The 49,840-nt window shown below is 31.2% G+C and carries 49 protein-coding genes, 1 tRNA gene, 1 pseudogene and 1 riboswitch; of the genes and pseudogenes, 4 read left to right on the top strand and 47 right to left on the bottom strand.

Going from position 1 to position 49,840, the window contains the following annotated elements:
- Positions 1-233: 233 nt before the first annotated feature.
- The 24 genes from ACU68U_RS07045 to ACU68U_RS06930 all read right to left on the bottom strand — a co-directional run bounded on the left by ACU68U_RS07045 (position 234) and on the right by ACU68U_RS06930 (position 27,570).
- Complete coding sequence (locus tag ACU68U_RS07045; RefSeq protein WP_316094045.1) at positions 234-1,082, bottom strand: ABC transporter ATP-binding protein; 849 nt, start codon at positions 1,080-1,082, stop codon at positions 234-236.
- A complete protein-coding gene (locus ACU68U_RS07040) occupies positions 1,083-3,506 on the bottom strand; it encodes a hypothetical protein (protein ID WP_446763023.1) in 2,424 nt (807 codons plus the stop codon).
- A gap of 284 nt (positions 3,507-3,790) precedes the next feature.
- Positions 3,791-5,218, bottom strand: a complete 1,428-nt coding sequence (locus ACU68U_RS07035; protein ID WP_446763022.1) for a S41 family peptidase — start codon at positions 5,216-5,218, stop codon at positions 3,791-3,793.
- 62 nt (positions 5,219-5,280) lie between these two features.
- On the bottom strand, positions 5,281-5,415 hold the full coding sequence (locus ACU68U_RS07030; RefSeq protein WP_265583383.1) for a hypothetical protein: 135 nt from the start codon (positions 5,413-5,415) through the stop codon (positions 5,281-5,283).
- A 78-nt stretch (positions 5,416-5,493) separates the two neighbouring features.
- A complete protein-coding gene (locus tag ACU68U_RS07025) occupies positions 5,494-7,017 on the bottom strand; it encodes a S41 family peptidase (protein ID WP_446763021.1) in 1,524 nt (507 codons plus the stop codon).
- 443 nt (positions 7,018-7,460) lie between these two features.
- Positions 7,461-8,546 carry a phage tail protein gene (locus tag ACU68U_RS07020; RefSeq protein WP_446763020.1) on the bottom strand — a complete coding sequence of 362 codons (1,086 nt, stop codon included), beginning with the start codon at positions 8,544-8,546 and terminating at the stop codon, positions 7,461-7,463.
- Between the two features lie 71 nt (positions 8,547-8,617).
- Complete coding sequence (locus ACU68U_RS07015; RefSeq protein ID WP_002835111.1) at positions 8,618-8,959, bottom strand: type II toxin-antitoxin system PemK/MazF family toxin; 342 nt, start codon at positions 8,957-8,959, stop codon at positions 8,618-8,620.
- 109 nt (positions 8,960-9,068) lie between these two features.
- Positions 9,069-10,244, bottom strand: a complete 1,176-nt coding sequence (alr, locus tag ACU68U_RS07010) for an alanine racemase (protein WP_316094052.1) — start codon at positions 10,242-10,244, stop codon at positions 9,069-9,071.
- Positions 10,244-11,083 carry an NAD(P)H-hydrate dehydratase gene (locus tag ACU68U_RS07005; protein WP_316445614.1) on the bottom strand — a complete coding sequence of 280 codons (840 nt, stop codon included), beginning with the start codon at positions 11,081-11,083 and terminating at the stop codon, positions 10,244-10,246. Before ACU68U_RS07005 ends, alr begins: the two co-directional genes overlap by 1 nt.
- A 1-nt stretch (position 11,084) precedes the next feature.
- Positions 11,085-11,438, bottom strand: a complete 354-nt coding sequence (gene acpS, locus ACU68U_RS07000) for a holo-ACP synthase (RefSeq protein ID WP_154253668.1) — start codon at positions 11,436-11,438, stop codon at positions 11,085-11,087.
- Positions 11,428-12,795 carry a GTP pyrophosphokinase gene (locus ACU68U_RS06995; RefSeq protein WP_094224972.1) on the bottom strand — a complete coding sequence of 456 codons (1,368 nt, stop codon included), beginning with the start codon at positions 12,793-12,795 and terminating at the stop codon, positions 11,428-11,430. Before ACU68U_RS06995 ends, acpS begins: the two co-directional genes overlap by 11 nt.
- 97 nt (positions 12,796-12,892) lie before the next feature.
- A complete protein-coding gene (locus ACU68U_RS06990; RefSeq protein ID WP_035109671.1) occupies positions 12,893-13,144 on the bottom strand; it encodes a DUF3343 domain-containing protein in 252 nt (83 codons plus the stop codon).
- A gap of 1 nt (position 13,145) precedes the next feature.
- A complete protein-coding gene (locus tag ACU68U_RS06985) occupies positions 13,146-14,429 on the bottom strand; it encodes a double-cubane-cluster-containing anaerobic reductase (RefSeq protein ID WP_002837167.1) in 1,284 nt (427 codons plus the stop codon).
- Positions 14,430-14,440: 11 nt separating this feature from the next.
- Entirely contained in the window at positions 14,441-15,235 is a 795-nt protein-coding gene (locus tag ACU68U_RS06980) for a 2-hydroxyacyl-CoA dehydratase (protein WP_392435462.1), read from the bottom strand.
- Positions 15,235-15,990: an acyl-CoA dehydratase activase gene (locus ACU68U_RS06975; protein WP_035109100.1), complete on the bottom strand. Its 756-nt coding sequence runs from the start codon at positions 15,988-15,990 to the stop codon at positions 15,235-15,237. The genes ACU68U_RS06980 and ACU68U_RS06975 overlap by 1 nt, the downstream gene beginning before the upstream one ends.
- Before the next feature lie 150 nt (positions 15,991-16,140).
- Positions 16,141-16,785 carry a hypothetical protein gene (locus ACU68U_RS06970; protein ID WP_446763019.1) on the bottom strand — a complete coding sequence of 215 codons (645 nt, stop codon included), beginning with the start codon at positions 16,783-16,785 and terminating at the stop codon, positions 16,141-16,143.
- Between the two features lie 253 nt (positions 16,786-17,038).
- Complete coding sequence (locus ACU68U_RS06965) at positions 17,039-18,346, bottom strand: NCS2 family permease (RefSeq protein ID WP_446763018.1); 1,308 nt, start codon at positions 18,344-18,346, stop codon at positions 17,039-17,041.
- Positions 18,347-18,357: 11 nt separating this feature from the next.
- On the bottom strand, positions 18,358-20,271 hold the full coding sequence (locus ACU68U_RS06960) for an ABC-F family ATP-binding cassette domain-containing protein (RefSeq protein ID WP_281682637.1): 1,914 nt from the start codon (positions 20,269-20,271) through the stop codon (positions 18,358-18,360).
- Between the two features lie 53 nt (positions 20,272-20,324).
- A complete protein-coding gene (gene yfcE / locus ACU68U_RS06955) occupies positions 20,325-20,867 on the bottom strand; it encodes a phosphodiesterase (protein ID WP_446763017.1) in 543 nt (180 codons plus the stop codon).
- Positions 20,867-23,197, bottom strand: a complete 2,331-nt coding sequence (gene lon / locus ACU68U_RS06950) for an endopeptidase La (RefSeq protein WP_446763016.1) — start codon at positions 23,195-23,197, stop codon at positions 20,867-20,869. Before lon ends, yfcE begins: the two co-directional genes overlap by 1 nt.
- Positions 23,198-23,260: 63 nt before the next feature.
- Positions 23,261-24,496, bottom strand: coding sequence for an ATP-dependent Clp protease ATP-binding subunit ClpX (gene clpX / locus ACU68U_RS06945; protein WP_094203981.1), 1,236 nt, complete (start codon positions 24,494-24,496; stop codon positions 23,261-23,263).
- Positions 24,497-24,506: 10 nt separating this feature from the next.
- Entirely contained in the window at positions 24,507-25,094 is a 588-nt protein-coding gene (clpP, locus tag ACU68U_RS06940; RefSeq protein ID WP_002835127.1) for an ATP-dependent Clp endopeptidase proteolytic subunit ClpP, read from the bottom strand.
- A gap of 40 nt (positions 25,095-25,134) precedes the next feature.
- Positions 25,135-26,460 (bottom strand): trigger factor, encoded by a 1,326-nt coding sequence (gene tig / locus ACU68U_RS06935; RefSeq protein ID WP_446763015.1) that lies wholly within the window; start codon positions 26,458-26,460, stop codon positions 25,135-25,137.
- A gap of 123 nt (positions 26,461-26,583) precedes the next feature.
- Entirely contained in the window at positions 26,584-27,570 is a 987-nt protein-coding gene (locus ACU68U_RS06930) for a cell wall-binding repeat-containing protein (protein ID WP_446763014.1), read from the bottom strand.
- A gap of 126 nt (positions 27,571-27,696) precedes the next feature.
- Between ACU68U_RS06930 and ACU68U_RS06925 the strand changes: the two genes are divergently transcribed.
- Entirely contained in the window at positions 27,697-28,359 is a 663-nt protein-coding gene (locus ACU68U_RS06925; RefSeq protein WP_094224981.1) for a helix-turn-helix transcriptional regulator, read from the top strand.
- 14 nt (positions 28,360-28,373) lie between these two features.
- Here the strand turns inward: ACU68U_RS06925 and ACU68U_RS06920 are convergent, their stop codons facing one another.
- Genes ACU68U_RS06920 through ACU68U_RS06905 form a run of 4 tightly spaced genes read right to left on the bottom strand, consistent with a single transcriptional unit; the run spans position 28,374 to position 31,179 of the window.
- On the bottom strand, positions 28,374-28,514 hold the full coding sequence (locus ACU68U_RS06920) for a FeoB-associated Cys-rich membrane protein (protein WP_094206053.1): 141 nt from the start codon (positions 28,512-28,514) through the stop codon (positions 28,374-28,376).
- 27 nt (positions 28,515-28,541) lie between these two features.
- Entirely contained in the window at positions 28,542-30,671 is a 2,130-nt protein-coding gene (feoB, locus tag ACU68U_RS06915) for a ferrous iron transport protein B (RefSeq protein ID WP_446763013.1), read from the bottom strand.
- Between the two features lie 12 nt (positions 30,672-30,683).
- The gene (locus ACU68U_RS06910) at positions 30,684-30,914 is read right to left on the bottom strand and encodes a FeoA family protein (protein WP_012290900.1); all 231 of its coding nucleotides are present in this window, start codon (positions 30,912-30,914) and stop codon (positions 30,684-30,686) included.
- A 40-nt stretch (positions 30,915-30,954) separates the two neighbouring features.
- A complete protein-coding gene (locus tag ACU68U_RS06905) occupies positions 30,955-31,179 on the bottom strand; it encodes a FeoA family protein (RefSeq protein ID WP_094203987.1) in 225 nt (74 codons plus the stop codon).
- Positions 31,180-31,513: 334 nt separating this feature from the next.
- On the opposite strand from ACU68U_RS06905, the gene glmS reads away from it, so the two are divergent.
- Positions 31,514-33,334: a glutamine--fructose-6-phosphate transaminase (isomerizing) gene (glmS, locus tag ACU68U_RS06900; RefSeq protein ID WP_446763012.1), complete on the top strand. Its 1,821-nt coding sequence runs from the start codon at positions 31,514-31,516 to the stop codon at positions 33,332-33,334.
- Positions 33,335-33,405: 71 nt separating this feature from the next.
- Here the strand turns inward: glmS and tsaD are convergent, their stop codons facing one another.
- From tsaD to ACU68U_RS06875, 5 genes and pseudogenes are all read right to left on the bottom strand, one after another.
- Complete coding sequence (gene tsaD, locus ACU68U_RS06895; protein ID WP_446763024.1) at positions 33,406-34,428, bottom strand: tRNA (adenosine(37)-N6)-threonylcarbamoyltransferase complex transferase subunit TsaD; 1,023 nt, start codon at positions 34,426-34,428, stop codon at positions 33,406-33,408.
- Between the two features lie 21 nt (positions 34,429-34,449).
- Positions 34,450-34,842 (bottom strand): annotated as a pseudogene (rimI, locus tag ACU68U_RS06890) (ribosomal protein S18-alanine N-acetyltransferase); the annotation flags it as partial.
- Positions 34,843-34,846: 4 nt separating this feature from the next.
- Entirely contained in the window at positions 34,847-35,533 is a 687-nt protein-coding gene (gene tsaB, locus ACU68U_RS06885; RefSeq protein WP_446763011.1) for a tRNA (adenosine(37)-N6)-threonylcarbamoyltransferase complex dimerization subunit type 1 TsaB, read from the bottom strand.
- Positions 35,514-35,978 (bottom strand): tRNA (adenosine(37)-N6)-threonylcarbamoyltransferase complex ATPase subunit type 1 TsaE, encoded by a 465-nt coding sequence (gene tsaE / locus ACU68U_RS06880; RefSeq protein ID WP_227904932.1) that lies wholly within the window; start codon positions 35,976-35,978, stop codon positions 35,514-35,516. The genes tsaB and tsaE overlap by 20 nt, the downstream gene beginning before the upstream one ends.
- Positions 35,979-36,088: 110 nt before the next feature.
- Positions 36,089-36,679 carry an ECF transporter S component gene (locus ACU68U_RS06875; protein WP_094203992.1) on the bottom strand — a complete coding sequence of 197 codons (591 nt, stop codon included), beginning with the start codon at positions 36,677-36,679 and terminating at the stop codon, positions 36,089-36,091.
- A 70-nt stretch (positions 36,680-36,749) separates the two neighbouring features.
- Positions 36,750-36,864, bottom strand: a riboswitch (FMN riboswitch).
- Positions 36,865-36,947: 83 nt separating this feature from the next.
- On the opposite strand from ACU68U_RS06875, the gene ACU68U_RS06870 reads away from it, so the two are divergent.
- Positions 36,948-38,210, top strand: coding sequence for a M18 family aminopeptidase (locus ACU68U_RS06870; RefSeq protein WP_446763010.1), 1,263 nt, complete (start codon positions 36,948-36,950; stop codon positions 38,208-38,210).
- A 174-nt stretch (positions 38,211-38,384) separates the two neighbouring features.
- Positions 38,385-38,461 (top strand) — tRNA-Pro (locus ACU68U_RS06865).
- A gap of 148 nt (positions 38,462-38,609) precedes the next feature.
- Here ACU68U_RS06865 and ACU68U_RS06860 read toward each other — a convergent pair.
- From ACU68U_RS06860 to ACU68U_RS06795, 14 genes are all read right to left on the bottom strand, one after another.
- Positions 38,610-39,287: a 5'-methylthioadenosine/adenosylhomocysteine nucleosidase gene (locus tag ACU68U_RS06860; RefSeq protein WP_094207456.1), complete on the bottom strand. Its 678-nt coding sequence runs from the start codon at positions 39,285-39,287 to the stop codon at positions 38,610-38,612.
- The gene (gene glmM / locus ACU68U_RS06855) at positions 39,284-40,633 is read right to left on the bottom strand and encodes a phosphoglucosamine mutase (protein ID WP_446763009.1); all 1,350 of its coding nucleotides are present in this window, start codon (positions 40,631-40,633) and stop codon (positions 39,284-39,286) included. Before glmM ends, ACU68U_RS06860 begins: the two co-directional genes overlap by 4 nt.
- A gap of 152 nt (positions 40,634-40,785) precedes the next feature.
- A complete protein-coding gene (locus ACU68U_RS06850; protein WP_154253704.1) occupies positions 40,786-40,986 on the bottom strand; it encodes a hypothetical protein in 201 nt (66 codons plus the stop codon).
- 1 nt (position 40,987) lies between these two features.
- Entirely contained in the window at positions 40,988-41,965 is a 978-nt protein-coding gene (locus ACU68U_RS06845; protein WP_154253706.1) for a CdaR family protein, read from the bottom strand.
- Positions 41,955-42,797, bottom strand: a complete 843-nt coding sequence (gene cdaA / locus ACU68U_RS06840) for a diadenylate cyclase CdaA (protein WP_002835149.1) — start codon at positions 42,795-42,797, stop codon at positions 41,955-41,957. The genes ACU68U_RS06845 and cdaA overlap by 11 nt, the downstream gene beginning before the upstream one ends.
- Before the next feature lie 103 nt (positions 42,798-42,900).
- On the bottom strand, positions 42,901-43,164 hold the full coding sequence (locus tag ACU68U_RS06835; protein ID WP_094223703.1) for an HPr family phosphocarrier protein: 264 nt from the start codon (positions 43,162-43,164) through the stop codon (positions 42,901-42,903).
- Positions 43,165-43,220: 56 nt separating this feature from the next.
- Positions 43,221-43,763: a rubrerythrin family protein gene (locus tag ACU68U_RS06830; RefSeq protein WP_094206066.1), complete on the bottom strand. Its 543-nt coding sequence runs from the start codon at positions 43,761-43,763 to the stop codon at positions 43,221-43,223.
- 85 nt (positions 43,764-43,848) lie between these two features.
- Positions 43,849-44,892, bottom strand: coding sequence for a rod shape-determining protein (gene mreB / locus ACU68U_RS06825; protein WP_094206067.1), 1,044 nt, complete (start codon positions 44,890-44,892; stop codon positions 43,849-43,851).
- A gap of 8 nt (positions 44,893-44,900) precedes the next feature.
- On the bottom strand, positions 44,901-45,380 hold the full coding sequence (ispF, locus tag ACU68U_RS06820) for a 2-C-methyl-D-erythritol 2,4-cyclodiphosphate synthase (RefSeq protein ID WP_094207461.1): 480 nt from the start codon (positions 45,378-45,380) through the stop codon (positions 44,901-44,903).
- A complete protein-coding gene (gene ispD / locus ACU68U_RS06815) occupies positions 45,377-46,072 on the bottom strand; it encodes a 2-C-methyl-D-erythritol 4-phosphate cytidylyltransferase (protein ID WP_094207462.1) in 696 nt (231 codons plus the stop codon). Before ispD ends, ispF begins: the two co-directional genes overlap by 4 nt.
- 125 nt (positions 46,073-46,197) lie before the next feature.
- Positions 46,198-47,301 carry a PIN/TRAM domain-containing protein gene (locus ACU68U_RS06810; RefSeq protein ID WP_094208948.1) on the bottom strand — a complete coding sequence of 368 codons (1,104 nt, stop codon included), beginning with the start codon at positions 47,299-47,301 and terminating at the stop codon, positions 46,198-46,200.
- Between the two features lie 24 nt (positions 47,302-47,325).
- On the bottom strand, positions 47,326-47,808 hold the full coding sequence (locus ACU68U_RS06805; protein ID WP_278726238.1) for a CarD family transcriptional regulator: 483 nt from the start codon (positions 47,806-47,808) through the stop codon (positions 47,326-47,328).
- Between the two features lie 143 nt (positions 47,809-47,951).
- Complete coding sequence (locus ACU68U_RS06800; RefSeq protein ID WP_278730553.1) at positions 47,952-48,908, bottom strand: 3D domain-containing protein; 957 nt, start codon at positions 48,906-48,908, stop codon at positions 47,952-47,954.
- A gap of 412 nt (positions 48,909-49,320) precedes the next feature.
- Positions 49,321-49,701 (bottom strand): hypothetical protein, encoded by a 381-nt coding sequence (locus ACU68U_RS06795; RefSeq protein ID WP_154272325.1) that lies wholly within the window; start codon positions 49,699-49,701, stop codon positions 49,321-49,323.
- Positions 49,702-49,840 lie beyond the last annotated feature (139 nt).

The raw sequence follows: 49,840 nt of genomic DNA, 5'->3' as shown, positions 1-49,840 counted from the left end.
GATAGCTGGTCTTCTTTATTTAAGTATTCTTGTACTATTTTCATCTTAAATTTTGTACTATATTTTGTCATGAAAAAACTGACCTCCTCTAAGTTGATTTTGGGTCCAACTTTTTGGGGTCAGTTCACAATTCATGTGGTCTTTATTCGTATAAATATCATAGATAAGAACATCCAATCAACCAAACTTATAATTAAGTTTCTTAAAAATATCCTTCAACTTTCATGTGTAAATTATATTTTAAACAATTCCATGTATCTTTCTTGAGAAGATTTTGATTTCTTGTCTATACTATAAATATTTACATCCAATTGCGATAAAATCTTCAAAATTGATTTAATATTTTCATCTTTTAGTATAATCAATTTATTTTCGTATTCATATCCGTTGTTCATCAAAGTTTTTTTGACAAGTTCATCATTAGAAGTTGAGAGATTCAAATATTTTACAGATTCTAGTTTTTCTTCCAAGATTTTCTTATCCTTCAAGAACAAAATATCACGGCTTATATCATCCAAATCATTCAACCCATGACTTGATATAATAATTCCTACATTTTGTTTGGCAATCTCTTTCAATAAATTCTTCGTTTTTATAACACTTGTTGGATCTAAACCATTTAACGGTTCATCTAACAAAACATAATCATTTCCTGGCAAGAAAGACATTGCAAGCATCAACTTTTTTTTCATTCCTAATGAATACTCTCCAACCCTTTTATGTGCAAATCCCTCTATCTCATATTTTTTGCATATATTATTCACATCTTCTGTAGATTTTTTATATGCATTCTTGATTAATTCCAAGTAATCTATACCTTTCATATTAAAATCTAAGATAGTTTCATCTCTGAAAAAAGTTAACTTATTGAAGATTTTTTCATCATCATACTGTTCATTATCTATTACTATTTTACCACCATCTATTTTTATGGAATTGGATATGCTATTCATCAGTGTAGTTTTTCCCGATCCATTTGGTCCAACCAACGCTTTAATCTGTCCTTTTTCCAATATAAAATTGACTTTATCTAAAATAGTTTTACCATTGTATTTCTTTTCTAAATCAATAACTTGTAACATTTATTTCCTCTTTTCTTCAAATTTCTTCTTGCTAATAAAATACAACACTACAGTCCATAAAATAATAGATATTACTCCAAACGTAAAATTTAAATATCCATTTTGTTGATGAAATGACATAAATCCATTCGCCACAGCAGAACTATCTATATAAGATAAAGGTAAAAATGCAGGAACGAATTTCACAATGTACGGTAATCCTATTGATAAAATTACAATCATTGCAATAACCAAATTGGACATTTTATTGTCTATAAATAGTTTTGTAAAGTTTATAACCATTGATATACAAGCACACACTAGTATAGACAATATCACACTTTTGATAATAAATTCCCTGTATCTCATAACTTCTGCACTAAACATTATGTTTGATATTCTCATTGTTGGAAGTTGTGAATTACCAATTCCACCGATTGTTGTTCCAATTGCAAATACAATTGCCAAAACAATCAAGAATCCTATTATTGTGCTTAAAATACTTGATAATACATTTCGTCTATAAATAGAATTTTTGTTAATTGGCGTTAGTTTTTGCATTTCTATAATCTTCTTATTTCTAGATAGCAAACTTCCAAACATACAAGCAGACAATAATGTAACAATAATATTGAATTTTGTGTAGAACAAATCGTACAACAGATTTATTCCTGTAATACCCTCACTACTTCCATTAAACAAATAGGAAAATATCCTGTCTTTTATCTTTAAATATTTAACTCCATCTTCAGGATTGTAATCCACATTATATATTCCATCGTATAATCTATTAGAAGGAATTACTTTCATATTCTTTAATATTTCAAGCTTATCGTACATGTATCGTTTTGTGTACATACTCAAAGAATCGTTCTTATCCATATATCCACTACTTTGATCAAACCTCAAATCTCCTGATGTAAATTTATCTTGATAAAAATTGTAGAATGTATCTGGATTTTTTTCTTTATTGATATATACCCTGTATTCTTTAATTCCACCTTCAAATTCTTTTTCGAAATTTTCAAGATTTTGATTAATTTCTGCCTCTGTCAAATAAGGATCATTTAAAATCTTTGCCTTATAAGACTGACCAAAAGCTAAGTAATTCTTGTAAACTTGCTCTCCTTCTTCACGTAATTTATTGTATTTTTCGGTTTTAAAAGCCGTAAATAACGAAAACAAACCAACTGTTATTAAAATAAACACAACCATTTGCTTGGAAATTATATTAGTTAACACCAACCCCTTCACACTAGTCGTGTCAACTTTTCTGTAGGATACTTTTTCTTTTTTCGCTCTATCCTTGACACTGAAACAGCAAACTAAAAGAATTATATCTACCAACAACAAGCATACCATTTGCATCCACGAAAAATATTTAGTTATGAATAGTGGATTGAATCTGTGATTGAACAGTAACAAATCACCAACAAAACCACCAATAACAATAATAGAACAAATCATTTCCATTGTTTTTGATGTGAAAATTTTCTTAACAAATGATAATATTCCAAATACAAAAGTAGAAGATAAAACCAAAGTTACGATTGCTCGCAGCAAGATTTCGTAAGGTTTCAAATACTCTAACTTTACAAATCCTAAGTTCTGTTTTTCAGTTAAGAATTTGTATCTTTCAAGTACAGATATGTGATGATAATCAAATTTACCGAATCCATCCAGAAATACTGTGCTAATTAACCACAAGAATAATAAAACTGACACAATATACATAATATAAATTAATAAACTCATATAGAATCTATTCTTTGTGATTAAGATGTTTTTAAATGGCAACTTCTTCAACACATCATCATTTTCCAAGGATATGATTAGAAATATAGCTAAAAATATCGCCGGAACTGCACCAAATAAAACATACGACTGTTTCGAAATAATCGCTGAAAAATTTAACTGTTTATACTCATTTATAACTTCATTTGTTTTTGTAGAATTATCAGAATTCCTATGTTTAATAAAACTAATGTAGTCCTCATCTAGTTTTATCTTTTCGTAATTTACGTGAGAATCCAATTCATCTAAAAGTTCTAAAACGTTTTGTTCGTGAGTATAGATTGCTTTGGCATCGTATTTTCTACTGTATTGTTCAAATGATGACTTGTTCGTATTTGTCGACATAAAATTGTCTATCTCGTACAAATTATCCGATAACTTTCCATAATATTTTAATTCTGTGTCATATATTTTTTCGTTTTCTTCGACGCTTAACTTTGGATTTATTTTATTGCCACTTCTTTTGTTTTTCAAAAAATAAGCAATCAAACTATCAGTGCTGGATTCCATTTCTTTTATTCTATCTAGCTCATAATATGTTGACTTTTGCATTTGTAAAAATAAGGTTGCGCAGCACATTATTAACGATAATAAAATCACGAAAAAATATGTTTTGCTTCTGATTAGTTTTTTATGTAAATATTTAAGCATAGTTTCCTCCTGTTATTGGTATTTCACTAAAAGTAATTACAAGTGTTTCACAGTGATTGCTTTCTTACTTTTTTTACGTTTTAGTTTTTTACCTCATTAACTCTTATCTATATTTTAACATATATTTTAATAAATATTACAATAATATGTAGTATTAAAACATCATTAAATTTAAATCAACAGGAAATAAAGTAATAAAAAATAATTATCAACAAGCAAAAAGACCACAAAATTGAATTTCAATTCATGTGGTTTTTGAAGCTTCTCATATTTCCTAGAAAAATCTAATTAAATAGTCCTTTTATTTTATCAAGCAAAGAACTATTGCCCTCCTCTCTCAACGCATAATTCATTGCAGGGTCATTTCCTATCATGTAATCAGCGTAGGATTTCTCGGCATGGAAGTCTGGTGTCATTGTATTCCTGTCAAAATCAAAGTTCATATAATTAAACAAATATGAATCTACATATTCATAGTGTTGTCTAAAAACAGTTGTGCAGTAATTTATTCCAATATAAGTATCTCTTGTATATAACCCTTCCACATTTCCAGCTGATGTTAATACCGGAAATCCACTATCTTTTCCTATGACTTCAACATTATGAAAATTCTTTACAAATAGCAAAGCGCAATCTCCTGCAGCAGAGTAAGTTTCATCGCTTACTAGAACTTTTATTTTGGTTTTAGGATTTGCTCTTTGATATGCCAACATTTTTCTATAGATATCGAAAATATATGATGAATTTCCTCCGGAGTTATATCTTAAATCTATGATTATATTTGAAAAATTGTTATTATCTAATTTGTCGCAGACATCCTTAGTGAATTTTTCAATCTTATAATTATCATTTTCTGTGCAGGAATTATATCTAAGAATTAAATTGTTTTCTTTTGTTTCAATATAATGTAATCTGTTTACATCTACTGGATATGATAATGGTTTAGTAATATTATATTCTTCATTTTTGTCAGTTTTCTGATTGTACTTCAATAAATCAGTTTTTCTTCCATTAATCTTTAATTTACTAACTATAAAATCTTTTGACTCCTCAAAAGGTATATCTAATTTTATTATTTTATCTCCAGTTTTTAATTCGTAAATATTCTTTGTTTCTGTCATCACATTTTCTTTTTTCAATATTTCATGATTATTCAAGAATGAATTTTTAGTACAATTTCTCAAACTTTCATTTTCCCCAATCGCATAATCTTCTAATCTGTCTAAAACATCTTTAATCTTAATATTATTAATACTTATGACTTCTGATCCTATTAAGTTCTTATATTTATCTGTAGTACCAATTATGTAATATTTCCCATTAATTTTTTGAATAACAACTGATGGTCGTGCAGTATATACTGCATTTAAAGAAACATGCCCTTGTTTATATTTTGAAATTACCTTCATCAAATCAAGACTTAGATCCAGAACAGTTTTATTTTGTGAATCATTTAATAGTTTATTATACGAATTTGTAATTTCATCAATGTTTTGTGCTTCATAATAAACATGATTATCAATCATAAAATCTCTTATACATCTTACCTGATTCTTATACTTTTCTGAACTAATTGGATCATTAACTTTAATTACACTAGAATCATATTCTTCAATATTATTAGTGCTGCGTAAATCAATTAAGTCCTGTTGACTATTTGTTATAATTTCGTCCTGCTTAACAAAACTAGTAGTGGTTATAAAAAAAATCATAACCACTGCTAACTTTATCATTTTACTTAACGTCTGTCTTTGCAACATATCCATTACCTTTATTATAATTCTGGGACGCATACTAAAGTTCGATAATAGTTGCATTTGTTATTCCAACAAGAAGCTTCGTTTATGCTACAAACTCCACTTCCACTTGTTCCTACTCCGTAATTTCTACCGTCCATTAAAATTTTCATATTCTTCTCTCCTTGAATTTTATGCCGTTTCGGCAGATTTATTTTTAGACAATATTATTCTCCAACTACCTGTTTTAATTAATCAATAATAGACTTCATTTTATTAAATAACGAATTGTCTCCCTCATCTCTAAGTGCATAATTCATCGCTGGATCATTTCCTATCATATAATCTGCAAATGACTGTTCTGCATGGAAGTCTGGTGTAAGCATATCATTCTTGTAATCATAATTTTTGTAATTGTGCTTAAATACATCTTCCTTCTCGTAATTTTGAACATCTATGAATCTTGCAGCATACTGGCAATAAGTTCTAAGATTTTTTATATAAAACAGACTATCAACTCCAGTAGTAGTTTTAATTGTAAATCCTGAATCTCCACCTATTATTTCAACATTATCTAGTGTTCTCATTGTTTCTATTGTCGCAAATCCTGATGCCGAATATGTGAAGTTACCTACTAATATTTTTATTTTCGTCTCTGGATTTAATATTTGATAAAATTCCAATTCTTTTAATATTTGATGATATAATTCACTTCTTCCTCCTCCATTAAATCTTAAATCAATAATGATTTTTGAAGGCTTAATTTTATGTAATTTTTCATTTATTTCTTTTGAAAAACTGTGCATGTTGAATTCTGCATTATCCGAACATAAATTATAATAAATTATTAAATTTTTATTTTTTACTGTAGCATAAAAATTTTTTTCAGTTTGATTTATTATCTTTAGTGGTCTAATAGTTGTATGATCAATGTTTTTCATCTTTTCATTCATTTTTTTTACATCTATAAAGTACATGCCCGAATAATCTGAATCAACTTTACCATATTGCCAATCTTCAATTTTTAATGGATTAATATTTTTGTATAATATTTTACCATTTTTCTTCATTTTTAATTGTACTTCTTGTCCTTTTACTATGCTTTCTCTCTTTAACATATCAAGATTCACTAAGTAAACAGTTGCACTTATATCTCTAAAATTTTGGTTTTCTCCATACTCATACTTAAATAATTTACTTTTAACTTCTTCTATTGAAATATCATTTATTGCTAAAAGTTCGCTTCCTAGTATATCTGTATAATTTTTAGGACATTCAGTAATAAACACTCCATCAGAATACTTAAATAGTTTTATTGGCAAAATTTCTGTAAAATAATTATCTTTAATCCCAACATGACCTTGTTTTAAGCTAGATGTCAGTATCTTCAAATCTAATATAGTATTTACTATTGTATGTTCTTTTCTATTTTTAATAAATTTGTCGCATTCTGTCGAAAATTCCTCTCTGGACGTATTATTAAAAATAACATGATTTTCTTTCAAAAAGTTTTCTACATCTTTTATAGTTTTTTCATATTCTTCTTGTGATATTTTGCTTTTTGAGTCAATAGTAATTTTGTCTTCTGAATTGATATTTCCTTCTTTAATATTTTTATGTATATAATAAGGTACTTCTTGTACATTATTCGAATATGTAAATCCTGAGCAAAAAGTTAAGAAAATTAAACTAAGTATTGTTTTAGTAATAAAGCTAATTAATTTTTTCTTTTTATAACTTATACAAATGTGTTCTCTTTCCCTATTGTTTTTCACGATAATTTTCACTCCTTTTTATATTAAAACATAAAAATTACAATTTATTTGATATTTGACTTCTAATTTGTCGATATTAGTTTAAATGATATTTTTTTGTTTTTTTAGTATAGAATTAAACTGCGTAACGTTTTCATAATATTTAAATTAAAGTCTTGCTATTAATTCATATTATCTTTTATTGATTTTTTTGTCAACAGTTTATTTATTTGATGTTCTAATATATAAAGATTGATACGGATTAGTTTTTGTTCTTTTGTTTATAATTTAGATGCTCCTTAATAATCAAATATGGATATTATCCACTTTTGCTAATTTATTTCATTTATTTGAAAAATCTATAAGTATTTGTTTTTTAAGACAAACTATTTTTTTTGAAATTATATTATGACATAAAAACAGGGACATATTTTTCTTAATGTCCCTGTTCAATCTCTAATATTTTATTTAAAATCCAATGTATCCACGAATTTTAATATTTCTAATAGCTTTGTTCTTTTTTTGAATGTTTTCTCTATGTTTTTCTTTAAATATTGATACAAGTCATCGTTTCTAGCTTCAAATGATTTGATTTCCATGACAATATTCATGTATTTTTTATCTTTATATGTGCTTTTTAATCTCTTTCGATAAATTTCCCATACTTTTTCAAATGTTTTGTCTTTGTCTTGTTTAATAAGTTCTTCTACGAATAGTATAAAATAATACGAATCATGTATTGATGACAAGTTTTTGAACACATTTGTATAATCTTCTTCGTTCAAATATTTCTTGGTTTCTGATATGATTTCTTTTTCCATTTCAATTGAGTAATTATCATTGTCCAAGCTTTGTGAAAGCATGATTACGTAATCGTTGATTAATTTAAATGTGGATTCTTTGTCGTCGACTTTTGAGTATTTGTATAGAAACTCTCTCCATTTTGCTATGAATTTGGTCATGTAATTCATAAGTATATAAGTTCTTACATCTATTGTGAAGACGTAATTGGATGTGAAGATGAAGAATTTTTTGAAATAATCAAAGTATTTTATCAAAGCATCTGATATCATGCTTATGGATAACGTTGTGACTATTTCTTGGTTTTCTTCTGTTAATTGGATTTTTCCTTTTAATAATGATGGACTATTTCCATATTGTATTAGTTTTTTGATTGCGTATACGAATAGATAAGAATATGATTGATCATCTTCGATTTTGTCGAACAAATCTTGTAACATATCAAAATCTTTGTCTTTAATTAGATATAATATCGTCTTTTTGTGAAGTTGTACTTCGCTCATATCGCTGTAGTAATTCACAACTGAAGAAAATGAATTTTCTTGTTCACGTTCCACCAGGTCGATAAGTTCGATGTCACTATTTCTGTCGTTGATGTATATGTCGTTAATTTTAAGAAGTTCTTGTTCGCTATTTTCGTTTTTGAATGCGAATTTTTTCTTGTTCCAATCGTAGATGCTTAATCCATCTGTTCCTGTTTTTTTGTATATTAAAAAGTTATTTAATCTAAAAATATCATAATTTTCCATAGCTTAAATTATATACAAAAAAAGCTACCAAATCAAATTTGATAACTTTTTTATAAAATATGTAGTTTAGATTATATACCCACAGATATTTTTAAAGCTTCATCCAACTTTATCAGAACTCTATCATCAAAGCTACCTACTTTTTCACGAAGCCTTTTTTTATCAATAGTTCTTATTTGTTCAGCTAAAATAACTGAATTTTTCGGTAAACCGTACTTGGATCGTTCTATTGCAACATGTGTTGGTAATTTCGCTTTATTTATTTGTGAAGTAATAGCTGCTATGACTACGGTTGGACTGTATTTGTTTCCCACATCATTTTGAACAACAACGACAGGTCTTACACCACCCTGCTCAGATCCAACAACAGGGCTTAAGTCTGCGTAAAATATGTCTCCTCTTTTTACTTTCATAAACTCACCCTATAAACTCTTCGCTATTTTAAGAACTATTTTTATTATATCCAAAACACTTCAAGAAATCAATATAATAAACTTGCCCAACTTAAAAGCTGGGCTAAGATTAGTTGATTTTTTGTAAATAGTCGCACACTTCTACGATTTTCCCATTTCTAGTGTAAATTCTAGGAATTCTCATTGTAACTCTACACAAAAGCTCATAGACATTTGTGTTTGCCATTTCCGCCAAATCATACAATGATATTTCTCCCATGTCATCTTTTCCGAACAACAAAACTTTGTCGCCAACTTTTACATCTCTAATGAAAGATACATCTATCATAATTTGGTCCATGCAGACTTTTCCCAAAATTTTTGCTTTTTTGCCGTTGATAATCACATATGCTTTGTTGGATAATTCCAAAGGATAACCGTCAGCATAACCTATTGTCGCTGTTGCAACTACTGTTTCAGAGTTTGTCGTGAATGTTCTTCCGTATCCGATGTCTGTTCCTTTTGGAACTGTTTTAATCATTGACACTGTTGTGTAAAGCGAAGATATTTCTTCCAGATTTAGCCTAGAATTTTCTCTTACATAATCTGATGCGTGATATCCGTAAAGTCCGATTCCACATCTTATCATATCCAAGTAATATCCGTGAATTATCGCTCCTGCATCATTTGCTATATGTTTTATTGGAACAGTAATTCCTCTGTTTTCCACATCAATCATAAAACCAATGTATGTATTGTATTGTTCTTTGGTATAGGAATAATCTTCGCTATCAGCATCTGAAAAATGACTGTAAATTCCTTGCAACACTACATTATCCATTTTATAAATTTTGAATATTTCTTCCAAGCATTTATCTTTGTCAAGTCTAATTTGAAATCCTAATCTTGTCATTCCTGTGTCGATTTTGATGTGAACTTTGCATATTTTATTCAAACTTTTTGCAACGTTATTGATCTCAACTGCAGTTTCATAATCGTAAACTGTTAATTCGATATTGTTTTTGATGGCGACTTCAATGTTTTCATTGGAAATGTATCCTAAAATCATAATTGGTTTGAATATTCCATTTTTACGAAGTTCCAAGGCTTCATTTATATTGGACACTGCAAAGTAATCTATTCCCAAATATTCCAATTCTTTTGTAATAAATGCTGCGCCTTGTCCATAAGCATTGGCCTTAACTACGGCACACATTTTGACTAAATTGCTTATGTTTTTGATTTCTTTGTAATTGTGTTTTAATTTGTCCAAATCAACCTTCAAATAACTTTGATATTTAAACATTATTTCTCCTTACAAGCATTAATCGCTTCCGGTAAATTTCTAATAATATCCGATGCAATAATGCTGTCCTCTCCTATTTTTTGTTTTGCAAAATCTCCAGCTAGTCCGTGAATGTACACTCCCAATTTACAAGCTTCGAACACATCTGTGTTGTGCATAAAACTTGCAATAATTCCAGACAAACAATCCCCACTTCCAGCTGTTGCCATTCCGGCGTTTCCTGTATTGTTTACATAAATTTCATCATTTTTTGCAACAATTGTGTGGTGACCTTTGAGAACTACGATACATTTGTGTTTTTTTGAAAAATCTGATGCAACTTTTTCTCTGTTTTGATTGATATAATCCACGTCCAATCCCGAAAGTCTACTAAATTCCAATGGATGTGGAGTTATGGCAACTGAATAATCTTCAAATTCTAGTTCACAGAAATCTTTTATTGAGTTTAATCCATCAGCATCTATCAAAACTGGTTTATGGAAGTTTTTGAGTACGGCTTTTATCAATTCATAATTTAATTCATCTTTTCCCATGCCACAACCAATTGCGACACAGTTTTTATTGAAAATATATTCTAAAACTTGAGAAATAGAATTATTACTCAATTTTTTATCGTCACATTTAAGTGGAAGTATTATATTCTCAACGGATTTAATTTGCATGATTTCCGAGATAATTTCAGGGACAATTGTGTACACCAATCCACTACCACAACGAAGTGCTGCCATGCTTGCCAAGTAGACGCTTCCACACATTCCGTTCGAACCACCAACTATGCAGACTCTTCCGTAGTTTCCTTTATTGGAAAAAGGGTCGCGTTTTTTTATTGTAAAATCCATTTTAATCCTCCAACATCAACACACACATTGCTATTGCGTATTCTTCATCGTGAGAAATAGATGCATCAATATCTAAAACTTTTGGAAATTTATCTGTATTTAATTTTACAACTAAACCGTCATCATGTATAGACTCTACATCCATAAAACTCATTTTACCAATTCCAGTCTTCAAAGCTTTTGACACTGCTTCTTTCATACAAAACATCCCTGTAATCGTCTCATAATTACGATTTTTCGATTCAATGTACGAAATTTCTCGTTCAGTAAAGACTTTTCGCATAAATTTATCCAAATTTTTTATGTTTTCAATTCGTGAAACTCTTAGAATATCAGTTCCACATCTAATCTTCATTTTTGATTCCTTCAAATTTTTCCAAGAATTTGTTTCTCAATGCTAAAAAGTCTAGTTTTTCAATGTCTTCGACGCTTTCCACATCTTTTACAAATTCTTCTACGATTTCTCCTATTATTTCGAATGAATTTTGTGAAAAATTATTAATATTATACGACTCTGTCAAATATTTTATGCTTTCTTTCATTAATTTATCCGTCAAAATATCTTGGTAAGTTTGGTTGATGTTGCAGTTGCTGATTTCTTTTTCGATGACTTTTTTTATGGAATATATTACATAATACACAAAATCCATAAAAATTTCGTTGTTTTCTCTGTCATCAAGCGCAAATAATATCGACAAACAGAAATTCCAGTTGAAGTCCTTGTCCAATCTGCTGTTAAGTCCCTGTGCAAATGAAGTGTGAATGTAATCTCCAAATTCCATATCCGAAAAATCATACAATTCACCAAAACTAATTGGCTTGTTACTTATGGCATTGACTTTGTTTAATATGTCGATCAATCTTTCTTCGTATTGTTTTTTCTCCAAAACATCCATTATTGAAAACAAATAATCGCTTACTACATTTGCAATATTTCTCATATCTATTACAAAACCTAAATTGTATTTTAATTTAAGCATGTATCCATCGTGAATCATTTTTGTTATGATGCTTTTAAATTGTTGTCTTGTAGCATCATCTTCGTTGGATTCTACTGTCATCATTTTTTTGTAAACACTGTTGAGTTGTTTGTCGATAATTGTAAGGTTGTTTTTGATTGAATACATTACATCACGTATCAAATCTTCTGTCATAACGTAGTTTGAATTTTTGTATAAAATCGAATGATCTACCTCTCCCCAGAACACATTAACCATGGATTTGATTTGCACTTCAAAATTGATTTTCATATCGTCGTTTTCCACAAAAATAGCGTCAATTTTATAAATTTCAAACCCGTTTTTTTGTTTTTGTGGTTGTGGTTGATCTAGGTTAAGTCTGATTCTCATATCATACTTAGAATAATAATAGCCGTCTTCATCTTTGTAATAAAAAAGTCTTTTCAAATATTCGTACAAATCTTTTTCATTTTCGTTGAAACGACATTCTATTCTAACTCCAATTAAATCTGGAAATAGATTGAACACTTCCTCTACGTCTTTACATTTTATATAATAATTTTGTTTTAGTATTTTTTCTTTGATGCTGTCTTCTTTTTTTACACGTGCGTTAATATTAATAACATCTTCGTTTGTTTCAAAAACTTTACTAAAAAACTCTTTTGTTTCTTCTGCAACAAAGTTTATGAATTTGTAACGACTATTAATTAATTTAACAGCATCATTCATAAATTGAAAAATTCCAGCTCTCATTTTATTCTCCTTTTTATTACTACTACTATTTTACCATATTTAAGCATTTCACAAGCATCAAAAAAGAGCACTGCGTGTGCTCTTTTGATTTTACAATTTACAGAAACTTCATCCTGTTAGGATTAATGTCTCGTTCTATTTCGTGAAAGCCCTTGATTTCGATGTTGTTTTCTTCTATGATTTTTTCGATTTTGGGTTTGTCTTCCAAGTTATCGTACAATATAGAAATCCCACAACACACATCCAAAACTCTTGGTGTCGGTGCAATCGTAGCTTTTATAGAATTTTCTTTGATTAAATCGTAAAGTTTTTGTCCATTTGCCACATCTTTGAACAAGATGTAGTTCATTTTATCTGCCATTTTCAATCATTTCAACGAATGCTTCAATTCTTGTCTTCAATTGTTCGCTGTCTTCGTCTGTATAATCAGTTTCAATTCCCAATACTGGAATGTTGTGGTCTTTAAGTTCTTTTTCTACAATGTGACCTTCTGTATCGTAAATGTTACAGAATTTTAAGTTAACATCGATTACACCGTCAACGTTGTATTCTTTTGCAAGTCTGATGATGTCGTCAACTCTTTCAGTGTTTGGAGTGTAACATGCGCAGTTAATACCTTTCATGTATCTGTCTGTTAAGTGATCAACCATTTCGTCCATAGTTTTGCCGGATTCATCTACAGTTAATTCGAAATATCTTGAACCTGTACACATTTCTTCACATACAACAGCTGCTCCACTTGATTCAATGATGTGGTGTAGTTTCCAGTTTGGAATAGACAATGGAGTTCCTGTTAACATTAATCTTGTAGCGCCTTTTTTGTATACGCTTACGTTTTGTTCTTTTCTCTTGTCCAATTCATCACACAATTCATTAACTTTTTGTGCAAATCTAGTTGGATCATCGTAGAATGCGATTTGAGAAATCAATAAACAATCTTTACCACTGATTGGAACATTGTCTAATTTACGGAATTCCCACAATCTTTGCATTGCACGTCTTTTATTGTTGATTAAAACAATCGCATCATGAAGAGATTCTGGAGTTAATTTGTTGCCAGTTAATTCTTCGATTCTGTCTATGTATCTATAAACTTCATCTTTAAAGAATTCAACGTCTTTGTCTCGTTTCATTTGTGGCAAATCAAAGATGTACATTGGAGCATCTTTTGACATGATTTCCCATGCTTTTTTCTTGCCGTCGCAAGTTGTTTCTCCGACGAATAAATCTGCAAGTCTGAAGAATGGACAAGTTTTTTCAAATCTAGCACCCAAAGATGCCTTGATTAGTGGACATGTAGCAGTTGGAAGATATTTTTCTCCACCTGGTACCCAGAATTGAGATCCTGAGCACAAACCAGTATTTATAGCTCCGCATCCAAATACTACTTCGTCAGGAACGTGAATGCAGAATGTTCCTACAACTTTTCCGCCGTTTTTTTGGAATTCGATTAATTCAGCTGGTCTAATCCCGTGGATTTCTGCAACAACCATGTTGAAATAATCCATTTTTTCTGGTCTATTTTCTTGTGATAAATATACATCACCAAATGCTTGTGGTAAAACTTCACACAAAACGTCGTGTTGATCGACATCCATTCCTAAATCTTCCCACATTTTTCTGTAATCTGCCATTTTTATACCCCCTAGTAAGTAATTACATTATCATCATAATCAAATTGGCTACAGTTACGTATCACATAATCTGGTTTGAAATCGAATTGCTTGTACTTTTCATCTATGTATTCAAACCCTTTTTTTGTAAAAATATCGTGATATTCGCCTTCACAAAAATAGCCTTCTTTGATTAATTGATCAAATTTTTTGTACACTCCAGCTGCTGCCTGAAGTTTTACAGATGATTTATCCCTAAAAGAATCATCTATATGTTCTTTGATGAATTCTATTCTTTTGTCGATGTCGAAGATAAATTTTGAGAAATATTCCACCTCGTATATTCTTCTCTCATCAATATCGCATTTTCTGAGATTGAATATAAGAGATGAGATTTCTCTGGATTTTGCAATTAAATCATTAAATTTTTCTTCGTCAAATTTTTTGTCTAATTTGTCTTCCAGATACTCAATCAAAGATTTATAATCCCTGTATTTGTACACGAAAACATCTTTGTCAGTTTTCTTTTTCAAAGTTTCGTAGCGAATTTTGCAACTATCATCTACTATGAAAAACGATGAACTAAACATAAAAGGACATCTTCCAAGTTCCAAATAAGCAAAAGAAGAATTCAACATATCACAGTAATTATTATCCGAATAACCTTCTGTGACTTCCCTGTCCATTCCATAAGAATACACTGTTGTAACTCCAAAACTCTCAACGATTTCCCATGGAACTCTGCCCCACAATGAAACAACAGTTGTTGATTCTCTCAAAGTGAGTGCATCAATATATGCGTTTTTTCTAATATCTAAATAATCCATTATCTTGCCAAGACTGCTGCTCCTATCGCTCCTGCAAATCTCGCGTTTTCATTTGTTTCTACGGTTGCCGACAAAAGTTGTGACAAGTGTTCTGTCATATAATCATTCCCCGAAAAACCTCCAGTTAAGAAATAATAATCGGTAGCAGGAAGTCTGTGAACCAAAGTCTTCACTTTATTAATGATAGAATTAATTACACCACAAGCAATATCTTCTTTTGGTGTGCCTTTTCCAATTAATGAAATGATTTCTGTTTCAGCAAAAACCGTACACATTGATGAAATCTTCACATCTTTTCCAGTTCTTGCCAAATCAAACATTTCGTCCAGTCCAACACCAAGACGGTTTGCCATTACTTCCAAAAATTTCCCAGTACCAGCAGAACACTTATCATTCATGATGAAATCTTCCACCATACCATTTTTATAACTTATGGCTTTTGTATCTTGTCCTCCAATGTCGATAATAGTCATATCAGTATCGTTGAAGAAACTTGCTCCTTTTGCATGGCATGTTATTTCTGTAACGACTTTGTCCGCAAATGGAACAGAAACTCTTCCGTATCCTGTAGCGACAACTTTGCTATTATCTTCGTTTACTCCATTTGATTCTAGCCATTCTTTTATAGTTTTACTTGTTTCAACAGAACTCCAGCCCGTTGGCATAACTTTTTTGAAAAGAATTTCTTTTTTTGAATCATCTAAAACAACTACCTTTGAAGCAGTTGAACCTATATCAATTCCTACATAATACATATTTATCACCATCTTCATTATAACATCAAACTAAACTATTTTCTGATTTATAGGATTATTCAATAGAACAAGCATTACTTATAGGAAAAATCTATAAATAAAATGTGAATTAAAAAAAGCCTTGAAAAATTAATTTCAAGGCTCTCATTCTTATCCTATTACTATAATATTTCCCCACCATCTAAAAATTGATTGTGATAATTCATTTGCAGCGTATAATCTGTCTTTTCCTTTTGGTTGTCCATTAAAGTACATTTCTCCCCAATTGTTTGGATCGTAAACTTCAAAATACAATCTATTATTGATATGAGTGTATCCTTTTACAACTAAGAAATGTCCTCCTTGGTAGTTGTAAAATCTACCGATGTTTGAATTGTTGTTATTATTAAATGAAATAAATCCAGTATTCACACAAACAATTGCAATATTTCCATTATCCAATATATCTGTCAAAGTATCTTCTCCATTGTATACAATTGTACGATTTGGAATTCTTTGATCATTCAAATATTGTGATACAGTGTTTGTTGACCACCATCCACCTTGCATAGGATAACGATCTCTTGCTCCTGCTGCTGTCGCGATTGTATTTCTATTGAACCATTTTTCGACCATTACACTTGAAGATGGACCACAATTTGAGTTACTAGCCCAGCCAGTATTTCCTTGATCTATATACCAATTATAGTTTCTATTGTTGTGTACTTCTTGTCTTACTGCTACTGTAAAAGTAGGTGTTACTAAAACTACGATTGCCATTAAAAGCATTAATATTTTTTTGCTAAATTTCTTCATATTTTTACTCCTTTAATTTTATTTTTAAAAAGAAGACGTTTTACTTATATTTATAACCTCCTTATTTTATTTTTCTTCTTTTTATTGCCTAAATTATTTGATTTTATAACAATTAATTTCATAATTCTATGTGATTTCTTTAATTATGTTATCGTTTACAATAAAAGTATAACACTTAATTTTAAATTATGAAATAGTTTTGAACAAAAAAATAGTAGCGCATTTTTCATGCACTACTATTTTTATTTAATGTTTAAAATAAAGGCCAAATTATTCTTAAAACGAATACTATTGCCAAGATATACATCAAAATAGAAATATCTTTTCTTTTTCCTGCTAATAATTTTATTAAAACATAGCTTATCATTCCAAAAGAAATTCCTTCTGCAATTGAATAACAAAATGGCATCGCAATTATTGTTATAAATGCAGGAATTGCTTCTGAATAATCGTAAAAGTCAATTTCTTTGATTGAGCTAAGCATAAATAATCCTACGATTACCAATGCAGGTCCTGTTGCTTGTGCAGGAATCATTCCAAATACAGGGAACAAGAATAAGCTTAGGAAGAAAAAGAATGCTGTTGACAAAGCTGTTAGACCAGTTCTTCCACCTTCTGCAACTCCTGATGCCGATTCAACAAATGTAGTTACTGTACTTGTACCAAGTAGAGCTCCCGTTGTTGTTCCAATCGCGTCTGCTAATAATGCAGGGGATGCTTCTTTTAATTTTCCTTGTTCATCTAACATACCAGCTTTTGCACTAACTCCAACCAAAGTTCCTACTGTATCGAAAATATCTACAAATAAGAATGTGAATACTACAGTGAACATATCAAAAGTAAATATTTTATCGAATTGTATTTTAAAAGCTACTGGAGCTATTGATGGTGGCAATGTTATTGGAGATCCGCCTTGGTATTTTGACACTCCCAAAATTAAAGCTAAAATCGTAGAAGCCAAAATCCCATACATCAACGCACCTTTGATTTCTCTAGCCAAAAGTAAAGCGATAATGAATAATCCTACAATAAATACTACGCTTTCTCTGCTCAAGAGATTTCCCAATTGTAAAACAGTACCTTCACCTTGCAAAATAATTCCTGAATTTACCAAACCAACTAGCGCTATGAAAAGGCCAATTCCACAGCTAACTGCTTTTTTCAAATTAATTGGAATCGCATCAAAAATCATTTCTCTTACTTTAAATAATGAAAGAATTAAAAATACAATACCTTCCAAAAATACTGCAGTCAAAGCAAATTGCCAAGTATAGCCTAATGTTTTAACAACTGTAAATGTAAAAAATGCATTAAGTCCCATACCTGGTGCCAAACCAAATGGCAAGTTGGCTAAGAAAGCCATGCAAATCATCGCAATAATACTTGCAATTACACTAGCTGTAAAAACTCCGCCCTTGTCCATTCCAGTTTCACTTAACATTTGAGGATTGACTGCCAAGATATAACTCATAGTCATAAATGTAGTAAATCCCGCCATTAATTCCGTCTTTACATCTGTTTTTCTCTCAGATAGACGAAATCTTTTTTCTAAAAAATCCAAGTTTTCCCTCCTTAATTTTTATCAAAATCTTCGTATTCCAATTGTTTATCTTCCCAATCTGAATACAAAGAATTTTTGTCAGCGTTAAGATGTTCCAGTTCTTCATTTAATTGAAGAATTTTTTGAGGATCATCGTAAATATCATTTTGACAAAACAGGTCTTCAATTTCTTTGATTCGTTCGTCAATTTTATCTATATTCGATTCAATCGTTTCAATTTGTTTTCTCAGTTTTTTAAGATTATTTGTGATAGCACGTTGTTTTTTCTTTTCTTTCAAAGCTGCAGTTTTGTTCAAACTTTCCTCTGTTTTATCCACTTTTAAATCATTGATTTTCTCTTGATAATAATCGTAATTTCCAAGGAAAGTAGTCGTTTTATCTTTTTCCAACACAATGATTTTATCACAAACTCTGTTCAAGAAGTATCTATCGTGGCTAATTACAAAAACAGTACCTTCGTAATTTATCAGAGAATCTTCTAAACTTTCCTTTGAGTCAATGTCCAAGTGGTTAGTAGGTTCGTCCAGTAACAAAAAGTTTGATTTTGAAAGCATCAACTTCAGCAAAGATACACGCGCCTTTTCTCCACCACTCAAATCTTCAATAAGTTTGAAAATATCGTCTCCCACGAAATTCATAATAGCAAGAGCACTTCTGATTTCGTAGTGAGTCATTTTAGGATATTCGTCCCAAATTTCATCTATAATTGTGTTTTTATCGTTCAAATACATCTGTTCTTGGTCAAAATATCCGATGTTTACATTGGAACCTAATCTGAATTTTCCAGAAGTTGGTTTTAATTTTTTGGTTATAATATTGAATAAAGTCGTTTTGCCAACTCCATTTGCTCCAATAAGTCCTACTCTTTCTTCCTTATATATATCTAAGTTACAATTCTCAAAAATAAGCTTGTCGTCGATTTTTTTTGACAAATCTTCAACCATCAAAACGTCCTTGCCGCTTGGTGAAGATATTTTGAATTTAATTCCAAAAGTTCCATCATCATACGTTGGCTTATCCATAAGCTTCATTTTATCCAACAGTTTCTTTCTGGATTGTCCTTGTTTATTCTTCTTCGCATTATCAGTGCTAGTGTATTTTTCAACGATTTCAAGTTGTCTTTTGTACTCACGTTGTTGATTTTCGTAAGTCTTTCGTTGGATATCCATATAGATTTTTCTCTGTTTCATAAAACCAGTGTAATCTGTCTCGTACGTTTTTATGGTTCTATTTTCCATATGAAAAATCCTATTTACAATTCCATCTAAGAAATATCTATCGTGAGAAATTATCACACAAGCGCCCTTGTAATTTTTCAGAAAAGTTTCCAAAAACTCGATAGCTTTGATATCCAAATGGTTGGTAGGCTCGTCTAGTAACAATACGTCACATTTTTGTAGAAGAAGTTTTGCGAGCATTATTCGAGATTTTTGACCACCACTGAAATTAGTGACATTTTTATCCAAATCATCATCCGAAAATCCCAAACCTTTTAGTGTGCCTTTGATTTCAGAATCGTAGAGATATCCTCCCATTGATTCAAATCTTTCCAAATCTCTGTGGTATTTGTTCATCAAATCTTCCAAATCTTCGGTATCCTTCATTTGATTTTCGTATTCTCGAAGTTTGTTCTCCAATCTCAATACTTCTGAAAAAACGCTCAAGCATTCTTCGTACAAAGTATTAGTCGAATCGAATGAATTATGTTGCTTCAAGTATCCTATTTTCATATCATTTTTGATGAACAAGTCTCCACCGTCTTTAGACAATTCTCCTGTCAAAATATTAAACAAAGTGGATTTACCAGCACCATTTATTCCTATGATTCCAATTTTATCATTGTCGTTAATATTAAAAGTAACATTTTCTAAGATACTTTTATCTAAGAAAGATTTTTCTATGTCTTTTGCGCCTATTAGAATCATTTTTTCACTTCCTAACTAAACAGTCAATCAACTCAATTCTGAGTTAATTGACTTCATATTTTCAAAGATGACAAAACTTTGTTTGAGTCTATATCTATAAGTTTGATTTCATCATCATCTATTATTGCAACTGATTTTACACCGTCTTTTGGAATAGAAGGACTACCTGGATTTAACAAAATAACGCCTTCTTTATCTTCCAAAACTTTTACATGAGTGTGTCCTGTTATTACGATATCACAATTATTGGCCTTAGCAATTCTAATTCTCTTTTCTTCATCTTCCTCGTATCCATGAATTGTGAAAATTCTAAATTTGCCAATATTTATGATTCTATGTTTTTGTGTCAAATCGTGTTCAATAACCATTTGATCCACATCACTATCGCAGTTTCCTCTTGTATATATCACATTATCCATAGATTTGAAAATAACTGCCAAATCTTTGGGATTGTAATCTTCTGGAAGAGCATTGCGTGGTCCGTGATACAAAACATCTCCCAAATGCAAAATCGTGTCGCAATCTTTTAAAATTTCCAGAGCTTTTCGTGTGTTTTCCAAAGAACCATGAGTATCGCTAATTACGCCTATTTTCATTAGATTAGTACCTCATCCAAAATTTCTTTAACATTACTTGTAAAATAGAATTTGATTTTTTGTCTGATTTTTGGATCGATATCTTGGATATCTCTTTTGTTTTCTTTTGGCAAGAAAACTTTATTAATTCCGTATCTATGAGCAGCCAATACTTTTTCCTTGACACCACCAATTGCCAATACCCTTCCTGTAAGTGTGATTTCTCCAGTCATTGCAAAATCGTGTTTTACTTTTCTTCCTGTCAATGCACTTACTAGCGCTGTAACCATTGTAACACCTGCTGATGGTCCATCTTTTGGAACAGCACCTTCTGGAACATGAATATGAATATCTTTTTCTTTGTAGAATTCTCCTTTTATACCCAAATCCTCTTGGTTACTTCTGATGTATGAAATTGCAGCCATTGCAGATTCTTTCATTACATCTCCAAGTTTTCCTGTAAGTTGTGTTTTGCCGCTACCGTCCATCACATTAGCTTCAATTGTAAGGATAACTCCACCAACTTGTGTCCACGCTAAACCATTCACAACTCCAATTGTGTCTTCCCTTGGAATTTCATCATCTAAAACTAATTTTGATCCCAAGAATTTTTCTAGATTTTTATTGTTGACGACAACTTTTTTAACATCATCTCTTACGATTTTAACAACGGCTTTTCTGACTACTTTTCCAATATTTCTTTCAAGCTCTCTTACTCCACTTTCTCTTGTGTAGTTGTTTATAATCGTATAGATAGCATCTCTTGTGATGTGGAATTGGGATTTGTCCATTCCATTTTCTTTTAATTGACGTGGAAGCAAATATCTGTTAGCTATTTCAAATTTTTCATAATCTGTATAACTTGTAACTCTGATAACTTCCATTCTGTCTAACAATGCATCTGGAATTTGTTCTTGTGAATTTGCAGTAGTGATAAATAATACATCTGACAGATCAACTGGAATTTCGATGTAATTATCTGTAAATTCACTGTTTTGTTCCGGATCTAAAACTTCCAACAAAGCACTTGCAGGATCTCCTCTAAAATCAGATGCTAATTTGTCAATTTCATCCAATAAGAAAACTGGATTTAATTTCTTAGCTTTTTGCAATTGAGTTATGATTCTTCCTGGCATTGCTCCGATGTAAGTTTTTCTGTGGCCTCTGATTTCTGCTTCATCACGTACGCCACCAAGTCTCATGGATACGAATTTTCTATTAGTTGCTTCAGCTATAGATCTTGCAATTGAAGTTTTACCAACCCCTGGAGGGCCAACTAGACAAAGGATAGGTCCTTTTAATGATCCAGTCATCTTCTTAACAGCTAAATATTCCAAAATTCTTTTCTTTACATCTTCTAATCCAAAATGACCATCATTTAGAACTTTTTCTGCAACTTTTAAATCAATCGAACTTTTTGATTTTTTGTTCCAAGGAATATCCAATACTTGATCGATATAGTTTCTGATTACTGTGCTTTCTGGATTATTTGGATTCATCGAAGATAATCTATTGATTTCCTTTAAAACGTGTTCTTCAGAATCTTTTTTAAGTTTTAATTTCTTTACTCTATTTGCATAATCATCTGTGTCTTCAATGTCGTATTCTTCACCCAATTCCATCTTGATTTGACGCAATTGTTCTTGAAGAAAATACTCTTTTTGTGTGTCAGATATTTCCTTGTTTGTTCTTTGTTCGATATCTTCTTTTATCTTCAAAAATTCAATTTCTTTTATTACAAATTTGTACACCAACTCAATTCTTTCATCCATATCCAAAGTTTCCAATAATAAAATTGAATCCTTATCGTTTAATGAAATTAGCATTGAAATTGTATCTATCAAAGAACTTGGATCTTCTTCGTTTAAAAGTCCCCCAAGCAAATCTTGTGGTAATGGTTTTTTGATAATTTCTGCCAAGCTTTCAAACGAAGAAATAATCATCCTAATCATAGTCAGTGATTTATCCGTAGGATGATATTTTGTTTTATCGTATTCCATAACTTCAACGTTTGCTTCTAAAAAACTGTCGTTTTCAACAAAGTCTACGATTTTTGCTCTGTCGTAAGCTTCAACCAAAACTCTGACATTTCCGTTTGGCATTTTAATAGTTTGTTTGATACTTGCAAGAACTCCTGTATGATAAAAATCTTCTTTTGTGATGTTTTCTACAATTGGATCTTTTTGCGTACAAATAAAAATCTCAGAATTTCTGAGCAAACTAGCATTTAAAGCATTTAATGAAACTTCTCTTCCAACTTCAAAATGTTGGATATTATTTGGAAACAACCACAAACCACGCAACGCGATTATTGGAAGTTTCTTTTCTGATATTGTATAGTATTCTTTCATCAAACTCCTCTTTCGAATTTAATCTATTGATAAAAATAGCTCACCTAAAGTGAGCTATTTGTGTTATTTATTATTTGTTTTGAAAACAAGTTTTGGGTCTTTTCCTTCTAGTACACTTTCTTTTGTCAAAATTACTTTGGAAATGTCTTGTCTTGATGGTAGCTCAAACATAATATTCATCAAAGATTTTTCTATTATTGTTCTCAAACCTCTGGCACCTGTTTTTCTATCGTAAGCTAACTTGGCGATAGCTTTCAATGCTTCTTCATCAAATTCCAACTCAACATCATCCATTTTGAATAATTCTTGATATTGTTTGATAACTGCATTTTTAGGTTCCAAAAGTATTTTAATTAAAGCTTGTTCATCTAGTTCATCAAGTGTAACTAAAACTGGAATTCTTCCTACAAATTCAGGAATTAAACCAAATTTAATCAAATCTTCTGGCCTAATATCTTTGAACAATTCAGAAATTCTCTTATGTTCATTTTCTCCCAAATCTGCCCCAAAACCTATTGATTTTGTTTCTGTTCTTTTTTCGATTATTTTTTCTAAACCGTCAAAAGCTCCACCGACAATGAATAAAATATTTTTTGTATCAACTTGAATATATTCTTGATTAGGATGCTTTCTTCCACCTTGTGGCGGTACATTACAAATTGTACCTTCAACTATTTTTAACAAAGCTTGTTGTACACCTTCACCGCTAACATCTCTAGTGATGGAAGGATTTTCGCTTTTTCTAGTAATCTTGTCGATTTCGTCAATGTAGATGATTCCTTGTTCTGCTTTTTCTATATCGTAATCCGCCGCTTGAATAAGCTTCAAAATTACATTTTCTACATCTTCTCCGACATATCCAGCTTCTGTAAGGCTAGTTGCATCGGCTATAGCAAAAGGAACATCCAATATCTTGGCTAAAGTTTCAGCTAAAAGTGTTTTTCCGCTTCCAGTTGGACCCACCAATAAAATATTTGATTTTTGTAATTCTACATCATTATTCATTAGATTAGAATTAATTCTTTTGTAATGATTATATACTGCAACAGCCAAGGCTTTCTTACCTTCTTCTTGTTTGATTACATAATCATCAAGCACATCCTTGATTTCGATTGGCTTAGGCAAATCAATTCTTTCTTGGATAGTATCTACATCTTTGAATTCTTCTTCTATTATGCTGTTACATAATGAAACACATTCATCGCAAATAAATACTCCAGGTCCAGCAATTAATTTTCTGACTTCATCTTGTGATTTACCGCAAAAAGAACATTTATATTGATTTTCATTTTTTGGCATAAATATTTCCTTATTTAGAAGTATATATAACTTCGTCTATCAATCCATACTCTTTTGCTTCTTCTGCTGTTAGTATGAAATCTCTGTCTGTATCTCTTTCAATTTTTTCTAGAGGTTGTCCAGTTCTTTCAGATAATATCTTGTTTAATAATTCTCTCTTCTTCAAAATATTCTTAGCGTGAATTTCGATATCACTAGCTTGTCCTTGTGCTCCACCAAGTGGTTGATGGATTAAAGTGTCTGCATTTGGAAGTGCATATCTTTTTCCTTTTGCACCACTTGTTAGAAGAATTGCTCCCATACTTGCAGCCATTCCTACACAGATTGTTGAAACATCTGGTTTAACGTATTGCATAGTATCGTATATCGCTAATCCTGCGCTTACAGAACCTCCTGGTGAATTGATATATAATTGAATATCCTTTTTTGGATCTTCACTTTCTAAGAACAATAATTGAGCTATAACAAGATCCGCCATCTGATCATTAACTTCGCCTGTGACGAAAATAATTCTTTCTTTTAAAAGTCGAGAGAAAATATCGTAAGATCTTTCGCCTCTATTACTTTGTTCTACAACCATTGGTACTAAAGATGGCATAATAATAACCTCCTATTATTAATTCTAATATATTGAAATATTATTTATCTTCTTTTGTTTCTTCAGCTTTCTTTGCTTCAAATTTAGTATTTTCTACTAATTTTTCTAAAGCTTTTTTTCTCTTGATGTCTTCTTTTAAGAATTCTACGTTTGGACTATTTTTGAATTCTTCGATGAATTTTTCTTCATCATCTTGTCCATATACTTTTGCAAATTCTTTTAATTGTTCATCTAATTCTTCTTCTGTTGATTCAATTGCTTCTTTTTCGATATATTTTTCTAATACCAAATCGCCCTTAACTTTTAATTCAGCGTTAGCTCTTAATTCGTTTTTAACATCTTCTTCAGAAGTGTTAGTGATTTGGAAGTATTGATCTGTATTTAAGCCCATTTGTTGAACTCTTCTTGCAAAATCTTGGAATTGACGATTTACTTCGTTGTCAATCATTGATTCTGGAACTGTAATTTCAGTAGCATCAATCAAAGCTTCTACAGATTTGTTTTGTTTTTCAACTAATTGTCTTTGTTCGTTGTCTTTTTCTAAGTGTTCTTTGATGTCTTTCTTGTATTCGTCAAGAGTATCGAATTCAGAAACATCTTTTACGAATTCATCATCTAATTCAGGTAATACTTTTTCTTTGATTGAATTGATTTTGCATTCAAACTTAGCATCTTGTCCTTTTAAAGAATCTTCGTGGTAATCTTCTGGGAATTTAACATTAACATCAAATTCGTCTCCAACATTGTGACCTACGATTTGTTCTTCAAATCCTGGAATAAATGTGTGTGAACCTAAAACTAATTCATAATCCTCAGCTTCTCCACCGTCAAATGCTTTATCATCTACAAAACCTTTGAAATTGATAGAAACAGTGTCATTTTCCTTAGCTTCTCTACCTTCAACTTCTTGAACTCTTGCGTTTGATTCTAATTCGTGGTTAATTTTCAAATCAACATCAGAATCAGTTACTTTGTATTCTTCGATTTCAGCTGAAAGATTAGAATAATCACCTAATTCGAATTCTGGTTTCAAATCAACAGTGAATTTTACTTTTACATCATTGTTTTCAGTAATATCGTCAAGATCGATGTCTGGTTGTGAAACTGGTTCTAATTCTAATTCTTCGATAGCTTTTTCGTAAATTCCTGGTAATAATAGATTTACAGCATCTTCGTAGAATAAACCTTCACCATAAGCTCTTTCCAACATTTTTCTTGGAACTTTACCTTTTCTAAATCCTTTTAAACTAAATTTAGATCTATTCTTTTTATAACTTTCCTCAATTGCGTTATTGAAATCTTCTGCAGGTATTTCACATGTGAATACCGCTTGATTATTTTCTTTACTTACAAGCACTGCGCTCATACTTTCCTCCTAATTTTTATTTAAAACTTAAATTAATTTCACTTAAAATAGAAATTCCAGCTAATATTATACCCTAAATACCATTTTTTTTAAAGTTTTTTAGCTAAAATGATTAAAAAACTGTTATTTTTGTTCAACTTTGTAGTATAAATCCAATTTATTTGCTAATTTTTCGAAATTTTCTTCTTTTTTCCCGATATATACACCATTTTGTATAGATGTCGTAAGAAGTTTATTGGTAGTTTTGTCTACATTGCCTTCATTTACTAAAATATTTACGTAATTTTTTTGTAGGCTAACATACGATGCCAATAAAGATGTTCTAATATCTTTGTATTCAGTAAATATAATTTTAGAATACTTAATATCACTGTTTTGAACATAATTTGCATCATAGACCGATTTGTAATCATTTCGTATAACCTTGAAGCCATTTTGTTTTAATTTCTCATTGTATTCCCTACTTATTATAGATGTCGGTTGGTCAATCAAAATATTTGAAATCCCCTTATCAATAGCAAACTTTATAATTGAATCGTCAAATTTCTTACCTTGTACAAATGTAATTGCATATCCATTTTTAAGATAGTAACCCATCTTTGCTTGAATAAAATTGAAATTGGACAAATCGCTAATAACTAAAGTATCCGTAGGATTCAAATTCGTGTTTTCTTTGATTACATTCTTGGACACTTCGACGCGATCTCTTCCATCAATTCTTGTAACCAACAAACCGCTCAATTTCAAATTATCAGAGATTTCTTCTGAAACTGATTTTGGTCCGCCTATGATATATACATTTTTCGCTTTCAACCTATTAGCTTCATTTAATATCGGACTTTCTTTCTTTATATATGCTCCATCATTTTGAATAAGCAACATCGCAGCCTTATTCTTATATGCAAAACTTAAAGCCGAAATTATGTCGCTTTCCTTTTTTTCATTTACTATGACTAAGTTTGCATTTTTGTCGTAAACTTCCTCTGTCAATTTTTCTGACAAATCGGAGACGTCTTTCTCAATTATTTTATCCAGAACTACATCCGTATTCGCAAGTGATTTTGTCGACAAAAACAACAAACACATACACAAAATTAAAATTCTTTTCATAATTACCTCTCCATTAATTATATATTAAAATCAAATCAAATTGCAAAAATGTATCATTTCTTGCAATTTCAAGCAAATTAGTTATATAATTAATTCGTAACACTCAAAAAATGAAAGGAATTGTATATGTTCGAATTGGAATCAAAGTTAATAAAGGCTGTTCAGATAAAATCAAACAAAAAAGCACATGATTTAGCTGAAGAAATACTAAAAAATTGGGAAGATTCTGAAACTAATATTAGATCCCAAAAGAACACAATTATTCAGTTATTAGCGATATTTTCATGGAATCAGATGAAAAATATAAACGATTCTCAAAGTTTAAAATATTGTGAAAATGAAAAAAACAAACTATTATATAAAGTAGAAAATAATGAATCTGAAAACACCAGTGAAATACTTCACGAAATCGTAGAATATTACACTACAAACCAAAATATATTTACAAAGGGTTGTGAAAACCCATTAATCAGAAGGGCATTGGATTATATTTACAATAACAGTGAGCAGAAGATTTCTCTGGATATTCTGTCTGATCACTTGCACGTGTCCAAAAGCTATTTGTCGACATTGATTTGTCAAAACACGGGAAGCAATCTTCCAAATATTTTGACTACTTTTAGAATAGAAAAAAGTCTACTGCTTTTGACTTACACCGACAAATCCGTTAGCGAGATTTCAAAGGAAGTTGGGTTTCAATCTGATTCATATTTTTGTCAACAATTCAAAAATATAAAACAAATTACACCTAAAAAGTTTAGAACAATAACAAAGCGTGACCTCTGCTAAAGGCCACGCTTTTTTTATTGTTTATTGTAATTATTGGAATGAGGGCAAGAAGTGGAACCGCAATCACAGCTGCCACCTTTTTTAATAATACGACGCACTGCAAACACAATTGCTACGACAATTATTGATAATACTACTATATCAGCTATATTCAAAAAATCACCTTCTTTAAAATTCTATCTCTATTCTACTGCTCTTTTTGATTGATTGTTTTTGTATTTATCTTTTCTAAATATCATATACAACATTCCAACCAACACTACAAGCGCTATTGCTGTCATAATTGTAAATGGTTGTTTTACTACCAACACATTTAAGAATTGATATACCATAAACGATATTAAATATGCAAAAACAATTTGATAAATAACCGCAAATGCTGTCCATTTTGAAGAATTCATTTCTTCTTTTATAGCACCAACTGCCGCAAAACAAGGAACTGTTAATTGGTTGAATACCAAGAAACTCAAAGCAGATGCTATAGTGAAGTTACTTTTAACCAAATCAGCTATTTTACCTGTATCATCACCTACACCAGAAACTATTCCGTAAACGCTGACTACCATTTCTTTAGCAACAGTTCCTAAGAATGAAGCTACAGTTGCAGTCCAATTTCCGAATCCTAATGGAGCAAATATCGGAGCGAATATTTTTCCGATGAACGCCAATATAGTATCGGTACTATCATCAGCGAAATGAACAAATTCTCCCTTAACAGAAATATTTTGTAAAATCCAAACGCAAATTGATGCAACTAAGATTATTGTACCTGCTTTTATGATAAATGATTTAGTTCTATCCCAAGTTACACGCAAAACATTTGAAACAGTTGGTTTGTGATATTCAGGAAGTTCCATTACGAATGGAGCTGGTTCTCCTGAAAAAGCTTTTGTCTTTTTCAAAATAAGGCCACTGATTATTACTGCCAAAATTCCTGTAAAATACAATAATGGAGCAAACCACCATTGACCGAAAATCGCTGCTGCAAATAATGCTATGATTTCTGTTTTTGCACCGCAAGGCATGAATGATGCAACGATGATAGTCATTTTTCTGTCGTTTTCATTTTCAATAGTTCTTGTTGCCATAATTCCTGGAACTGAACAACCAGTACCAATTAAGATTGGAATAAATGATTTACCAGATAAACCAAATTTTCTGAACATTCTATCCAACATAAATGCGATTCTTGACATGTATCCTATATCTTCTAAAATAGCTAACAATAATTCCAACGTTGCAACCAAAGGCAAGAATCCCAATACTGCACCAACGCCGGCAACAATACCATCAACAACAAGGCTTGTTACCCATTCGCTAGTTCCGATTGCTTCTAATCCTTTTGTAGCTAAATCAGCTAATGCAGTTCCCATCACAGTATCTGCCCACCAATCGTGGAATGGAGGACCACCAACAACCTTTACCGCAATAAAGTAAACGGCTATCATTATCAATACGAAAATTGGTAATGCCAAAAATCTGTTAGTAACCACCCTGTCGATTTTATCACTAGTTGTTAATCCCGATCTTCCTTTTTGTACAGAATCTGAAATTACTGAAGTAATGAATGTATATCTTTCATCTGTAATTATGGATTCACCATCATCATCGTATTCGTCTTCAATTTTTGAAACAATTTCTTCAACTTTTGCTTTTTCTTCATCAGTGATATGAACAGCTTGTAATGCTTTTTCATCTCTTTCCAAAGCTTTTACAGCAAACCATCTTTTTGATTCAGAATTTTTAATGGATTCTACACTATTTTCTATTTCAGTAAGCACATTTTCAATTTCATCACTAAATGATTTTATCGATTCATGATGAGATTTCACTTGTTTTTGTGCAACTTCAATTAATTCATCCAAGTTTAATTTTTTAAGTGCTGATACTTCAACTATTGGAATTCCCAATTTTTCAGATATTAGTTTTGTGTTTAATTTATCGTTATTTTTCTTAACGACATCCATCATATTAAATGCCAAAACCATTGGAATTCCAATTTCAGATAATTGTGTTGTAAGATACAAGTTTCTTTCAATATTTGAAGCATCCACAACATCAATAATTACATCTGGTTTCTCGTTTATTAAGTAATTTCTACTAACAACTTCTTCCAAAGTATATGGAGAAAGCGAGTAAATTCCCGGTAAATCGGTAATTTTAATATCTTTGTTATTTTTTAAGGTTCCCTCTTTTTTTTCTACAGTAACGCCTGGCCAGTTACCAACATATTGATTGGATCCTGTCAATGCGTTAAACATAGTAGATTTACCACTATTAGGGTTACCTGCTAAAGCAATTCTAATTGACATAAGTCCTCCTAATTATTTATTTATCAATTCTATTAAAATATTTTCTGCATCATCTTTTCTAAGACTCAACTCATATCCTCTCAAATTGATTTGAACTGGATCTCCTAACGGTGCTACTTTTCTGATATAGATTTCTACATTTTTTGTAATACCCATATCCATTATTCTTCTTTTAACAGGACCTTTTCCTAAAATCTTAACAATCCTGTAGTATTTTCCTACTTCGGCATGCTTAAGATTCATTTCGTTATCCACTTTATGTATCCTCCTTGATAAAATATCATTAAATATGATTTACCATAATTCTCATAGCTATATCTTTTCCTATAGCCACTCTTGAACCTTTGATTTTAACTATCAAATTTCCGTGGCTTTCTGAAACAACACTCACGAGCGCCCCTTCAACAAAGCCCATATTATTCAACAGTTTTTTTTGTGAATCATTTTTTATTTTTTTTATTTTTACGATTTCAAAATCTTCATTGAGTGGCACTAATGCCAAATTCATTTAATCACCCTCATTTAAACGTTTAAATCTATTACATTGATATTATATTGATAAAGAGTATTAATGTCAAGTGAAAATCATTATTATTTTTTCATTTGTTACAAAATTATTGCAATTTGCTAATAAAATTTACACTACATTTTATATTTGATATAATATCTCAAGAGATAAAAACAAAAAAGCGCCAGACCTTTACGGTTAACGAGGGATAGAGTTATCGAATTTTTCGGCGGGAGCTCTATAGGTAACACAGCCTTAGCATTTAACAAAGTTCAAGAGCAATTTTGAAACAAAAATAATGAAGTGTATCTCTAAAAAATTTGGAGGTAAATATATGTGCGGAATAGTATGTTATAACGGCGAAAAATCAGCCGTAGAAATCATATTAAACGGATTAAAATCTCTGGAATACAGAGGTTATGATTCAAGCGGTATTTCTGTAGTAACAGATAAAATCGAAACAGTAAAAAGAAAAGGAAAATTGCAAAATTTAATAGATTCTATCGATGAAATCGACAACAACGCAAGTGTCGGAATCGGTCACATTAGATGGGCAACTCACGGTGAACCAAATGAAATTAACGCTCACCCACAAGTAAGTGAAGATGGTAAATTCTCAGTTGTTCACAACGGTATTATCGAAAATTACAAAGAATTAAAAAAAGAATTAGAAGATAATGGCTACACTTTCAAATCAACTACAGACACAGAAATTGTTGTTGCATTGATTAGCCAGTACTATAAAGACGATTTATTAGAAGCAGTAAAATCTACAATCAAAAGATTAAAGGGAGCTTATGCATTAGGAATTGTTTCAGAATACGAAAAAGACAAACTAATCGCTGTAAGAAAAGAATCTCCGTTGATTTTAGGAAAATGTGACGACGGAATAATTCTAGCAAGTGATATTCCTTCTGTTTTAAAATACACAAGAGACATCGTGTATTTGGAAAATGGAGACATCGTAGAAATAGATAAGAAAAATTACACAATTTACGATAAAGATTTCGAAAAAGTAGATCGTGAAGTTAAAACTGTAGACATGACAATTGATCAAGCTAGTAAAAGTGGCTATGAGCATTTTATGTTAAAAGAAATTCACGAACAACCAGAAGTTGTTAAGAAGACTTTGGAGGTTAATGTAAAAAATAACGTAATAGATTTTGCAGAAAATTCATTAACTAAAGAAGAATTATCAAAAATAAACAAAGTATACATCGTAGCATGTGGTACAGCTTATCATGCAGGTGAAGTTGGTAAAGTTGCTATTGAAAAATTGGCAAAAATACCTGTAATTACTGATATCGCATCAGAATTCAGATACAACGATCCATTTATCGATGAAAACACTCTAGTGATTTTGATTTCTCAATCAGGAGAAACTGCTGATACATTGGCAGCTCTTAGAGAATCCAAAAACAAAGGTGCAAAAATCTTGGCAGTTACAAACGTAGTTGGCTCATCAATAGCAAGAGAAGCTGACAAGGTTATCTACACTTTGGCAGGTCCAGAAATTGCAGTAGCCAGTACTAAAGCATACATTTCACAATTGGTTACAGTGATAATGTTGGCTTTGGATTTTGCAAAGAAATTAGGCACAATTGAAGATTCTGAATATTCAAAATACATCGAAGAATTAAAAACAATGCCTGAAAAAATAGATGAAACACTAAAATCAGAATCAATAACTGAAAAAATAGCTGAAGCTATCAAGGAAGATAAATCGATGTTCTTTATCGGACGTGGATTGGACTTCTTGAGTGTAAAAGAAGGAGCTTTAAAATTAAAAGAAATTTCCTACATTCACACTGAAGCATTCCCTGCAGGAGAATTAAAACACGGTTCAATCGCTTTGATAGAACAAAACACTCCAGCATTATCAGTTATTACACAATCAAAATTAGCTGAAAAGACAATTTCAAATGTTCAAGAAGTTGTGACAAGAGGAGCGAAAGTATTCACAATCACAGTTGAAGGAAATGACAATATGAAAGATTTCTCAGAAGAAATCATCTTCATTCCTAAAACTTTAGAATTATTGTATCCGATACTTTCAGTAGTCCCTGAACAATTGTTGGGATATCATACTTCTTTGAAAAAAGGCTTAGATGTAGATAAACCACGTAACTTAGCAAAATCAGTAACAGTTGAATAAAAAATACGGAGTCCTCATTTTAAAGTGAGAACTCCTTTTTTAATGTTAATATTTAATTTTATAGTTACATTTTATAATTCTAAATTAGGATAAACTTTCAAATCAAGTCCGTCTTGTTTTCCGTTGATATAATCGTAGTATCCAGCAGTTGCAATCATTGCAGCGTTATCTGTACACAAGATTTTATCTGGAAAATACACTTGTATTCCCTTTTCTTTTGCTTTTTCCAAAACTCTCTCTTTTAATCTAGAATTTGCTGCTACTCCACCACTTAGTACGAAAGTTTTTTGATTTTTTTCTTCTAATAATCTAAAAGATTTTTCAACCAAAACATCTATGACAGCTTCTTGGAAAGATGCTGCGACATCTTCTTTTATTATTTCTTCGTTTTTTTGATTTTTATTGTTCAAATAATTTAGAACAGCTGTTTTCAATCCACTAAAACTAAAATCGTAGCTGTCTTTTTCAAGCATTACTCTTGGAAAATCTATCGCTGTTGGATTTCCTTGTTTTGCAAGCCTGTCAATAACAGGCCCACCTGGATATTCCAATCCCAACGCACGTGCAACTTTATCATAGCTTTCACCACAAGCGTCATCTCTTGTAGATCCAATTATTTCGTAATCTTGATAATCCACAACATCTATTAAATAAGTGTGGCCACCAGATACAACCAACGAAATAAATGGTGGTTCTAATTCTTTGTGGCTAATGTAGTTTGCACAAATGTGACCTTGCATGTGATTAACACCTACAAGTGGTTTCTTCAAACAATAGCTCAATGATTTTGCACAAGAAATCCCAACTAATAGTGCTCCAATAAGTCCGGGACCTTTTGTAACGCAAATCACATCCACATCTTTCAAAGTAATATTAGCCTCATCCAACGACTGTTGCAAAATAGAGTTCATTGCTTCTAAGTGAAGGCGGCTCGCAACTTCCGGAACCACACCACCATATCTTTTGTGTACATCTATTTGAGAAGAAATCACATTACTCAACACTTCTCTTCCATTTTTTACAATCGCAACGCTTGTTTCATCACAAGACGTTTCAATCGCAAGTGTAATTATATTTTCTTTAATATCATCCATATTCAACATCATCCTCAATGCGTCCTCTTTTGGAGTTTCGTAATATCCGTTAATTCTGCCGTTTTTTTGAAATCCAAATTTCGTGTAAAGATTAATTGCTTCAAGGTTAGACTCTCTAACTTCCAAGAAAATATTTTTGACATTTTCCTTTTTGCAAAAATCTAACATAAATTTTATAAATTCAGTTGCAATCCCACAGTTTCTGCAACTTTTTTTCACAGAAATTGTTTGTAATTCAGCTTCATCAACAACTATTGAAAATCCAATAATTCCCACGATTTTGCCTTCTTTTTCTCCGACAAAATAATGATTACATTCATTTTTCAAACAAGCTTCGTATCCTATTTTGCTCCAAGCATCTGAAAAACTTTCCCTTTCAATCTCCACAACATCATCCAAATCAAAGGAATCCATCTTTCTAATTATCATTACTGTGTCTTCTTTCGTAATCTCGTTGTGCTTGTGATTTTCTCACATAATCTGGGCTAAGAGTGTAATAGCTATCAAATGTTTCGGTTTTATTTGCCAAGTCACAAATCGACCTAGTAATGCAATTATTCAACGAAGAATTTGCAAGTTGGAAGTTCTCCTTAGATTTGATTTCATCTAAGAAAGAATACACTCCATCTCCCACGAAAATATATTCCTTATCATCGTCAAGTTGTTCAAGCAAATCTTCAAAATAAATCAAATCATCATCCATCAAACGTTCTAATTTTGAATCGTTAGTGAACATCGAGTAGTAAACCCTCCCACCTCTTGCATCCAAAATAGGAATAATAATTTTGTCAGTGCTAATCATATTAGCCAAAGCTTCCAAGGTAGATATGCCGACGATTTTTTTATCGAAAACTTGTGCAAAAGTCTTTGCAGTGGTCATTCCAATTCTAAGACCAGTAAAAGATCCAGGTCCCTTGCACACCGCAAACACGTCCACATCTTCAATATCTGTATCTAATTTTTCAAGCATTTGCTCAATCATCAAAACCAAAGTTTCGCTGTGAGTTTTCTTTTGATTTATATTATAATCTCCAACGATTAGTCCATCTTCCATCAAAGAACAAGAGCTAATCATAGTTGAAGTATCAATCGCTAAAATTTTCATTTAATTCCTCTATAATTTCTTTTTCTCTTTTGTTGTTCCCGTCAATTCTAATTTTTCTGGAAACATCACCAGTTTTTTCAATGTAAATTTCAATTAAATTTCTAGGCATATAAGACTGTGCTTGACTTGCCCATTCAATGATAGTAATTCCTTCTGGATACAACAACTCATCTATATCTAAGGATTCTATCTCCATCTCATCTTCTAATCTATACAAATCAATATGATTTAATTCAACATCACCGTAGTATGTATTTACCAATGAAAAAGTCGGACTGGTTACACTTTCTTCAATCCCAAAACTTTTTGCAACAGATTTAGTAAGAGTAGTTTTTCCGGCTCCCAAATCACCAATCAAAGATATAACATCTTGTTTTTTTAAAGCTTTTGCAAAAAGTTGTCCAAATTTTTCAGTATCTTTTAAATCATTTAAAATATATTCCATAAATATCACCAAATAAATTATATCACAACTGAACAACAACAAAAATGACCCATTATTTTAGATTAATGAGTCATTGTATATTTTATGAATTTTTACATGTATGTTATTGATTATTTTTTCAAAAATCTTGAAATTGGCTTGTAAAGTGCGATTGTAACTGCAGATACGATGATCCCTTTTACAATGTTAAATGGCACGATACTGAAAAGCACGAACATCAATGGAGTGCCTGCCAATGAATTTACTTTTGCAAACTCTTTTGTAAAATCAACCAAATTAATTCCGTACAATGGGAAAATTACAAAATAGTTAGAAATACAAGCAACTACTGTGTAGGCCAATACACCAAAAACTAATCCAGTGATTGCTGATTTTTTGCTTTTTCCTTTGTTGTAAATTGAACTTGCTACAACAACAAATACTGATGATAATATAAAGTTAGATAATTCCCCAACTCCACCAGTAGTTGTTCCGTTAATTATAAAGTTCAACAAAATCTTAACTGCAGAAGTCAATACACCTGCTACAGGTCCTAGTGCAAATCCTGAAATTAATACTCCCAAATCTCCTATGTCCACTGTCATAAATGGTGGTGCAAATGGTAGAGGGAATTTAAAAATCATAAGCAATGCACTTATTGCCCCTAAAATACTGATTTTCACCATAGTTTGAGTACTAGAATTTTTTCTTGTAGTTTCCATAACCTACCTCCTAAGATTTTCAAGGGCAAATAAAAAAGCCCTTATATTTAGGGCTAAATGTTAATTATTACATTTACTTCTTTCGTCCAGACTTTACTGTCGGTATTGGAATTACACCAATTCATGCATAATGCTCGCGGACTATAACCGCCGGTGAGGAAATCAACCTCGCCCTGAAGTAACTTCATTATACCACTAAGTATATTTTTTGTAAACTTTTGCTATTAAGTATTTTTATTTTTGGGTATACTATTATTGAGGTGATTTTATGAACATAACAAAAGAATTAATGAGTTTTATCGATAACAGTCCATCTGTTTTTCACGTTATCGATAATTTCAAAAAAACACTAACAGAAAATGGATTTACTGAATTAAAATTTAAAGATAATTGGAAAATCGAAAATGGCAAAGGATATTTTGTAACAAATAACGATTCATCAATTATCGCTTTTAAAGGAAGTTCTGATTTCGATAATATCAGATTGATTGGATCTCATTCAGACAGCCCAACTTTTAGAATAAAACCAAATTCTATCGTAAACAAAGACGGATTTTTGACTTTAAACACTGAAGTTTACGGTGGACCAATACTAAGCACATGGTTCGACCGTCCATTGTCTGTAGCTGGTAGAGTTGTTTTGAAATCAGATAATCCATTCAAACCTGAAATCAAACATATCAATGTAGACAAAAATTTATTGATAATTCCTAACCTTGCAATCCACATGAACAGAGATGTAAATAATGGATACAAATTCAATGCACAAAAGGACACTTTGCCACTTTTAGCATTATCAGAAAAAGATTCAAAGATTTCTTTTGAAGAAATTTTGGCAAGAAATACTGGAATAAACGCAGAAGATATTTTAGATTTTGATTTATTCTTGTACGACAGACAAAAAGGAGAATTTGTCGGAGAAAACGACGAATTTTATTCAGTAGGAAGAATCGATAATTTAGGAATGGCATTTAATTCTATAAAATCATTAATAGATTCAAATGTTACTAACACATTAGCATTGGCTATGGTTTTTGACAACGAAGAAATAGGTTCTTCAACAAAACAAGGTGCAGGCAGCACACTTCTTAGCGATTGTTTCAAAAAAATCGTAGAAGATAACCATAAAAACTTCTATGAAGTATTGCACAATTCTTACTTGATTAGTGCAGACCAAGCACACAGTTTGCATCCAAATTACACAGAAATGGCAGATCCTACTAACAGACCACTAATCAACAACGGTCCTGTTATAAAATACGCTGCGAACGGAGCGTACACTTCGGATGCTGTTAGCTCTTCAATATTTAAAAAATTATGCTTAGATAAAAACATTCCATGCCAAGAATTCACAAACAGATCAGACAAAAGAGGAGGCTCCACAATTGGACCTATTACCGTTTCTAATTTGGATATTCAATCTATTGATATAGGAAACGCAATTCTTTCAATGCACTCTGTAAGAGAATTGGGTGGATGTAAAGACAACGAATATATCTACGAATTATTCAAGTATTACTACGAATATTAACAAAATGTAAATTAAAAGTTAAGATTTTTTAATTCTTAGTAAAACGGAGATAAAATGTGATTATTAAATCTAATCGCTTTTATCTCCTTTTATTTAGCTATAAATGAATTTGTCATAAATCTAAATCTATCGTATACTAATAAAGTACTTGAGATAAGCAAGTAATAAAAACGTCGGGGTGTAGCGCAGTCCGGTAGCGCACGTGGTTTGGGACCATGGGGCCGGGGGTTCAAATCCTCTCACCCCGACCATAATCACAAATTATATTTGTGATTTTTTTGTTTCCTTTTGTTATTGATATTATGAAAAAATACATCTGTTTCGTACAGATGTATTTTTTTGCCTATTTTTAAGCAAATAAAAACGCAGGACAAATTCTCATTCATCCTACGCTCTTCTCTACATATTTTTAATCAATACAACTACACTATGTGCAGCCTTCTTTGTTTTTGTTTCCAAATCATTGTAAAATTCATCATCCGCATCGTCATCTGCAAAGTCGGACAAACTTCTTATAACCAAAAACTTCACATCATTAAGATAGCACGTATGAGCAATGGAACAACCTTCCATTTCCGTGCCCAACGCGTGATATTTTTCAAATAATTCTTCTTGTTTTTCAGTAGTTGAGATAAATTGATCTCCAGTTACAATAAGGCCTATCTTGTGCTTCAAATTTTCTTGTGTCATAATCTCATCTAATTTTTTCAAAGTTTCACTATCAGCTTCAAAAGTGTCAGTGTAAGGAATATTGTCGCTAAAAATATCCAAATTTATGTCGTGGTATTTTAACTTGTCCGCAAGTATTACCTCATCAAAAGTAAGAGATTTGTCCAATCCACCGCACACACCACAATTTATTACCAAATCCGGATTGTACATATCGATAATTCTTTGTGTTAAAGCTGCTGAGTTTACTTTTCCAATTCCACAAACGCAATTTATAATTTTCTTGTCTTCAAATTCCGAAACATATATTTCATAGTGATTGAACTTATCCTTTTTAACCGGCTTAAATTGTTCTCTGAAATACTCTTGTTCACTTTCTAATGCCGAAATAATCGCTATTGTTTTCATATTAGCTCACATCTTTCTTCTATCAAATCTTTTAATTCAATAGCTTTTTTCTCTAAATATTCTTGGTTTTCCCCCTCAATCATAACTCTAATCAAAGGCTCAGTTCCAGAAGGTCTTATCAAAACTCTGCCTTCATCTTTGAATTCATGCTCAAGTTCAGCTATTTTTTGATTGATTACTTCATCATCTTTGTACACTTTTTTGTATTCATTATTAACCTTTGCATTCACCAAAATTTGTGGGAAACTAGTCATCAATTTGTTCATTTCTGATAGTTTTTGTTTTGATTTCACAGCTATTTCCGCTAATTTAATCGCCGATAATATTCCATCACCAGTAGTATTATCTTCTATGAAAATAATGTGTCCTGATTGTTCTCCACCAATAATGTAGCCATTTTTTCTCATTTCTTCAAGAACGTATCTGTCCCCAACTTGTGTTTTGATAACATCCACGCCAATTTCTTTCAAGCTTTTTATAAGACCGATATTAGTCATAACAGTTCCTACGACTGCATTGTTCTTAAGCTTGTTGTTTTCTTTTAAGAAATGTCCAACTGCACAAATAACGTGGTCTCCATCCATTATTTCACCAGTTTCATCACAAGCAATCAACCTATCCCCGTCTCCATCAAATGAAAATCCCATATCAGATTCAGAAATTTTTACCAAATTACTTATAACTTCAGGATTTGTTGAACCGCATTTGAAGTTGATATTCTTTCCGTCGTATTCTGTATTTGTAACAGTCACATCAGCATTTAATCTATTGAAAATAATTGGTGCGATTTCAGAAGTAGCTCCATAACCACAGTCCAAGCTCACCTTCACACCAGTCAAATCCAAATCAACCCTGCTCAAAAGATAATTGATATATGTATCCTTTGCACACTCTTCTTCATAAACTCTACCTACTTTTTCTCCTGTAATTTTTACGTTAATTTCATCTTGATGATCAATCAAATATTCGATTTCTTCTTCAAGACTATCTTTTAATTTGAAACCTTCATTCGAAAAATATTTTATTCCATTAAATTCGTAAGGATTGTGGCTTGCAGAAATTACAATTCCACAACAAGCATTGTAAAATCTAGTCAAATACGCCACAGCTGGTGTAGGAATTACTCCTAATCTGTAAACATCAAAACCCATGCTAGTAATTCCACTAATCAAAGCTGCTTCCAACATATCCCCAGAAATTCTAGTATCTTTTCCTATAACAATTAATTTATTATCTACATCTTTTAATTTATAACAAGCTGCTCTCGCAAGCTTATAAGCTAATTCAACAGTTAAATCTTCGCCTGCAACGCCTCTTATACCGTCAGTTCCGAAATATTTTCCCATCAATATCCCCCTCTATTTTTATAATCTAATTATAACACATAATGTAAAAATCAATTAAAATGTGCATCTTTTTCAAATAAAAAAACGAGTTTGCACTCGCTTTTTTATAAACATAAAACTTGTAATCGGTAACAAGAACAATGTGTTTATTATTAAATTTTTAAATTTTCAGTTTTATTTGAAAAGTACACACCAATAAAAGATGTGATTGGCAATGAGAAAAATATTACTTGGCTCAGTAATTTTGGAAAATCCGGTGATGTTTCAGCTACTCTTTCCATATAAAATGAAATTACTGTTAGAATTATACCTATTACAATTGTTACCAATGGAATTTCGTTTTTAGTTTTCATATTATTTTTCCAGGACAACTGTTGCTGTGATTCTTCCGTTGGAGCCTTCTGCAAGTACAATTGATTGCGGCAAGTCCAATGTTACATCTACTGTGTTTTCTCCCTCTTTAAAACTTTTTAAATCTATGGCTTTTGTTGTTATATTTGAATGTGATTTTATAATATCATCTTGACCTTTTATCTTTACTGTCGGTCTACTGAATGTAACTTTCTTGACTTTCAACCCGTCTGGAATATTAGTCACAACTGGTTTGATTTCAACATCTTTTTTAAGCAATACATCGATTATTACTTTGCAGCTTTCAGATGATTTGGTCAAGTATGATCTTGTAGTGTCGTCTTTTAAGCTTAGATTAATCGGTAAATCTAAGTTGATATCCTTGTCAATATTTGATTGATCAATTTTGACTGATGCGTAATCAATTGAGTTGAGATACGTCTTAGCTCCAGATACTTTTATATCTTTTGGATCTAATTTGATAGAATCAATTTCTACATTTTCCTGCAAATCTCCTACTTTCATTATTCTTATAGGAAATTTAACAGTATCAACTGTTTCTGTCTTCACCAAAATAGTTTCGTCAGATTGATCTGCTACGTTAACTCCTTGAGGAAGGCTTATCTCTACGGGTAATGTTTCCGAATCAACTTTTATAGATTTAACATCTACAAAAGCTTTTATTTCCGAATTTTTCATTTTAGTGATTGTGTTTCTTCTTCCTTCCACACGCATAGATATTGTAGGAGTTTTCGGCGATATTATCACTCTTCCATTTTCTCTTAACTTATCTACGCCACGATATTCAACGTTTACTACTGGTATATCTTTTGTTACTACGGGGTTTTTATTTCCCATTACAAAAGACCACAAAAATATAGCCAAAAAAAGACAGACTATTTTGATTATAAGATTATTTGAATAAAATCCTTTGAAGTCAATATTTTTTAAGTATGAACTATTCTTTAATTTATCTTTCATCTTCTATTTCCTTTCTGTTGAAAATATAAGAATCTTGATCATTGTATAATTTTGTCAGAATCTTTGTTAGAGTTGGTTCATCAACATATCTGTTGATTTTACCGTGTTCAGCTATTGAAATACCACCTGTTTCTTCTGAAACTATAAGTGCCAAACAATCACTTTTTTCACTCATTCCTATAGCTGCCCTGTGTCTTGTTCCCAATTCCTTGGATATGGATTGTTCTGTGGACAATGGCAAAAAACATGCCGCCGCTTTGATAGTATCATTTTTGATTACAACCGCACCATCATGAAGTGGAGTATTAGGTATGAATATATTTATCAAAAGTTCGCTAGAAATCGCAGAATTTAAAACTGTGCCTGTTTCTACAACGTCTCCTAGACCTGTACTTCTCTCGAAAATAATCAATGCACCAATTCTTTGTCTTGAAAGTGAAAATACAGCGTGTACAATTTCTTCCACGCACTTATCCACTTTCTCTCCTCTGATATCCGCAAATGATTTGGTCAAAATATTACTTCTACCTATTGTTTCCAAAATTTTTCTAAGTTCAGGCTGGAATACCACTATTATCATAATAGCCAAAGCCGTCATCATGTTCTCCAAAACCCAATTTACAGTGTATAATTTCAACGAATCACTAATTTTTACAAAAATAAATATGATAACTAATCCTTTTACGAGTTGTTCAGCCCTTGTTTCTTTTATCATCATATATAATTTGTAAATACAGACCGCAACTATAGCGATATCTATGATATCCAAAAATCTTAGTGTATTGATCATATTAAAAAATTTATCCAAAAAAACCAAATTAATCATTCCCATCTATGCTTCTTTAATTATATGATACCATAAATTATCACTAATTTTTCGCAAAATTAAACGATTATAGCACTGTTTATTCGTAAAAACATTTTCACACTATATTCTAATAATCCAATCCGTTTTCAATTAATTCGCTTAATTTTTCAAGTGCTGATTGCTCATCTTCACCATCACATCTTAAAATAAGCTCACATCCTTTGTGCGCTGATAATGACAAAATGCTTATAATACTTTTAGCACTGTATGTTTTATTGTCTTTTATGAATTCAATATTAGAATTGTATTTTACTGCTTCATTCAAAAATTTGGATGCAGCTCTTGCGTGAAGTCCTATCTCGTTTGTTATACAAACCTTTTTCTCTACCATAATTTCCTCCAGATTTTAAAAATATAAGCCGGTATTACCCGGCTTATATCAAAAAATTAATATTCTATGAATTTTTCGGATTTGCATCCGCAAATTGGACATGCATCGATTTTTTCAAATCCTATGTATCCACAAACTGGGCATAGTAATATTTCTTCTACTTCTAAGTCTTTTCCACCGTCAACGAATTCTTTTGCTTTTCCGAATCTTTCAGCGTGAACTTTTTCTGCTTCTACAGCAAATCTCATAGCTCTTACTGCTTCTTTTTCTTCTTGCATTTCAGCTACTTCTATGTAAGCTGGGTACATTTCAGTTGCTTCGAAGATTTCTCCGTTTCTAGCTCCTTCTAAGTTTTCAGAAGTGCTTCCAATTCCGAAACCAGCCATGCTAGTTACTGCGAAATCACCGTGAACATCTTTTAATGCATCAAAGTGTAATGCAGCGTGGATTTTTTCAGCGTCAGCTGTAGCGTTGAACAATCTTGCAACATTTTTAAAACCGTCTTTTTCAGCTTTATTCCCCCAAATGTTGTATCTGTTTCTTGCTTGAGATTCTCCTCCGAATGCTGATTGTAAATTTGCTTGTGTCATCATTTTCATATCAAAATACCCCCTATTTTATTTTATACATATATTATACCACATCGTTAACAAACAATGAATACAATTTGTAATAATTACAATTTTATCTCATTCTACTAACAATTACTTTTCTTCTCAAATCTTGATGAGAATCACTGTCTTCTTTTAATTTATCCATCCACATTAATGATTTACCAGTTCCCCTAACAACTGCTGTGATTGGACCATCTACAATCCTAGCGTTCACACCAATTCTTTCAGAAATTAATTTATCCAATCCTTTCAGAAGACATCCACCGCCACTCATAATGATTCCTCTTTCGTAAACATCTGCCGCTAATTCCGCTGGAGTTTGTTCCAAAACTTCTTGAACAGTGTCTACAATTTTATCTATTGGCTTTTTCAATGCAACTGAAATATCTTTTGATGAAACGTAAATGTGCATTGGTAATCCATTTACCAGATTTCTACCTTTGATTTCGTACAACTCACCATCATCTCTAGGATATGCGCTGCCTACATTTATTTTAACTTTTTCTGCAGTGGATTCTCCAATTATCATGTTGTATTTTGTTTGGACAAAATCTTGAATTTTTTTGTCAAACTCATCGCCTGCAACAGGAATTGATTTATTAATTACAATTCCTCCCATAGAAATCACCGCCACATCTGTTGTTCCTCCACCGATATCTACAACTATATTACCTCTTGCATCTGTTACATCAATTCCAGAGCCTATAGCTGCTGCTAACGGCTCTTCTATTAAATATGTGTTGTACGCTCCAGCGTATTTTGAAGCTTGAATGACAGCTCTTCTTTGAACTTGTGTAATTTGACTAGGAACACAAATCAAAACTTCTGGTCTGATAAGTGATTTCCCCAAAGTTTTTCTTAGCAAATAAGAGATTATTTTTTCTGTTGAATTGAAATCTGCGACCACGCCATCCTTTAGTGGTTTCTTAGCGACAATATTTCCTGGAGTTCTCCCCAAAATTTTCTTAGCGTCTTTTCCAACAGATATTATTTTTGAATTAAAGCTATTCATCGCCACAACTGAAGGTTCATTCAATACGACTCCTTTGTTTGGCAAATACACAAGAACAGACGCAGTTCCCAAATCTATTGCTATTTTTCTTCGAAAATTCATATTATCACCTATAAAGCTTTTTTATTCAATATGCAGACACTATTAGCTGTAATGCCTTCACATCTGCCTTCAAAGCCAAGTTGTTCTGTTGTAGTTGCCTTGACTGAAATATTAAAAGTATTAGTGTGCAAATCTTGTGCGATATTTTCACGCATTGTATCAATGTAATCTCTAAGTTTTGGTTTTTGGCAAGAAATCGTAGAATCAATATTTCCAACTTCATAACCCATATCATCCATGATTTCAAAAACTTTTCTAAGTAGCACTCTGGAATCTATGTCTTTGTATTTCATATCAGTGTCTGGAAATAACTTGCCAATATCTCCCAAACAAAGTGCACCACAGATCGAATCCATTATAGCGTGAATCAAAACATCTGCATCACTGTGACCCAAAAGTCCCTTGTCATGTGGAATTTCAACTCCGCCTAATATTAATTTTCTATTTTCAACAAGTTTATGTACATCTAACCCAAAACCTATTCTCATTCGTTTTCTCTCTTTCTAGCAATTAGCTCTCCAAATAGCAAATCCTCTTGTGTTGTTATTTTGATGTTTGAATAATCGCCCTTAATTATTTTAACTTTTTTACCGACGATTTCAAGTAAAGATGAATCGTCTGTCACATTTATTTTTTCGTCAAATACTAATTTGTATGCATCTTTGATAGACTTATACTTGAAAACTTGTGGAGTTTGCGCCATATACAAGTGTGATCTATTAGGAGTGTTAACAACTCTCATATCATCATCAACGTATTTAATAGTATCTTTGGCTCCAACGCTTACCACAAGCCCATCATAATCGCCGATAGATTCGATGGCTTCAAGTATTTTTTCACGTCTAATAAACGGTCTTGCTGCATCATGGCTTATTATCAAATCACAATTTTCATTTACTTTATTCAAGCCATTGTATGTAGATTTTTCTCTTGTGTCTCCACCGATAGCGATTACGATATCTCTGTAATTTTTATCTTTTATAAAATTTCGTACAAATTCTTCGTCTTCTTCTCTAATTACAAGAATGAATTCCTTGATTTCGTCAATTGATTGAAACACATCCAAAGTCATCTCCAAAATCATTTTGTCTTTTATTTTCAAAAATTGTTTTGGAATTTTTTTATTCATTCTTTGAGAGGATCCAGCCGCAGTTATAATAGCTGAAATATATTTATCCATATAACACCTCATTATTATTATATCAAAAAATCAATTTAATTAAAAAGATTTGCCATTGCAATAAAAAAGAGAACTACACAAATAGTTCTCTAATAAGTTCAAATAATAAATAAAATATATACCTACTAATCTTTTCCCTCAGATTTCTTTGCAAAAATCATTTTTCCTGCAGAAGTTTGAAGAACACTTGTAACAGTACACTCAATAACTTGTCCCAAATATTTTTTGCCATCTTCAACTACAATCATGGTACCATCGTCTAAGTAACCTATACCTTGATTGTTTTCACGTCCTTCTTTAATGATTGACACATTAATCGGCTCACCCGCTACGAAAACAGGCCTCATAGCATTTGCCAAATCATTTATGTTGAACACGAAAACTTCCTGCAAGTCTGCGACCTTATTCAAATTATAATCGTTCGTAAGTAAATTTGCATTCAATTCTTCTGACATTTTCACAAGCATTGAATCGACTTTGTCAATATTAGGATATCTCTTGTCAACCACTTTAACCTTGTCCTTGTACTCAGTTTGCATAGTTTTTAAAATATCCAATCCACGTCTTCCTTTTTGCCTTCTCAAATAATTATCCGAATCTGCGATATGTTGAAGTTCTTCGATGACAAATATTGGAATTATTAAATTTCCTTCCAAAAATCCCGTCTTCAATATATCTATAATCCTACCGTCAATAATAGTAGAAGTGTCTACGATTTTAGGTCTAACTTTGCTATCTTTGCTTGAAAATTTGAGATTTGATTTTTCTTTAGTTTTGATTCTATCGAAAAATGCGAGAAAATCATCATGATAATTAAGAGCAAGCTTTGTACCCAAAAACCCCATTCCAATATAGAACACTATCTCAAAAATAACAGTCAATACAGTTCCTATCCCTGGAATATTTAATTTTAACAATGGTTGCGATATCAAAAATGCTAGTATAAGCCCTACCACAAGACCAATTGTCCCTATAACAATATCGACCAGAGAGAACTTTTTAAGAGAATCTTCAATAGATTCTATCAATTTTAATTCTACTGATATGAATTTCGGAGCCAAAGCATAAAATATAAATCCAAATACGACTGCCGCTACAATCATAGCGACTATCTTAATAATCACACTAGTTGATTTTTCAATAAAATTACTGAAAATAACATTAGTAAATATAATTCCTAAAATAGCCCCGATGATAGATATCAGTATTGACATCCCTCGTCTGAACAAAATATTTCTCCTTTCATAAATATTTTAATCTAAATCGATTAATTCGTTCACCATGCTTTCAGCTTCTGATGGTTTAATATTCAAACCACTTGCAATTTCGCTAATGAGCATTTTTCTGGAGGTATTAAGTACTTTCTTTTCAATCATGGATAGGCCTTTTGAACAATCTAATTCATACAAACCCTTATACACAATAGCAGTTTCTTTTATATCTCCCGTTCTCAATTTTTCGAGATTTTCTTTGTACCTTTTATTCCAATTTGAAGGAAAATCAACTTCGCTATTCTTTAAAATATCTCTTAAAGAATGAATAGTTTCTTCTTCTGCAACAAATCTTATTCCCATATCATTTATCTTATCTACAGGTATCGAGATTTTCATTTCCCCCATTGGCATTTTCAAAATATAATAATCTTTTTTAACTCCCAAGACCTCTTTATTTTGTACTTCGGTAATTATGCCTGCACCGTGCATAGGATAAACAATCTTATCGCCTATTTTAAACATACTATCACCTCACCTTATATTATAGCTTAATCACAAACTTAATTCAATAACAAAACTTTTTATTATATCATATCTTATGTATTTGTCAATCAAAAAAGACGATGAAATTCATCGCCTTCATTAATCGTAGTAATAATATTTAATTAATTTAAAATTGTAACTCTAACAGTTCTTCTTCCCCAATTATTGCTTTGAGATTTTGAACCAAATACTAAGTCGATTCTATTTCCTTTAATAGCTCCACCAGTATCTTCTGCTCTAGCGTATCCATAACCTTCAATGTACAATCTAGTTCCTAATGGAATAACTCTAGGATCCACAGCTGCCACACCATATCTAATTGCCGTTCCCATTGCAGTTGTAGAATATCCACCATTTTCTGCAGGATCTGAAGTATAAGCAGTAGATCTCATTGTGATAGTTCTTCCTGAAACATTTTGAGGAGCTGATTGTGCTTGTTGTTTTTCCTTCTTTGCTCTTTCTTCTTGTTCTTTTTTTCTTTTTTCTGCAAGTTTTTGAGCTTGGATTTTTCTTTCTTTTGCTAATCTCTTATCTCTGTCTTCTGGAGATTCCTTTGTTGTATTCTTTGCAACAATATAAGCAGTTCTTCCAAAATAAGTAATTCTTAAATTATCTTCATCGATATGACCCTTGATTTCTGAGTCTTTGTCGATTACTCCCAATTCTTTTGCTTCCTTTTCTTTTGAATCGAAAACTTTAGTTTCTTCGTTAACCCATCCTTCAAATTTGTTTGGATCTGGTTTAACTTCTTTTTCTGACAAATATGATTTGAAAATAAAACCTTCGAATTTTTTGTCATCTCTTGTGAAATTTACTTTCGCAAAAACTTCTCCGATTTTTTCAACTTTTACATTGTCACCTTGTTCCAATACTTCGATTATTTTACTATGTTCATTTTCTTCCTTAAACAAATCTGTATCATCATTTATCCAATATTTTTTTGATTGTATATTTTCACTTGATTTTTGTTCTACTTTAACATTATTTAAATCTTTTGCTTGTGAATTTGATGGTACAAATGCTAATAAACTTGTCATAATGACAACCGAAGAATTTAAAATTAACTTTCTAAAATTCATTTGTATCTCCTCTTTCTTTTTTAGATTTTTTTGTGTTTAATTTTTACTACTCGGCTATTTTATTAAACCGAGAAAAATAATTCAAGAAAAAGGAACATATTTTTGCCCATTTAAACGATATTTGTTATCATTAGAACTCTTTGTATCTATTCGCTCAAATTTTAAAATTGTTAAATGCTTGAAAATTAAGGGTTACAAAAAGGTTACAGCAAATTTTAATTTCATTTGTTAATTGAGTACAACAGTCTAAAATATTACATTTTTGTAATATTCGAAGTACTTTTGACTAGATTTAGAAAAAATTATCATTATAAAACCAAAAAATCCCCATGAAAGTTATTCAAAACAAGAAATTTTGAATTACAATCATGAGGACTATGTCATATATTATTCAATTGAAAACATTGAAGTTCTATAATTCTCCCAATTCTTTTTTCAATTCATACACTAATTTATTCTCTAGCTTTTCCGCATCCATTACGAAATTCATCAATCCGCCGAATAATGATTTATTGTGAAGTTTCATATCAACATCCACAAAACTTCCTGAATTAGTATCTCCAAAATCAAAATTCAAATATCCATCTATGCTTTTGGAGTTTAAATCGATGTACATTTTTTCGTTTTCAACGATTTCTTTTATAGTGTAGGTCATTGTAACTCCCAAGTTATCTATTACGTATTGATTTTCAACTCCCGTTGGTTTTGAATTGTCTAATAATCTATCTTTTATCGTTTGGAAAACTCTACTTTTATCCGATTTGAATTCTTCTCTTTTCTTTAGTTCACCCATTGATGATTTCCACCTTATATAATGTATTTAGGTTGTTAAAGGTAACCTATAACCCTTTATCGACTAAGTATTATTCAGTTTTACTGTATAATATTGTTATTAGATAGAGTGTACTCGTCCCCTCCTTGAGATTTAATCT

It is taken from the genome of Finegoldia sp. P3-F-LR, from assembly GCF_052932165.1.
This window is presented reverse-complemented; position numbering and strand designations above follow the sequence as displayed.

What these genes read in the sequence shown, in the direction of transcription:
- ispF (WP_094207461.1), bottom strand. Translation starts at nt 45,380, where the DNA reads ATGAGAATAGGTTTTGGGTTAGATGTACATAAACTTGTTGAAAATAGA.
- feoB (WP_446763013.1), bottom strand. Translation starts at nt 30,671, where the DNA reads ATGTCAATTAGAATTGCTTTAGCAGGTAACCCTAATAGTGGTAAATCT.
- ACU68U_RS07040 (WP_446763023.1), bottom strand. Translation starts at nt 3,506, where the DNA reads ATGCTTAAATATTTACATAAAAAACTAATCAGAAGCAAAACATATTTT.
- ACU68U_RS06860 (WP_094207456.1), bottom strand. Translation starts at nt 39,287, where the DNA reads ATGAAAACAATAGCGATTATTTCGGCATTAGAAAGTGAACAAGAGTAT.
- ACU68U_RS06970 (WP_446763019.1), bottom strand. Translation starts at nt 16,785, where the DNA reads ATGAAGAAATTTAGCAAAAAAATATTAATGCTTTTAATGGCAATCGTA.
- mreB (WP_094206067.1), bottom strand. Translation starts at nt 44,892, where the DNA reads ATGAATTTTCGAAGAAAAATAGCAATAGATTTGGGAACTGCGTCTGTT.
- ACU68U_RS06875 (WP_094203992.1), bottom strand. Translation starts at nt 36,679, where the DNA reads ATGGAAACTACAAGAAAAAATTCTAGTACTCAAACTATGGTGAAAATC.
- acpS (WP_154253668.1), bottom strand. Translation starts at nt 11,438, where the DNA reads ATGAAGATTAGATGTGGAACTGATATTCTAAGAGTTTCACGAATTGAA.
- tsaE (WP_227904932.1), bottom strand. Translation starts at nt 35,978, where the DNA reads ATGGAATATATTTTAAATGATTTAAAAGATACTGAAAAATTTGGACAA.
- ACU68U_RS07030 (WP_265583383.1), bottom strand. Translation starts at nt 5,415, where the DNA reads ATGAAAATTTTAATGGACGGTAGAAATTACGGAGTAGGAACAAGTGGA.
- tsaB (WP_446763011.1), bottom strand. Translation starts at nt 35,533, where the DNA reads ATGAAAATTTTAGCGATTGATACTTCAACTATGATTAGCTCTTGTTCT.
- ACU68U_RS07045 (WP_316094045.1), bottom strand. Translation starts at nt 1,082, where the DNA reads ATGTTACAAGTTATTGATTTAGAAAAGAAATACAATGGTAAAACTATT.
- ACU68U_RS06910 (WP_012290900.1), bottom strand. Translation starts at nt 30,914, where the DNA reads ATGAATCTTAAGCATGCCGAAGTAGGAAAATACTACAGGATTGTTAAG.
- ACU68U_RS06995 (WP_094224972.1), bottom strand. Translation starts at nt 12,795, where the DNA reads ATGAGAGCTGGAATTTTTCAATTTATGAATGATGCTGTTAAATTAATT.
- ACU68U_RS06850 (WP_154253704.1), bottom strand. Translation starts at nt 40,986, where the DNA reads ATGAAAACTAAAAACGAAATTCCATTGGTAACAATTGTAATAGGTATA.
- tsaD (WP_446763024.1), bottom strand. Translation starts at nt 34,428, where the DNA reads ATGGATGATATTAAAGAAAATATAATTACACTTGCGATTGAAACGTCT.
- ACU68U_RS06805 (WP_278726238.1), bottom strand. Translation starts at nt 47,808, where the DNA reads ATGTTTAAAATAGGCGATAAGATTGTTTATCCTATGCACGGTGCAGGC.
- ACU68U_RS06930 (WP_446763014.1), bottom strand. Translation starts at nt 27,570, where the DNA reads ATGAAAAGAATTTTAATTTTGTGTATGTGTTTGTTGTTTTTGTCGACA.
- ACU68U_RS06960 (WP_281682637.1), bottom strand. Translation starts at nt 20,271, where the DNA reads ATGATTCTAATAGGCGCAAAAGACATAGAAAAATCTTTCTTAGATAAA.
- ACU68U_RS07005 (WP_316445614.1), bottom strand. Translation starts at nt 11,083, where the DNA reads ATGGATTTTACAATAAAAAAACGCGACCCTTTTTCCAATAAAGGAAAC.
- ACU68U_RS06870 (WP_446763010.1), top strand. Translation starts at nt 36,948, where the DNA reads ATGAACATAACAAAAGAATTAATGAGTTTTATCGATAACAGTCCATCT.
- ispD (WP_094207462.1), bottom strand. Translation starts at nt 46,072, where the DNA reads ATGGATAAATATATTTCAGCTATTATAACTGCGGCTGGATCCTCTCAA.
- clpX (WP_094203981.1), bottom strand. Translation starts at nt 24,496, where the DNA reads ATGCCAAAAAATGAAAATCAATATAAATGTTCTTTTTGCGGTAAATCA.
- cdaA (WP_002835149.1), bottom strand. Translation starts at nt 42,797, where the DNA reads ATGGGAATGATTAATTTGGTTTTTTTGGATAAATTTTTTAATATGATC.
- clpP (WP_002835127.1), bottom strand. Translation starts at nt 25,094, where the DNA reads ATGCCATCTTTAGTACCAATGGTTGTAGAACAAAGTAATAGAGGCGAA.
- ACU68U_RS07035 (WP_446763022.1), bottom strand. Translation starts at nt 5,218, where the DNA reads ATGATTTTTTTTATAACCACTACTAGTTTTGTTAAGCAGGACGAAATT.
- ACU68U_RS06980 (WP_392435462.1), bottom strand. Translation starts at nt 15,235, where the DNA reads ATGGATTATTTAGATATTAGAAAAAACGCATATATTGATGCACTCACT.
- ACU68U_RS06795 (WP_154272325.1), bottom strand. Translation starts at nt 49,701, where the DNA reads ATGGGTGAACTAAAGAAAAGAGAAGAATTCAAATCGGATAAAAGTAGA.
- glmS (WP_446763012.1), top strand. Translation starts at nt 31,514, where the DNA reads ATGTGCGGAATAGTATGTTATAACGGCGAAAAATCAGCCGTAGAAATC.
- ACU68U_RS07020 (WP_446763020.1), bottom strand. Translation starts at nt 8,546, where the DNA reads ATGGAAAATTATGATATTTTTAGATTAAATAACTTTTTAATATACAAA.
- ACU68U_RS07015 (WP_002835111.1), bottom strand. Translation starts at nt 8,959, where the DNA reads ATGAAAGTAAAAAGAGGAGACATATTTTACGCAGACTTAAGCCCTGTT.
- ACU68U_RS06835 (WP_094223703.1), bottom strand. Translation starts at nt 43,164, where the DNA reads ATGGTAGAGAAAAAGGTTTGTATAACAAACGAGATAGGACTTCACGCA.
- ACU68U_RS06985 (WP_002837167.1), bottom strand. Translation starts at nt 14,429, where the DNA reads ATGGCAGATTACAGAAAAATGTGGGAAGATTTAGGAATGGATGTCGAT.
- ACU68U_RS06925 (WP_094224981.1), top strand. Translation starts at nt 27,697, where the DNA reads ATGTTCGAATTGGAATCAAAGTTAATAAAGGCTGTTCAGATAAAATCA.
- ACU68U_RS06905 (WP_094203987.1), bottom strand. Translation starts at nt 31,179, where the DNA reads ATGAATTTGGCATTAGTGCCACTCAATGAAGATTTTGAAATCGTAAAA.
- tig (WP_446763015.1), bottom strand. Translation starts at nt 26,460, where the DNA reads ATGAGCGCAGTGCTTGTAAGTAAAGAAAATAATCAAGCGGTATTCACA.
- ACU68U_RS06800 (WP_278730553.1), bottom strand. Translation starts at nt 48,908, where the DNA reads ATGAATTTTAGAAAGTTAATTTTAAATTCTTCGGTTGTCATTATGACA.
- glmM (WP_446763009.1), bottom strand. Translation starts at nt 40,633, where the DNA reads ATGGGAAAATATTTCGGAACTGACGGTATAAGAGGCGTTGCAGGCGAA.
- ACU68U_RS06975 (WP_035109100.1), bottom strand. Translation starts at nt 15,990, where the DNA reads ATGTATTATGTAGGAATTGATATAGGTTCAACTGCTTCAAAGGTAGTT.
- lon (WP_446763016.1), bottom strand. Translation starts at nt 23,197, where the DNA reads ATGAAAGAATACTATACAATATCAGAAAAGAAACTTCCAATAATCGCG.
- ACU68U_RS06990 (WP_035109671.1), bottom strand. Translation starts at nt 13,144, where the DNA reads ATGAACTACATCTTGTTCAAAGATGTGGCAAATGGACAAAAACTTTAC.
- ACU68U_RS06830 (WP_094206066.1), bottom strand. Translation starts at nt 43,763, where the DNA reads ATGAAAATGATGACACAAGCAAATTTACAATCAGCATTCGGAGGAGAA.
- ACU68U_RS06845 (WP_154253706.1), bottom strand. Translation starts at nt 41,965, where the DNA reads ATGAAAGATAAATTAAAGAATAGTTCATACTTAAAAAATATTGACTTC.
- alr (WP_316094052.1), bottom strand. Translation starts at nt 10,244, where the DNA reads ATGTTTAAATATCAAAGTTATTTGAAGGTTGATTTGGACAAATTAAAA.
- yfcE (WP_446763017.1), bottom strand. Translation starts at nt 20,867, where the DNA reads ATGAAAATAGGCGTAATTAGCGATACTCATGGTTCTTTGGAAAACACA.